This is a genomic window from Psychromicrobium lacuslunae (assembly GCF_000950575.1).
Taxonomy (GTDB): domain Bacteria; phylum Actinomycetota; class Actinomycetes; order Actinomycetales; family Micrococcaceae; genus Renibacterium; species Renibacterium lacuslunae.
In genome coordinates this window covers 3434302-3491555 of sequence record NZ_CP011005.1, presented here as the reverse complement: position 1 = coordinate 3491555, position 57254 = coordinate 3434302, and the positions used below count along the sequence as shown (strand labels likewise).

General features: G+C 59.7%; 54 protein-coding genes, 1 tRNA gene and 2 riboswitches (2 of these 57 only partly in view). Of the genes, 28 read left to right on the top strand and 27 right to left on the bottom strand.

Going from position 1 to position 57254, the window contains the following annotated elements:
- The 3 genes from pcrA to UM93_RS16465 form a co-directional block, all read right to left on the bottom strand.
- Positions 1-2110, bottom strand: the 5' portion of a protein-coding gene (pcrA, locus tag UM93_RS16475) for a DNA helicase PcrA (RefSeq protein ID WP_045076551.1). Its footprint begins 260 nt before the window's first position; only the first 2110 of its 2370 coding nucleotides appear in the window; it begins with the start codon at positions 2108-2110; its stop codon lies off the left edge, out of view.
- Between the two features lie 71 nt (positions 2111-2181).
- Entirely contained in the window at positions 2182-3018 is an 837-nt protein-coding gene (locus tag UM93_RS16470; RefSeq protein ID WP_045076550.1) for an inositol monophosphatase family protein, read from the bottom strand.
- Between the two features lie 34 nt (positions 3019-3052).
- Complete coding sequence (locus UM93_RS16465) at positions 3053-3760, bottom strand: DsbA family protein (protein WP_052663862.1); 708 nt, start codon at positions 3758-3760, stop codon at positions 3053-3055.
- Between the two features lie 149 nt (positions 3761-3909).
- Between UM93_RS16465 and UM93_RS16460 the strand changes: the two genes are divergently transcribed.
- A complete protein-coding gene (locus tag UM93_RS16460) occupies positions 3910-4536 on the top strand; it encodes a hypothetical protein (RefSeq protein ID WP_045076549.1) in 627 nt (208 codons plus the stop codon).
- Here the strand turns inward: UM93_RS16460 and UM93_RS16455 are convergent.
- Positions 4533-5294 carry a DUF998 domain-containing protein gene (locus UM93_RS16455; RefSeq protein ID WP_052663861.1) on the bottom strand — a complete coding sequence of 254 codons (762 nt, stop codon included), beginning with the start codon at positions 5292-5294 and terminating at the stop codon, positions 4533-4535. The two genes, UM93_RS16460 and UM93_RS16455, sit on opposite strands and share 4 nt — an antisense overlap.
- 132 nt (positions 5295-5426) lie before the next feature.
- Between UM93_RS16455 and UM93_RS17880 the strand changes: the two genes are divergently transcribed.
- From UM93_RS17880 to UM93_RS16445, 3 genes are all read left to right on the top strand, one after another.
- Entirely contained in the window at positions 5427-5570 is a 144-nt protein-coding gene (locus tag UM93_RS17880) for a hypothetical protein (RefSeq protein ID WP_199921780.1), read from the top strand.
- A 4-nt stretch (positions 5571-5574) separates the two neighbouring features.
- Positions 5575-6762: a N(5)-(carboxyethyl)ornithine synthase gene (locus tag UM93_RS16450; protein WP_045076548.1), complete on the top strand. Its 1188-nt coding sequence runs from the start codon at positions 5575-5577 to the stop codon at positions 6760-6762.
- Between the two features lie 80 nt (positions 6763-6842).
- On the top strand, positions 6843-8519 hold the full coding sequence (locus tag UM93_RS16445) for an NAD(P)/FAD-dependent oxidoreductase (protein ID WP_045076547.1): 1677 nt from the start codon (positions 6843-6845) through the stop codon (positions 8517-8519).
- Here UM93_RS16445 and UM93_RS16440 read toward each other — a convergent pair.
- Positions 8516-9526, bottom strand: a complete 1011-nt coding sequence (locus UM93_RS16440; RefSeq protein WP_045077676.1) for an NAD(P)-dependent alcohol dehydrogenase — start codon at positions 9524-9526, stop codon at positions 8516-8518. The genes UM93_RS16445 and UM93_RS16440 overlap by 4 nt on opposite strands.
- Positions 9527-9627: 101 nt before the next feature.
- On the bottom strand, positions 9628-9900 hold the full coding sequence (locus UM93_RS16435; RefSeq protein ID WP_045076546.1) for a hypothetical protein: 273 nt from the start codon (positions 9898-9900) through the stop codon (positions 9628-9630).
- Positions 9901-10116: 216 nt separating this feature from the next.
- Here UM93_RS16435 and UM93_RS16425 point away from each other — a divergent pair.
- Together UM93_RS16425 and UM93_RS16420 are read left to right on the top strand one after the other, a co-directional pair.
- Positions 10117-10193, top strand: a tRNA-Arg gene (locus UM93_RS16425).
- A gap of 23 nt (positions 10194-10216) precedes the next feature.
- Complete coding sequence (locus tag UM93_RS16420; RefSeq protein ID WP_045076544.1) at positions 10217-10768, top strand: DUF6314 family protein; 552 nt, start codon at positions 10217-10219, stop codon at positions 10766-10768.
- Between the two features lie 121 nt (positions 10769-10889).
- Here the strand turns inward: UM93_RS16420 and UM93_RS16415 are convergent, their stop codons facing one another.
- Positions 10890-12809 carry an ABC transporter ATP-binding protein gene (locus UM93_RS16415; RefSeq protein WP_045076543.1) on the bottom strand — a complete coding sequence of 640 codons (1920 nt, stop codon included), beginning with the start codon at positions 12807-12809 and terminating at the stop codon, positions 10890-10892.
- Positions 12810-12989: 180 nt separating this feature from the next.
- Between UM93_RS16415 and UM93_RS16410 the strand changes: the two genes are divergently transcribed.
- Genes UM93_RS16410 through UM93_RS16400 form a run of 3 tightly spaced genes read left to right on the top strand, consistent with a single transcriptional unit; the run spans position 12990 to position 15283 of the window.
- On the top strand, positions 12990-13796 hold the full coding sequence (locus UM93_RS16410; protein WP_045076542.1) for an amino acid ABC transporter substrate-binding protein: 807 nt from the start codon (positions 12990-12992) through the stop codon (positions 13794-13796).
- Between the two features lie 46 nt (positions 13797-13842).
- Positions 13843-14502, top strand: coding sequence for an amino acid ABC transporter permease (locus tag UM93_RS16405; protein ID WP_045076541.1), 660 nt, complete (start codon positions 13843-13845; stop codon positions 14500-14502).
- Complete coding sequence (locus UM93_RS16400) at positions 14489-15283, top strand: amino acid ABC transporter ATP-binding protein (RefSeq protein WP_045076540.1); 795 nt, start codon at positions 14489-14491, stop codon at positions 15281-15283. Before UM93_RS16405 ends, UM93_RS16400 begins: the two co-directional genes overlap by 14 nt.
- A gap of 139 nt (positions 15284-15422) precedes the next feature.
- Here UM93_RS16400 and helR read toward each other — a convergent pair whose 3' ends face one another.
- From helR to fdhD, 3 genes are all read right to left on the bottom strand, one after another.
- Entirely contained in the window at positions 15423-17651 is a 2229-nt protein-coding gene (gene helR / locus UM93_RS16395; RefSeq protein ID WP_045076539.1) for an RNA polymerase recycling motor ATPase HelR, read from the bottom strand.
- 256 nt (positions 17652-17907) lie between these two features.
- The gene (locus UM93_RS16390) at positions 17908-20937 is read right to left on the bottom strand and encodes an alpha-mannosidase (protein WP_045076538.1); all 3030 of its coding nucleotides are present in this window, start codon (positions 20935-20937) and stop codon (positions 17908-17910) included.
- Between the two features lie 159 nt (positions 20938-21096).
- Positions 21097-21957 carry a formate dehydrogenase accessory sulfurtransferase FdhD gene (gene fdhD, locus UM93_RS16385; protein WP_045076537.1) on the bottom strand — a complete coding sequence of 287 codons (861 nt, stop codon included), beginning with the start codon at positions 21955-21957 and terminating at the stop codon, positions 21097-21099.
- 33 nt (positions 21958-21990) lie between these two features.
- On the opposite strand from fdhD, the gene UM93_RS16380 reads away from it, so the two are divergent.
- Positions 21991-24303 carry an FdhF/YdeP family oxidoreductase gene (locus UM93_RS16380; protein WP_045076536.1) on the top strand — a complete coding sequence of 771 codons (2313 nt, stop codon included), beginning with the start codon at positions 21991-21993 and terminating at the stop codon, positions 24301-24303.
- A 38-nt stretch (positions 24304-24341) separates the two neighbouring features.
- Here UM93_RS16380 and UM93_RS16375 read toward each other — a convergent pair whose 3' ends face one another.
- The 8 genes from UM93_RS16375 to UM93_RS16340 all read right to left on the bottom strand — a co-directional run bounded on the left by UM93_RS16375 (position 24342) and on the right by UM93_RS16340 (position 31203).
- Positions 24342-25544: a molybdopterin molybdotransferase MoeA gene (locus tag UM93_RS16375; RefSeq protein WP_045076535.1), complete on the bottom strand. Its 1203-nt coding sequence runs from the start codon at positions 25542-25544 to the stop codon at positions 24342-24344.
- On the bottom strand, positions 25537-25833 hold the full coding sequence (locus tag UM93_RS16370; protein WP_045076534.1) for a DUF6457 domain-containing protein: 297 nt from the start codon (positions 25831-25833) through the stop codon (positions 25537-25539). The genes UM93_RS16375 and UM93_RS16370 overlap by 8 nt, the downstream gene beginning before the upstream one ends.
- Before the next feature lie 3 nt (positions 25834-25836).
- Complete coding sequence (gene mobA, locus UM93_RS17355) at positions 25837-26463, bottom strand: molybdenum cofactor guanylyltransferase (RefSeq protein WP_052663860.1); 627 nt, start codon at positions 26461-26463, stop codon at positions 25837-25839.
- Positions 26447-26944, bottom strand: coding sequence for an HNH endonuclease (locus UM93_RS16360; protein WP_045076533.1), 498 nt, complete (start codon positions 26942-26944; stop codon positions 26447-26449). The genes mobA and UM93_RS16360 overlap by 17 nt, the downstream gene beginning before the upstream one ends.
- Before the next feature lie 234 nt (positions 26945-27178).
- Positions 27179-27991, bottom strand: coding sequence for an NlpC/P60 family protein (locus UM93_RS16355; RefSeq protein WP_045076532.1), 813 nt, complete (start codon positions 27989-27991; stop codon positions 27179-27181).
- A 119-nt stretch (positions 27992-28110) separates the two neighbouring features.
- Positions 28111-28881 (bottom strand): C40 family peptidase, encoded by a 771-nt coding sequence (locus tag UM93_RS16350; protein ID WP_234399335.1) that lies wholly within the window; start codon positions 28879-28881, stop codon positions 28111-28113.
- Between the two features lie 2 nt (positions 28882-28883).
- Positions 28884-29056: riboswitch (cyclic di-AMP (ydaO/yuaA leader) on the bottom strand.
- 247 nt (positions 29057-29303) lie between these two features.
- Positions 29304-30254: a M23 family metallopeptidase gene (locus tag UM93_RS16345; RefSeq protein ID WP_234399334.1), complete on the bottom strand. Its 951-nt coding sequence runs from the start codon at positions 30252-30254 to the stop codon at positions 29304-29306.
- Positions 30255-30262: 8 nt separating this feature from the next.
- A riboswitch (cyclic di-AMP (ydaO/yuaA leader) is annotated at positions 30263-30446 on the bottom strand.
- A gap of 88 nt (positions 30447-30534) precedes the next feature.
- Positions 30535-31203 carry a metal-dependent transcriptional regulator gene (locus UM93_RS16340; protein WP_045077670.1) on the bottom strand — a complete coding sequence of 223 codons (669 nt, stop codon included), beginning with the start codon at positions 31201-31203 and terminating at the stop codon, positions 30535-30537.
- A 214-nt stretch (positions 31204-31417) separates the two neighbouring features.
- Between UM93_RS16340 and serC the strand changes: the two genes are divergently transcribed.
- Entirely contained in the window at positions 31418-32545 is a 1128-nt protein-coding gene (gene serC, locus UM93_RS16335) for a phosphoserine transaminase (RefSeq protein WP_045076531.1), read from the top strand.
- 150 nt (positions 32546-32695) lie between these two features.
- Here serC and UM93_RS18090 read toward each other — a convergent pair whose 3' ends face one another.
- Together UM93_RS18090 and UM93_RS16325 are read right to left on the bottom strand one after the other, a co-directional pair.
- Positions 32696-33439 (bottom strand): DUF3027 domain-containing protein, encoded by a 744-nt coding sequence (locus tag UM93_RS18090; RefSeq protein WP_324606736.1) that lies wholly within the window; start codon positions 33437-33439, stop codon positions 32696-32698.
- Complete coding sequence (locus UM93_RS16325) at positions 33432-33815, bottom strand: cold-shock protein (protein WP_045076530.1); 384 nt, start codon at positions 33813-33815, stop codon at positions 33432-33434. Before UM93_RS16325 ends, UM93_RS18090 begins: the two co-directional genes overlap by 8 nt.
- Before the next feature lie 71 nt (positions 33816-33886).
- On the opposite strand from UM93_RS16325, the gene UM93_RS16320 reads away from it, so the two are divergent.
- The 5 genes from UM93_RS16320 (at position 33887) to UM93_RS16300 (ending at position 40369) form a co-directional block, all read left to right on the top strand.
- Positions 33887-34120 (top strand): hypothetical protein, encoded by a 234-nt coding sequence (locus UM93_RS16320; protein WP_045076529.1) that lies wholly within the window; start codon positions 33887-33889, stop codon positions 34118-34120.
- Positions 34121-34149: 29 nt separating this feature from the next.
- Entirely contained in the window at positions 34150-36501 is a 2352-nt protein-coding gene (locus UM93_RS16315) for a helicase-associated domain-containing protein (protein ID WP_045076528.1), read from the top strand.
- Positions 36498-38153, top strand: a complete 1656-nt coding sequence (locus tag UM93_RS16310; protein WP_045076527.1) for a DNA repair helicase XPB — start codon at positions 36498-36500, stop codon at positions 38151-38153. The genes UM93_RS16315 and UM93_RS16310 overlap by 4 nt, the downstream gene beginning before the upstream one ends.
- A 72-nt stretch (positions 38154-38225) precedes the next feature.
- Positions 38226-38936, top strand: coding sequence for a response regulator transcription factor (locus UM93_RS16305; RefSeq protein WP_045076526.1), 711 nt, complete (start codon positions 38226-38228; stop codon positions 38934-38936).
- A 2-nt stretch (positions 38937-38938) separates the two neighbouring features.
- Positions 38939-40369 (top strand): sensor histidine kinase, encoded by a 1431-nt coding sequence (locus UM93_RS16300; RefSeq protein ID WP_045076525.1) that lies wholly within the window; start codon positions 38939-38941, stop codon positions 40367-40369.
- 1 nt (position 40370) lies between these two features.
- Here UM93_RS16300 and UM93_RS16295 read toward each other — a convergent pair whose 3' ends face one another.
- Complete coding sequence (locus UM93_RS16295) at positions 40371-41354, bottom strand: ribonuclease HI family protein (protein ID WP_045076524.1); 984 nt, start codon at positions 41352-41354, stop codon at positions 40371-40373.
- A 202-nt stretch (positions 41355-41556) separates the two neighbouring features.
- On the opposite strand from UM93_RS16295, the gene UM93_RS16290 reads away from it, so the two are divergent.
- The 5 genes from UM93_RS16290 (at position 41557) to UM93_RS17780 (ending at position 44525) form a co-directional block, all read left to right on the top strand.
- Positions 41557-42063: a methylated-DNA--[protein]-cysteine S-methyltransferase gene (locus tag UM93_RS16290; RefSeq protein WP_045076523.1), complete on the top strand. Its 507-nt coding sequence runs from the start codon at positions 41557-41559 to the stop codon at positions 42061-42063.
- Positions 42064-42066: 3 nt separating this feature from the next.
- Complete coding sequence (locus tag UM93_RS16285) at positions 42067-42558, top strand: RNA polymerase sigma factor (protein ID WP_045076522.1); 492 nt, start codon at positions 42067-42069, stop codon at positions 42556-42558.
- Positions 42551-43156: a methylated-DNA--[protein]-cysteine S-methyltransferase gene (locus tag UM93_RS16280; RefSeq protein ID WP_045076521.1), complete on the top strand. Its 606-nt coding sequence runs from the start codon at positions 42551-42553 to the stop codon at positions 43154-43156. The genes UM93_RS16285 and UM93_RS16280 overlap by 8 nt, the downstream gene beginning before the upstream one ends.
- Positions 43157-43235: 79 nt before the next feature.
- Positions 43236-44267 carry a LacI family DNA-binding transcriptional regulator gene (locus UM93_RS16275; protein WP_045076520.1) on the top strand — a complete coding sequence of 344 codons (1032 nt, stop codon included), beginning with the start codon at positions 43236-43238 and terminating at the stop codon, positions 44265-44267.
- Between the two features lie 27 nt (positions 44268-44294).
- Complete coding sequence (locus tag UM93_RS17780) at positions 44295-44525, top strand: hypothetical protein (protein WP_157874186.1); 231 nt, start codon at positions 44295-44297, stop codon at positions 44523-44525.
- A gap of 113 nt (positions 44526-44638) precedes the next feature.
- Here the strand turns inward: UM93_RS17780 and groL are convergent, their stop codons facing one another.
- A complete protein-coding gene (gene groL, locus UM93_RS16270) occupies positions 44639-46276 on the bottom strand; it encodes a chaperonin GroEL (protein ID WP_045076519.1) in 1638 nt (545 codons plus the stop codon).
- Positions 46277-46652: 376 nt separating this feature from the next.
- On the opposite strand from groL, the gene UM93_RS16265 reads away from it, so the two are divergent.
- The gene (locus UM93_RS16265; RefSeq protein ID WP_045076518.1) at positions 46653-47102 is read left to right on the top strand and encodes a TM2 domain-containing protein; all 450 of its coding nucleotides are present in this window, start codon (positions 46653-46655) and stop codon (positions 47100-47102) included.
- Positions 47103-47128: 26 nt separating this feature from the next.
- Here UM93_RS16265 and UM93_RS16260 read toward each other — a convergent pair whose 3' ends face one another.
- Positions 47129-48013 (bottom strand): NAD(P)H-binding protein, encoded by an 885-nt coding sequence (locus UM93_RS16260; protein WP_045076517.1) that lies wholly within the window; start codon positions 48011-48013, stop codon positions 47129-47131.
- Between the two features lie 44 nt (positions 48014-48057).
- Between UM93_RS16260 and UM93_RS16255 the strand changes: the two genes are divergently transcribed.
- On the top strand, positions 48058-48432 hold the full coding sequence (locus tag UM93_RS16255; protein ID WP_045076516.1) for a MerR family transcriptional regulator: 375 nt from the start codon (positions 48058-48060) through the stop codon (positions 48430-48432).
- A 19-nt stretch (positions 48433-48451) separates the two neighbouring features.
- On the opposite strand, the gene UM93_RS16250 is transcribed toward UM93_RS16255, so the two are convergent.
- From UM93_RS16250 to UM93_RS16240, 3 genes are all read right to left on the bottom strand, one after another.
- Positions 48452-49678, bottom strand: a complete 1227-nt coding sequence (locus UM93_RS16250) for an ABC transporter substrate-binding protein (RefSeq protein ID WP_052663859.1) — start codon at positions 49676-49678, stop codon at positions 48452-48454.
- Between the two features lie 70 nt (positions 49679-49748).
- Positions 49749-50348, bottom strand: a complete 600-nt coding sequence (locus UM93_RS16245) for a LytR C-terminal domain-containing protein (protein ID WP_045076515.1) — start codon at positions 50346-50348, stop codon at positions 49749-49751.
- Between the two features lie 40 nt (positions 50349-50388).
- Complete coding sequence (locus UM93_RS16240) at positions 50389-50688, bottom strand: DUF3263 domain-containing protein (protein ID WP_324606752.1); 300 nt, start codon at positions 50686-50688, stop codon at positions 50389-50391.
- Positions 50689-50783: 95 nt separating this feature from the next.
- Here UM93_RS16240 and UM93_RS16235 point away from each other — a divergent pair, with 95 nt between their 5' ends.
- The 5 genes from UM93_RS16235 (at position 50784) to UM93_RS16215 (ending at position 56159) form a co-directional block, all read left to right on the top strand.
- On the top strand, positions 50784-51530 hold the full coding sequence (locus UM93_RS16235; protein WP_045076514.1) for a uracil-DNA glycosylase: 747 nt from the start codon (positions 50784-50786) through the stop codon (positions 51528-51530).
- Between the two features lie 132 nt (positions 51531-51662).
- A complete protein-coding gene (locus tag UM93_RS16230; RefSeq protein ID WP_234399333.1) occupies positions 51663-53033 on the top strand; it encodes a GH1 family beta-glucosidase in 1371 nt (456 codons plus the stop codon).
- 2 nt (positions 53034-53035) lie between these two features.
- Positions 53036-54298, top strand: a complete 1263-nt coding sequence (locus UM93_RS16225) for an MFS transporter (protein ID WP_045076513.1) — start codon at positions 53036-53038, stop codon at positions 54296-54298.
- Positions 54299-54368: 70 nt separating this feature from the next.
- Positions 54369-55196 carry a siderophore-interacting protein gene (locus UM93_RS16220; RefSeq protein WP_045076512.1) on the top strand — a complete coding sequence of 276 codons (828 nt, stop codon included), beginning with the start codon at positions 54369-54371 and terminating at the stop codon, positions 55194-55196.
- 69 nt (positions 55197-55265) lie between these two features.
- The gene (locus UM93_RS16215) at positions 55266-56159 is read left to right on the top strand and encodes an Fpg/Nei family DNA glycosylase (RefSeq protein ID WP_045076511.1); all 894 of its coding nucleotides are present in this window, start codon (positions 55266-55268) and stop codon (positions 56157-56159) included.
- 23 nt (positions 56160-56182) lie between these two features.
- Here UM93_RS16215 and UM93_RS16210 read toward each other — a convergent pair whose 3' ends face one another.
- Positions 56183-57254, bottom strand: partial view of a threonine/serine exporter family protein gene (locus tag UM93_RS16210; RefSeq protein ID WP_045076510.1) — the 3' portion only. 452 nt of this gene lie beyond the right edge of the window; the window shows 1072 of its 1524 coding nt (coding positions 453-1524); its start codon lies off the right edge, out of view; the stop codon is at positions 56183-56185.

The window sequence follows — 57254 nt, the reverse complement described above, 5'->3', positions numbered from 1 at the left end:
AATAGCGTTCCCGACCAAAACCTGAAGAGCCAACCGAAGGAATCATTCGAGTGGTCCCCTCCCGCTTCCACTCGATCAAGGTGGCTGGCACTTCGTCGATAAAGGGGCTGGCCGGGTTGTATTGGCTCTGCCCCCACAGGCTCCTGACCTCGGCCCGGGTGAGATAGAGACGCTGCCGGGCCCGAGTCAGGCCGACATAAGCGAGCCTGCGCTCCTCGGCCAGCTCCTTCGCGTCCGTCGCCGATCGGGCGTGCGGGAAAATGCCGTGTTCCATTCCGGTCAGGAACACCACTGGGAATTCCAAGCCCTTCGCGGTGTGCAGCGTCATCAGGGTGACCACGCCGAGCCTTCTGGCTTCAGCAACCGCAGCCTCGGTATCGGCACCCGGTGCATCGGGAATCTGATCGGCATCGGCGACCAGCGAGACCCCTTCCAAGAAATCAGTCAGCGAGCCTTCCGGGTTGTCCCGCTCGTACTCACGCACCACGGCGACCAACTCGGCCAAGTTCTCCACCCGCGACTCATCCTGCGGATCGTTGCTGGCGCGCAGCCCCTCAAGGTAGCCAGTCTGTTCCAGCACGGCTTCCAAGGCGGTGGCAGCGCCAGAGCTATTGGCCACCTCGGTCAGATCATCAATGAGTTTCACAAAGCCTGCAACGGCGTTAAGGCTTCGGGTTGCCATCGCCGGAGCTTCCTCCGCGCGACGCAGCGCCGCCATAAAGGAGGAACGTTCGCGTTCGGCGAGCGCAGCAACCGCACCTTCGGCACGGTCCCCAATGCCGCGCTTGGGTTCGTTCAGGATGCGGCGCAGATTGACGTCGTCCTCCGGATTGACCAGCACCCGTAGGTAGGCGAGCGCATCCTTAATCTCCTTGCGCTCGTAGAATCGGGTGCCGCCCACCACTCGATAGGGTAGGCCGACCCGCATCAGAATTTCTTCAATCGAGCGGCTTTGCGCATTGGTTCGGTAGAAAATGGCGACGTCCCCTGGCCGAAGGTTCTCTTCGTCCTGCAGCCGGTCAATTTCCTCGGCAATGAACCGGGCTTCCTCGTGCTCGTTCTCGGCGACATAACCGATAATCTTTTCGCCATCACCTTCGGCTGTCCAGAGTCGTTTTACCGGACGGTCGGGGTTCTTTTCAATCACCGCGTTCGCGGCGCTCAGGATGGTCTGGGTGGAGCGGTAATTCTGCTCGAGTTTAATGGTTCGAGCGTTGGGGTAGTCTTTTTCGAACTCAACGATATTGCGGATATCAGCGCCGCGGAAAGCGTAAATGGACTGATCCGAGTCACCCACCACGGTGAGTTCTGCCTGCTCGGGCTGCTCGCCGACAATTTCGCGCACCAGTGCGTATTGCGCATGGTTGGTGTCCTGATACTCATCGACCATGACATGTCGGAAGCGGCGCCGATAGTATTCAGCCACGCCGGGAAAGGCGCGAAACATCCAGACGGTCTGCGCGATCAAATCGTCGAAGTCGAGGGCGTTCGCCTGCCGGAGCCGCTGCGTGTAGCCGCGGTAAACCTCAGCGACACCCTGCTCGAAGGGATCGGTGGCGGTGCTGGCAAAGCTATCGTCGTCGATCAGCTCATTTTTTAGTGCCGAAATCTTGTGCTGGATCGATTTGGGTGTGAAGCGTTTCGGATCGAGATCAAGCCCCTTGGCAATCAGGGTGATCAGCCGCAAACTGTCGGCGGAATCGTAGATCGAGAAACTGGAGTTCAGGCCGACGGTGCTCGCTTCGCGACGCAAAATACGGACACACGATGAGTGGAAGGTAGAGATCCACATATTCTTCGCCCGGTCGCCGATTAGCGCCGCGATCCGCTCGCGCATTTCCGCGGCGGCCTTATTGGTGAAGGTAATCGCCAGAATCTCACCCGGGTGGGCCCTACCAGTCGCCAGTAAATAGGCGATCCGATGGCTCAGCACCCGTGTCTTGCCCGAACCAGCACCGGCCACTATGAGCAAAGCTGAACCGGCATGCGTCACGGCGGCTTCTTGCTGTGGGTTCAGCCCGTGCAATAGTTCCTGCGCATCGATCCGCGAGCTGGCATCGTGGCGTTGAGGGTTTGATGGCGAAGAGGACGGGTCGAAAAGCATATCCATGATGCTTTTATTCTAGGTGCGAACACCGACCGTGCGATTCGCCGCTGACCAACGGCTCATCCCGCGAACAGTCAAACCTCGCCGAGCAGCGCCACGCTCAGTTCCTCGACGGCCAGCTTCGAGCCGGCCAGAAACCAGTTCAGTCCATTGACACTGATCACCGCGGTACTGCCGCCCGCCGCCCGCACAATGGCTTTGCCTGGTAGCCAATCCCAGAGTGCGGTGCTGTGCTGGAACCAGCAGCCGAGTTCTTGCTCCGCCACCCTGGACAGATCGCAGGAGCCGGAGCCGAGCAGCCGGAAGGTGGCCAGTCGCTGCACTGCGCTCAGCCAGGGCTCGCGAGCTCGGGCTTGAGCGAGCCAGCTCGGGTGCAGGTAGGTACCCGCGCTAAGTTGACTGAGCGGTAGCTCTGCCGGTGCGGCAAGCCGGCTTCCATTCAGGGTGGTCGGCAATTGCGAGCCGCCGATCCACAATTTGTGCTCTTGCGGTTGGTAGACGGCACCGAGTAGCACCTCTGGATCAATAGCCGTCTTTTGTTCGGCTTCGACCGCGGCAGACAGCGGGTTTTGCTGCAAAGCTAGCGCCGAACACCAGTAGCTAGAGCCGGAGAGGAAATTGTAGGTGCCATCGACCGGGTCAATCACCCAGGTGCGATCCGAGCTGCCTTGATGGCTGGCACCTTCCTCGCCCAGAATGCTGTCCTCCGGACGGGTGTGCCGCAACTGAGTAACCACGTATCTCTCCGCGGCTTTATCGGCGGCGGTCACTACATCTGAAACAGAAGTCTTACGCTCCCCGGTAAGACCTTCGGCTCGCATCCGCAAGGCTAGCTCGGCGGCCTGCCGTACCAAGGCAGCGGCTAACTGGGCATCATCGAGGGCAAGGTCTAATAGCTCGGAATGCGACATACCTCCAGCCTATCGATAATGACGTTTAGGCAGCCTAGCTCGCCAGGACAGCGTCAATCGGCCCCTTGACGCTGGAGTAATCGCTGGAATCGACCGAGAGCAGTTTTCCTTCCAGCACCAAGGAGGGAGTGCCCTGCAAGCCGAGCTCGGTGGCGTCCTGCAGATCTTTGGCTACCCGCGCCTTGATCGCCGCCGAGTTCAGGTCGGCGCTGAATTTCGACTGCTGCAGTCCTAATTGCTGAGCATAAGAAGTGAAGGTTTCGACTACCCCGGCCTGCGCTTTGGCCCACTCTTTTTGTTTGCTGAAAACCATAGAGGCCATCTTTTCAAGGGCTCCCTGCTCGGCGGCGGCCTCTACAGCCTGCGCTGCGAGCGGCGCGTTGTGGTGCATCGGCAGTGGGAAGTTGCGCACCACGATGCGAACTTGATCCCGATAGTCGGACTTCACCCGCTGAATTAGACCATCCATTTTTGCGCAGTATGGGCATTGGTAGTCGGTGAAAAGGATCAGAGTGGTCTTCGGTTGCGCTGGCTGGTTCAGCACCCGAGTACCTTCCGGCACCAGTTTGGCCATTAACTCGGCTGTTAACTCAGCTGACGGCTTCGAAGGACTGGCCAGCGCGGCCGAAGCGCCCGGGCTGGAGCCAGCTGGACTGGAGGCCTCCGGGGCAGCACAGGACGCTAAAAATAGAGCCGCCGAAAGCGCCGCGGTGATGGTGAAAAAGCCAGTGAACTTGCGCATAAAATCTTTCCAGAGAGCCGTCAAGGAGCGCATTAGACATTACCGAAACGACCTCGGCCAGCCTCAGTTTCGTGAGTGAGCTAACACGCTGCGCGGGCCCTTCACGGCGGGGTGAAGGCAGAACAAAAGAATGATGAAAGAATAGCTAGATGGCCAAGACCCCAGCCCAGCGGGCAGCGAAGCACGGCGACAAAGCAACTCCTGGCCCGCTCGGTGCAAGCATTCCAGCAACGAATCCGAGCGCTCCGCGCAGCCCGGCCAAGGCGAAAAGCAATGGCAACTTGATCCTGATCGCCGGGGTGGTCGCCAGTGCCTTTTTGTTCTGGTACTTCCATCTGCTCACCCTGAACCAGCTGACCCAGCTCTCCGGTGGACTGGCCATGCCAGATTCAATGCCCTTCGGCTTCGATGCGGCCTACATCACGGACTTGAAAGCAGCGCTCAATGCCGATGCCCTCGGGCAATTGCAGTACGTGCACAAAACCGCAGGCACGTTGTTTCCCCTGGTCTTTGGCTTTAGCTGGTTGCTGCTGATTGGGCTCAACGTCGCGAAGCGCTCGCTGCGCTGGGTGCTGTGGGCCGCCCCGGTCCTTTTCGCCGTGGTCCAGCTGGTTGCCAATGTGGCGATTGACGCCATGCTGGCCAACAGTTCGGTTGATCCGAGCCAGGTCGGCTGGGCAAGCATGCTCACGATCGCTTCCTGGGTCTTGCTGTTGCTGTCCCTCATTGCCGCGGTTATTGCCTTCTCACCACTGGCTAAACGCAAGAAGTCTTAACCTTCGGACTGAGCACGAGCTAACCGTCGTTGCTGCCGCACGCCACGGGCGACCATCAGGCCAACCACGGCAAGCCCGATGATCAGTGGATAAACTATCAGCCGCTCAATAAGCCCGTCGGCGAAATTCGGTACTTTCAACAGCAGGGTAAAAATCGTAAAGCTCACCGTAGCTAGCCCCGAAATCAGGCCCAAGGCGAGGAGCAACCAACTCAGCGCGCTACGCTGATACCAAATCCACCAGAGCAAGAGCAGCGCAATGGTGCCTGCTCCGAAGAAGCTCATCGCCCCAATAAAGTGAAGCACCGCAATGGTGTCCTCCGGGAAGATCGCCAGCAGCACCACCCCTGCGCCAGAGATCACTAACAACCACCGTACCCAGGCTGCAGCTGTCAGCTGAGCTGGTTGGGCGCTGTTCAGCTTCGCGGCAACCCCCAATAAACTCGAACTCAGCAATAAGCCACCTAAAATCATCCCGGCGCCCTGCAGCCCCAACGAAGCGTTCATCAACCAGTTCAACGGCGAGCAGAGGTAGCGAGTGTTGTGAATACCGCAGTGGGCTGCCCCGAGGTCACTAATAACATTGAAGATCGCGCTATAAGGTTGGTTACCGGCCCACGCTGCCGCAACCACCGCCTCAGCTAAAAAGACCTGCACCACACTCATCACAGCCCAGGCACCAAAAAGGTTGCGAATCTGTGAGTTGCTGCTCGCCATCATAAAATCAGCGTAACGAAGCTTTCTGACAATATTCTGCATTCTTCGTTCTGCTCTCCTCGCTCTTCCATTCAGGTTGATGGCCGGCGGGTGACCAGTTTTGACCGGCAGCCTACGGGCCGGGTGTACTCTCAAGGTACGGAGTCATCGTGGCTCCCCGTAGAGGGAGTACAAATGGCCGATAAGTCGCCGCGGCAAGCCGCATCAAAAAAATCCACCAAATCGATCAAAGAAAAAAGAGCCGATAAGCGTGCTGAGGAAGCCGCGAAACATGATGCGACGCTGAGCGAGAAATCGACGAAGCCTAAGAAACGCTGAATTGATGAGTATGCTCACCCTCGGCGTTATGGCAACTTCTCGTAAACCCGACGAACGTCGCTTGCCGATTCACCCGGCGCATTTCGGCCGAATTGATCCCGAAGTGCGGCAGAGCCTCCTTTTAGAGACGGGCTATGGCGAGCGTAGCGGGATTTCAGACTCTCAATTGGCGCCGCTGGTCGGCGGTTTGCTGAGTCGGGATGAGCTGATCGCCCGCTCTGATGTTGTCCTGCTGGCTAAGCCCCAGCCCTCCGATCTGGCCGATTTGCGGGAGGGTCAGATTCTTTGGGGTTGGCCGCACTGCGTGCAGGACCGAGAAATCACGCAACTCGCAATCGACAAAAAGCTCACCCTGATCGCTTTCGAAGCGATGAATCACTGGGCTTCAGACGGTGGTTTCGGCCTGCATGTTTTCCACAAAAACAACGAGCTGGCCGGTTACTGCTCGGTACTCCACGCGCTGGCCCTAAGAGGCACCAGTGGTGACTACGGCCAGCGGTTGAGCGCCGTGGTGATAGGTTTCGGAGCAACAGCCCGTGGCGCAGTGACGGCGCTCAATGCGCTCGGCATCCACGAGGTGACTGTGCTGACCAATCGCGGGGTGGCTGCGGTCGGCTCCCCGATTCACTCGGTTCGAATCAACCAGTTTGATCACGACCCGAATGCCCCGTTCCTCAGTCATGTGATCAGTGACAAAGGCCGGATTCCGTTAGCCGAGTTCCTCGCAAAGAGCGACCTAGTGGTGAACTGCACCCTGCAAGACCCCGCCGCACCACTGATGTTCCTCACAGCGGACGACCTGCCGGAATTCAGGCCTGGTAGCTTAATCATCGATGTGTCGTGCGATCGCGGCATGGGCTTCAGCTGGGCGACTCCGACTTCATTCGCCGAGCCCATTTTCGAGGTAGGCGACCACATTAGCTATTACGGCGTCGATCACAGTCCTTCTTATTTCTGGAACTCCGCCAGCTGGGAAATCAGCGAAGCAATCCAGCCTTTCCTAGAACCGGTGATGGCGGGACGGCAGAGCTGGGCGGGAAACGATACGATCAGCCGGGCTATCGAGATTGACAGCGGCGTCATTAAGAATCAGGCGATCCTGGCATTTCAGCGACGGCTTCCTGACTATCCATATCGGTCCACGGACAATTTGCCATCCGATGCTGAACCGGTGGAGAGCGCCGGTCATTAGCAGGCAGTGCAGGGTTGCAGTTTCGGCCAAACCGACTCCAATGGTAGTGAGGATAGACACCGGGATCATAGACTTTTAGCATGCCGAATCCAGCTATCGTCCTAGTCTCCGATAAATACCTCGATGTGCTTGAGGAGCAATTCTGGCGGTACGGGCGGGATTATGACATCCATTCGGCCAGCAATGCTCAACAGGCTTTAGAAACAACCGAGCAGATCCGGGCAGCAGGCGGGCAGGTGGCACTTTATGTTGCGGACTCCCGCCTGGCTGATGCACATGTTTTGAAGGCCTTTCACAACTGGCGGGCCATCGTACCGACCGCCCGCCGCTTAGTCACCGCCCATATGGATCATTTCCGCGAGGACTCGGTGGCCTTGCGTCCAGGTCTGGCCAAAGGAAAGTTCGATGCTTTCCTCTTAATGCCACGAGGAGTGCGCGACGAAGAATTCCATACCGCAGTCACTGAGGTGCTCTCCGACTGGGGATCTACGGTTGCGGCACCCGAGGTCGAAACGGTGCGAATTATTAGCCCGGTATTGGACGGCCACACTATGGCAATCCGTGATTTCATGTACCGGATGGGTATGCCGGTGCGAACCTTCAGCCCAGAGAGCTCGGAGGGCCAGGAAGTGTTAGCTCAGCTGGATGGCCAGGAACCGAAATACCCGATTGTTCGCGCACTCGGCAGTGAGCCGGTCTGCGCACCGAGTGTGCACGACGTTGCGGTAGCGATCTACGGAGCGCCCAGCGATATCGACGTCGATCAGGTTGTTGACCTGGTGATCGTTGGCGGCGGACCGGCTGGGCTTGCTGCGGCCGTCTATGGCGCCTCAGAGGGTTTGTCGACGGTGGTCGTCGAGGCGGAGGCAATTGGCGGGCAAGCGGGCACCAGCTCAATGATCCGTAATTATTTGGGCTTCCCTCGGGGCATTTCCGGAATGCGATTAGCTCAGCGTGCGCGCAGCCAGGCCATTCGTTTCGGCACTCGGTTCTTCACCGGGTGGCCGGTGGAAGGAGTGTCGGTGGGCGACCGCGTACATACCCTGAAGACCGGTGGCGGTGAACTGCGGGCTAGAGCAGTGGTGATCGCCACCGGCGTCTCCTACCGAAAATTGCGAGTGGAAGCTATTGACTCACTGGTCGGCCGCGGCGTTTTTTATGGTGCTGCCATGACAGCCGCCCGAGAGATGGAAGATCAAGACGTTTTCGTCGTCGGCGGCGGAAACTCCGCAGGCCAAGCGGCAGTACACCTCTCCCGCTTTGCGCGTTCGGTGACGATTCTGATCCGACGGCCCTCGCTGGCCGCGACGATGTCCGATTATCTGATCAAGGAGCTCGAGTACAACCCAATGGTGACCGTGCGTAGTTGCTCCGAGGTGGTAGACGGCGGCGGCGAAGGGCGTCTGGAGTGGATCGAGCTCAAGGACACCACTACGGGCGAACTGAGCCGTCACCAGACCGGCGGCTTGTTCTTGCTGCTCGGGGCCGAGCCATTGTGCGACTGGGTGCCTTCAGAGGTCATCAAAGACGAGCGAGGTTTCGTGTTGACCGGCCGAGACGTGCCCAAGGAGACCTGGATCAACGGTGTTCCGCCCGGCAACCTGGCCACCACGGTGCCCGGAATTTTTGCGGTCGGTGATATTCGGGCTGGTTCGATGAAACGTGTCGCTGCCGCCAGCGGTGAGGGTTCCAGCGTGGTCCCGCTGGTACACAGCTGGATCGAAAGCCTCAACGAGGCCGAGGTGCCGAGTAGCTAAGCCAGTCCCGGGAGCACCATATTTTTGAGCACCTCGGCGCTCCCGGCGGTGTCCAGGGCCTCCTTGACCTGATCCAGCCCGAAGCGTCCGGAGACCAGGACGTCCAGATTGACCGCTCCGCTTTGCACCAAGCCGATGGCGGTTGGCCAGGTATTGGCGTAGCGGAAGACTCCGGTGACCAGCAGTTCGCGGTTCTGGATGGTGGAAATCGGTAGCGCATAATCATCGGCTCCCATGCCCACCAGCACAGCGCGTCCGAGCGGAGCCAGGGCGCGGATGCCCGCGACGACGGCGGGAGCGGCACCGGAGGCGTCAAAGAACACGTCGAAGCGTGGCTCTTCTGGCTGCTCGCCGCGCCGTGGATCATAGCTCGCGGTGGCACCCAGTTGCTCGGCGAGCGCGAGCCGCGCGGCGTCGAGATCGCTGACCACAATCTCGGTGGCACCGTAGGCGGCTGCTACTTGGACTAGCACCAGGCCGATCGGACCGGCCCCGGCAATCAGCACCTTGTCGCCGACAGTGAGTTGAGCCTTTTGGGCCGCCGCAATGCCGACGGAAAGCGGCTCAAGTAAGGCGGCGGCATCGTCGCTCATGCTCTCCGGTATTCGATGGGCAAAAACCGAGGGAATGCTGACATATTCGGCAAAGGCGCCGTCGATCGGCGGCGTGGCGTAGAACTCGATATCGGGGTCGAGGTTGTAGTGGCCAGAGAGGCTCTGCGCCGAATCAAGGCGCGGGCGCTGCGGTTCAATGGAAACCCGTTCACCGATCCGTCGTGGATCCACCGCCTCGCCAGCGGCAACAATCCGACCAGCCGCCTCATGTCCCAGAACCATTGGCTGCTCGACCACGAAGTCTGCGATCCGGCCATGTCGGTAATAGTGCACATCGGAGCCACAGACGCCAACCGAGGACACCTGCACCAATACATCGTTGGTAGCTACTGGCGGCACCGGGCGCTGCTCAATGACGAGTTCCAGCGCCGGAGTGAGCACGCTGGCGCGCATCGTGGCGGGAACCTCCGGGCGGCGGGAACCTTGCGAACTTGCATCTGCGGGCTGCAAGTCTTGTCCAGGTTCTTGCTGAGGTTGTTCGTTAGGTTGTTGGCTCATCGCTGCGGCACTCCCGGATCGGCTTGACCGGCTTCGCCTGGTTCCTGACCTTCAGTGTCTGGATCGCCAGGAGACGGCATTGACGCCGCTCGTTCGAGTTCCTGCTGGATCTCCGCCTTAGCGGCGGTGGCAGCTGGTAGGTAGATTTCATCGATTACCCCGAGCGAGGAAACCCGAGCCTTGCGAGCCCGCACCGCTAGCCAGCCCAACGCTGCCATCATGACGGCGAAGCCGAGGAAAATCACCAACACGGTCCAGAAAACATCCATCGTTCAATCGTAATCGGTGAGCTTGCGGGTCGGCCTGGCAAGGTTGCTGAACCGATTGGCTGAGGCGGTCGGATGGAATCGCTGGACGCCCCGGCGCAGCGTGATTGGCTTCGTGAGCTTGGCGCCGGCTGCGGTAAGCTTGCTCTGGTGTTTCAGCCGTCCGCTGCGGTTTCCCCGCGGCAGCTTGGCAGCACACCGAGGAATCTAACGATTCCGGCCTCTGTAGCTCAGCAGGATAGAGCGTCCCTCTCCTAAAGGGAAGGTCGTGGGTTCGAATCCCGCCAGGGGCACCACATTAATGTCTTAAGCTGAAACTGTGTCAGCAGTCAGTTCCCCGTACCCAGTTCCGGCCACGCCATCGGAACTTACTGATCTAGCCGCCTTCTTGATCGGCAACTGGCAGGTCAAGCGAACTTTATTGGAGCGCAGTACCGGACAAAACAGCGACTTCGACGGCATCCTGCAGTTCAGTCCAAGCGCCGACGGCGGCCTTCGCTACCACGAGGAAGGCACCCTGCTTTGGGGCGCCACGGAGCAGGTTCCAGCGGATCAACACGATCAGCAGCCGATGCTTGCAACCTTGCCTCGGGGCACCGCCGCCGCGGGCTACCGGGTTCCCGCCAAACGTGACTACCTGCTACGGGCCACCGATGATCCGGCCGTGCTTGATTGGTACTTCGATTACGGAGTCTTCTTTCACCGGCTTGACCTGCGCTCGGGGCACTGGACGGCCGAGCATCCTTGTTCCGCTGACCTCTACCGGGTCGACTACACAGTGCTCGACCCGGATCAGTTGGAGGTTGTCTGGGATGTTGCCGGGCCTCGTAAAAACCAGCACATCGCGTCCAGCTGGACCCGGATCAGCTAAACCTCCCGCGAGTTCGCGGTTTTGTCTCGAATTCGCTAGTAATTACTAACGAATTCGAGACAGCTTAGCGAACTCGCGAGGGTGGGTAGGAAAGGGGCGAGGCGCCGAAGGAGTGCACCGCTCAGGCCTTCGGGCCGACCTCCGCGACGTCGGAAGCGGCTACCTCAGCTACATCTGAGGCGCCCTGGGCGAATTGGGTGCGGTACAGCTCGGCGTAACGGCCCTCGGCGGCTAGCAGTTCCTCATGCGTGCCACGCTCCACCACATTGCCGCCTTCCACCACCAGAATCGAGTCGGCTTCCCTAATGGTGGAGAGCCGGTGCGCGATGACCACGGCGGTGCGTCCCTCCAGCGCTTCGCCGAGCGCTGCCTGCACCGCTGCCTCATTGGTGGAATCCAGCGCCGCGGTTGCCTCGTCGAGGATCACCACGGCCGGTTGCACCAGCAGTAGCCGGGCAATCGTCAGGCGTTGTCGCTCACCACCGGAAAGCCGGTAGCCACGCTCCCCCACCACGGTGTCCAGACCGTCTGGCATCGAAGCGATCAAGTCTGCCAAGCGAGCACGACGCAGTGCCGACCAAATGTCTTCCTCGCTGGCCTCAGGCTGGGCGAGAAGCAAATTCGAGCGGATCGACTCGTGAAACAGATGTCCGTCTTGGGTCACCATGCTCATCGAGGCGCGCAATGAATCGAAGGTGGTGTCCCGAATATCCACACCACCAATCCGGACCGCGCCGGAGTCGACGTCGTAAAGCCGGGAGAGCAACTGAGCGATGGTTGACTTACCGGCGCCGGAGGAGCCGACCAGGGCAACTGTCTCGCCGGGCTTGGCCACGAAGCTGACGCCATGCAGCACTTCCTCGCCGCCGCGAGTGTCCAGGGTAGCGACCTCCTCAAGAGAGGCCAGCGAAACTTTGTCCGCGGAGGGATAGCCAAAGCGGACCTGATCGAATTCCACCCCGAGCGGTCCGGCGGGCAACGGCCGGGCATCTGGTTTCTGCTGGATGAGCGGTTTCAGATCGAGGATCTCGAAGACCCGGGCGAAAGAAACCAGGGCACTCATAATGTCTACTCGGGCGCTGGCCAGCGCGGTCAGCGGCGCATAAAGCCTGGTCAGCAACAGTGCCAGCACCACCACGTCGCCGGCGGCAAGATCGCCACGTAGCGCAAAGTAGCCGCCCAAACCATAAACCAGGGCGAGCGCGAGCGCCGAGACCAGGGTCAGCGCGGTGACGAAGACGAACTGCATCATGGTGGTTCGCACGCCGATGTCTCGCACCCGGCTGGCCCGCATCGCGAACTCTCGAGACTCATCGGCAGGACGGCCGAAAAGCTTCACCAGAGTGGCTCCAGGCGCGGAGAAGCGTTCCGTCATCTGGGTGCTCATACTCGCGTTCAAGTTCGCTGATTCCTTGCGCAAGCCAGCAACCCGTCGACCGAAACGTCGCGCGGGCAGCAAGAAGATCGGCAGCAACACCAGCGATATCACGGTGACCTGCCACGAGGTACCGAGCATCACGATCAGCGTCAGCACCAGAGTGACCAAGTTACTCACAATGCCGGAGAGCGTGCCGCTGAAAGCCTGCTGGGCACCAATCACATCACTGTTCAATCGGCTCACCAACGCGCCGGTCCGGGTCCGGGTGAAGAAGGCAATCGGCATCTTCTGCACATGATCGAAGACCTTGGTGCGCAGATCAAGAATGACGTCCTCCCCCAGCCGTGAGGAAAGCCAACGCACCAGCAAACCAACCCCGGCGTCGGCGATGGCAACCAGGGCGATCAGAGCGGCCAGGGTCAAAATCAGTTGCAGGTCGGTGCGCGCCACAATGGCGTTCACGATCTGCCCGGCGAGCAGCGGCGTGGCCACCGCAATAAAGGCAGAGAGCACCGAAAGAGCCACGAAGATCACCAGCCGCCAACGGTATGGTCCGGCGAAGGCGAAGGTCCGTTTCAGGGTGTCTTTTTTGATGCCACCTTCGTCGGTTTTGGCTCCCGCTGTGCTCCACAACGAATGCCAGGCAGCATTTTCCATACTCACGGCGAATCCCCGTCTCTCTCGACTCAATCAGTAACGTAGCGCCTTACGCTGACAGTTTGTTCCTAAAACTGAGAATATCTTCGTCATCTTGAGAAATATAAGCGCCCGACTAAAGCGTTAACGGTGATAATGTCGCACGCTGGACCACGCGACTGGCACGGTGCCTAACAAAGGATTTGAATGTCACTGACGAAACCCCGAAAACTTCTGGCAATTGGCTTGCTGCTCAGCCTGGGCTTGGCCGTCGCCGGTTGCTCCAGCAGCCCAGCCAGCGGCACTGATAGTTCGCTCAGCGATGTCACTAGCAAGGGTGAATTGGTGGTCGCCACCGAGGGAACCTACAAGCCCTTCAGCTATCACGAGGGCGGTTCCGGCGCGTTGACCGGCTACGACGTCGAGATCGCCGAGGCGGTCGCAGCAAAGCTTGGCGTGAAGGCCAAGTTCCAGGAGACCCAGTTTGACGGCATCCTGGCTGGTTTGGATGCAAAGCGCTTTGACGTGGTGGCGAATCAAATTTCGATCAACCCCGACCGCGAGAAGAAATATGATTTCTCCAAGCCGTACACGGTCTCTTCCGGCGTTATTGTGGTCAAGGCCAGCAACGATTCGATTAAGAGTTTCGATGACCTCAAAGGCAAAACCACCGCGCAATCGCTCACCAGCAACTGGTACAAGCTAGCTCAACAAAGTGGTGCGACCGTGCAATCTGTGGAGGGCTGGGCCCAATCGGTGGCACTGTTGCAGCAAGATCGCGTTGACGCGGTAGTGAACGACAAGCTGACCTACCTGGACTTCGCCAAGAACACTCCCAACGCTGGCCTCAAAATTGCCGCCGAGACGACCGATAAATCATTGAGTGCCTTCACTTTACGCAAGGGGTCGACCGCGCTCACCGAGGCAATCAATAAAGCACTTGCCGACCTCAGCGCCGATGGCACGCTGAGCAAGATCTCAAAGAAGTACTTTGGCACCGACGTTTCCAAGTAACCTCGCGCTTCCCTGGCAAACAAGCTGGTACCGGCTAGGCTGAACCATGACCTGGGACTTGATCTGGAGTTCGCTCGGGCCGATTCTGCTCGGTGCCGTGCAGGCGACGATTCCGCTCGCGCTAGCCTCGTTCGCGCTCGGCTTGGTGATCGCCTTGGTGATCGCGTTAATGAGAATAAGCGGCAACGTTTTACTCTCCGGCATCGCTCGCTTTTATATCTCGGTGATCCGCGGCACCCCGCTGCTGGTGCAGCTCTTCGTGATTTTCTATGGGCTGCCGAATATTGGTCTGAAGCTTGAACCCTGGCCGAGCGCAATCATCGCGCTCTCGCTCAACGTCGGCGGTTACGGCGCGGAAGTTATCCGGGCCGCTATTCTCTCGGTGCCCAAGGGACAGTGGGAGGCCGGTCATATGATCGGCATGTCGCGCGCACAAACGCTACGGCGAATCATCCTGCCGCAGGCCGCCCGGGTCTCATTGCCGCCGCTGTCGAACACCTTCATTTCCCTCGTCAAGGACACCTCGCTGGCCTCGCTCATCCTAGTCACCGAGCTTTTCCGCCAGGCGCAGCAAATTGCCTCGGTGGGCGGCGATTTCATGGTTCTCTACCTCGAAGCCGCAGTAGTTTACTGGGTGATCTGCCTGGTCCTTTCCACCGTTCAATCACTGCTTGAAAAGAGATTGGATCGCTATGTCGCCCACTAGCTTCCGCCCGCAGAGCGGTGTCTTCCAGCCAGAAACGGTGCTGCGGGTCGCCGGTCTACACAAGGCTTTCGGTACCAACGAGGTGCTCAAGGGCATAGACCTGGAAGTACCTCGAGGTTCGGTGCTGGCTTTGATCGGCCCCTCCGGATCGGGTAAAACCACTGTGCTGCGGTCGCTGAACGGTTTGGAAACCCCCGACGGTGGCACCGTCACCATTGGTGCCACCTCGATCGACTTCTCACTCGGCGTGCGCAAACAAGCACGCGCAGAGCTGCGGGATCGTTCGGCCATGGTGTTCCAGCACTACAACCTGTTTCCGCATATGACCGTGCTGCAAAACGTGATTGAAGGCCCACTTCAGGTTCAGAAACGGGACCGCGCCGAGGTGGTGCCAGAGGCCGAAGCGCTACTGAACCGGGTGGGTCTGCTGGCCAAGAAAGACGCCTACCCCTTCGAGCTCTCCGGCGGCCAGCAGCAACGCGTCGGCATTGTCAGGGCCCTGGCACTGAAACCTCAGTTACTGCTTTTCGATGAGCCGACCTCGGCGCTGGACCCGGAGCTGGTTGGCGATGTGCTCGCGGTGATCAAGGAGCTCGCCGAAGAAGGCTGGACCATGGTGATCGTCACGCATGAGCTGGCTTTCGCGCGGCAAACCGCCGACCAGGTGGTCTTCATGGACGGTGGCGTGGTGGTGGAACGCGGCCCGGCTAGTGAAGTACTGAGCAACCCCCGCCAGCCTCGCACTCAGCAGTTCCTGGAAAGAGTGCTGCACAACTACTGATTGGCTGCCTCATTCATCGTTTCCGTGCCAGTAGCACCCATAAAAATTCCTCGCCGAAAAGCTGATCGGCAGTGATCTGCTGACGCATTGGCCGAAGCTCAAGCACCTCGAAATAAGGGAATTCACACTGAACGGATAGCTATTCCGCGCTCAGCACGACCAACTGCTGAGTCGCCCGGGTCATCGCCACATATCGGTCTACCGCGGCTTCAATACCTTCACCAAAATTCTCCGGTTCAAGCAGCACGACCAAGTCGAATTCCAAGCCTTTGACGAGCTCAGGACTCAATAGCCTGAGCCGTTCCGAAGCTTGAAGGCCGGTCGGTGCCTGAGCACTGATCACGCAGCCCACCCCTTCCTGGTGAGTGGCCAGCCAGTCGGTCATGATCCCGGACAATTCTGAGCTCATCCCATAGCGAACCGGGATGCCGCTGCTTCGAATCGAATGGGGCACATTGGCGTCCGGCAGCACACTGCGGATTACTGGTTCGGCCTCGATCATCACCTCTTCAGGGGTCCGATAATTAATGGTCAGCGAAGCCATTTCAATCCGGTCAAAACCAAGCCGTGCCAAACGTTGTCGCCAGGACTCAGCAAAACCGTGTCTGGCCTGGGCTCGATCGCCGACAATGGTGAAACTCCGGGAAGGGCAGCGCTGCAGAAGCATTTGCCACTGGGCATCGTTGAGCTCTTGAGCCTCATCCACCACAATATGCCCGAACGGGCCTGCCAGCAGGTCCGGATCGGGGCCGGAGACAGCGTCCTGATCCACCAGCGCGGCACGCAGATCTTGACCACGCAACATCGACATCACCTGCATTTCCGAATCATCGTTCGCGATGGCGTCCCTGACCACCTCGGACATCCGATTCCGCCCAGCCTCGGCGGCAGCCGCCTGGCGTTGTCGGCGCCGCGAAGCCTCCGGGTCACCAAGGCGCAATCGTGCCGCGTCGAGGAATGGTAAATCAGCATCCGTCCAGGGACTGCCCTCCGGCCGGCGCAGCGCCGAAAGCTGCTCCGATGAGAGCCACGGTGCGCTCATCCGCAAGTAAGCGGGCACCGACCAAAGATCTCCCACGATTTCGGCCGCCTCCAGCAAAGGCCAGGCTTTGCCGAAGCTGCGCACCAGTTCGCGGTTGCCGGCCAGCGCGCGGCGCATCCTGCTTTCCTGATCCTCGCTGGCGATGGCACAAGCGTCAAACTCGTCTACATCATCCTGCCAGTCGTCGAATGCATCCCGAAGCTTGTCCAGCAATATCCTGATGACTGCGTCCCAGATCTGGTCCCGCGCCTCATTATGGGCTGCCGCTGGCTCAGCTGCGTCGAAGCCCTCAGCCCAGTCGGCAGCGCTCAGCCAGACATCGGCCCAGGGGGTTTCCAGCAACATCCCCTCGGTAGGGGGTCTCTCATAAAGCGCGACGGCGGAATCAATCGCTTTGAGCAGTTCTGCCGAGGTCTTCAATGCCACCACCTGCGGGTCCAGCTCGGTGATCGCGGTAGCCCCCTCGGGCACGAAGTCGCGTAGCGTGCAAGTCTGCACCCCTTCCTCCCCCAGGCTAGGCAACACATCAGCCACATAGTTCAAATAGGGCTGATGCGGACCGACGAACAGCACATCACCACGGTGATGTTCCAGCCGCGGATCTGAGTAGAGCAGATAAGCGGTGCGATGTAAGGCGACCACCGTCTTTCCGGTGCCGGGACCGCCGTCAACCACCAAGGCTCCCCTTGAACCGGCCCGGATAATGGCGTCTTGGTCGGCCTGAATGGTGCCCAGCACGTCCCGCATCCGGGCCGAGCGATTATCGGCCAGACTGGCGATGAAAGCTGACTGGTCATCGAGAGCGGCCCGATTTTTCAATCCTTCCGGGGTGAAGACTTCATCCCAGTAATCAGTCACCCGGCCCCGTGTCCAGCGGTAACGACGGCGGCTCAGCAATCCCATCGGATTCGCGTGAGTTGCACCGAAGAAAGGCTCAGCTGCAGGTGCCCGCCAATCGAGCAAAAGCCTCCGCCCGGAGCCATCGGTAAGACCGAAACGGCCAATATACACTGGCTCAGCCTGGTCAATCATTGGGTCGGCATCCTCGCTTGCGGTGATCATGTAACCAAGGCATAAATCGAGTCCGAAACGGCGTAACGCGCGCAGTCGCGCACTAAGCCGATGAATCTCCTGATCGCGTTCCAGCGCCGCCTGGCCCTGGCCACCAGGCGCTTTACGCTCGGCTTCTAACTGCTCAGTAAGCTCGGCAATGCTGCTTTCCAGGCTCCGCTCAATCATCGCAAAGTGGACTTCATCGGGTTGGATGAGTTCCGGATCTGCTTTCGCAACGAGGTTTGCTGGCAGGTTGAAAGCGCTCAGATTCATGGTTGTGGTTCCTCGGCTCCGCTTAACGGTTCACTGTCTCGAGCCACAGCCAAGGGTTTCTCGGCCACGGACTCCATCTTCGACTGACCATTGTGCGCCACCACGGGGGCCTTGCCGCAAGCCCCCCTCTCGGGTATAAATTGAAAATGGAGAGGGAAATATCCCTCTCCATTTTCTGTTTCGGCTCACACCACCAACCCCGGACGCTCGTCCAGCCTTTGCAGGCCCTTGCGTGGCAGGTGGCGGCCGTGCTGGTTTAGCGCTTGAACCTTAGCGTGACCAATTGGAAGGGACGCAAGGTCAGTTCAACGGAATCCGCACCGAGTACCACGCCCACCGGAGCCGGTAAAGCTTCCTCCAGCAGATCGACGACCTCAACACCAGAGACCGGGTACCCTGCTCGGATCAAACCGGTGGAACGCTCCCCTAACGATTCGTACAGTCTGACAATCACGTCTCCCGAGCCGTCTTCGGCGAGCTTGACCGCCTCAACCACCAAGGCCGCGTTGAAGACGCTGAACAGCGGCTGCACCGCCTCGGCACCGGTAATGGTACGCGGTGCCAGGTTGGTCCGGTAGCCCTCCTCGACGGCGTCAGCGATCGCGGCACCTGGCCGGATACTCACCACTAACTCGTGCTCGCCCTGGTCGGTGAAGGGGTCGGGTGACTTCGGTGCCCGGAGCAGCGACAACCGCACTGTCGTGGTGGTGCCACCGTCAGCTTCGCGTACTGCCCGAGTGACATCGTGACCATAGGTTGAACCGTTGCTGACCGCGACCCCATAACCGGGCTCCGCGACGTGGATCCAGCGATGTGCGCAGATCTCAAACTTGGCGGTCTCCCACGAGGTGTTGGTGTGGGTGGGTCGGAAAACATGACCGAACTGGGTTTCTGAAGCGCTTCGGTCGGCACGGACATCCAGTTCAAAGCCCAACTTGAGTAGTTTCTGACTTTCCTGCCAGTCGATCTGGCTGGTAATGGTGAGCGAGGGTGAACCCGCCGAAAGGCTGATTCGCTGAGTGAGCGGCGAGGTACCGATCAGTCGTTCCACCACCACGACGGCGTCCCAGCCCGCACTTTCCAAGGTGACCGAGCGGGCCTCCGTGCAATCGGTGACATTATGCCGATAGAACTCGTCAATATCCCAGGCGTCCCAGGCATTCGGGGTGTCACGGTGCAATTCGAGATGGTTACCCGCTCCACCCGGTGCAATCGCCTCGCGTCCGCTGGCGTAGTCCATCAGCGAGGTGATCAGACCATTGGCATCGATCACCGCACGGATGATGCCATTGTCCAAAACATAGCCACCATCGGCCTCGGTCACCTCGACCGGAGTTTCAACACTCACCGAGGGAACGGCAGCGAGCGCCGGCACTCCGGAACGCTCATGCGGTGCCGCATTGAAAGTGAACTCGGTGTCCCCCTCGCCGACCAAAGTACGCATCGAGGAGGCGATGATCTCTTCCAGTTCCTTGGCTATCGCGGCGTAATTTCGCTCAGCATCCTGGTGTACCCAGGCGATTGAGCTGCCCGGCAGAATATCGTGGAACTGCTGAAGCAGCACCAGCTGCCAGAGTCGCTTCAACTCGGCCGCCGGATAAGCAACGCCCTTGCGCACCGTCGCGGTGGCCGCCCAGAGCTCGGCCTCGCGGAGCAGGTGCTCGCTGCGCCGGTTGCCCTTCTTGGTGTTCGACTGCGAGGTGTAGGTACCCCGGTGCAGTTCGAGATACATCTCACCGAGCCAGACCGGCGGGGCCGGGTATTCCGCCTGCGCCTGCTCGAAGAAGCTCTTCGCGCTACCCATCCGGACCTTGGGTGAGCCTTCTAAGGAAGCAGTACGCCGGGCAGCAGCGATCATTTCGCGGGTTGGACCGCCACCGCCGTCGCCCCAGCCAAAGGGAGCCAAGGAAACATTGCTACGCCCCTTCTCACGGTAATTGCTCTGGGCATGCGCGAGTTCCCGGCCGCTCAATTCGCTGTTGTAAGTGTCCACGGGCGGAAAGTGCGTGAACACCCGGGTACCGTCGATACCCTCCCATTGGAAGGTGTGGTGTGGCATCACATTGACCTGGTTCCAGGAAATCTTCTGGGTCAAGAACCAATCGATGCCGGCGGCATCAACGATTTGCGGCAGCGCTCCGGAGTAGCCAAACGAATCCGGCAACCAAGCTTCCTTGCAGTCGATGCCGAACTCGCGGCGGAAGAAGCTCTTGCCTTCCACAAACTGGCGAGCCATCGCCTCGCTACCGGGCATATTGGTGTCGGACTCAACCCACATCCCGCCAACCGGCACGAACTGTCCGGCCGCAACTTTGACCTTGATGCGTTCGAATAGCTCAGGATAGAACTCCTTGATCCAGGAGAGCTGCTGGGCCGAAGAACAAGAAAAAACGAAGTCCGGATACTCGTCCATCAGGGCGACCACATTGGAGAAGGTCCGGGCACATTTACGGATCGTCTCGCGTACCGGCCACAGCCAGGCCGAGTCAATATGCGCGTGTCCGGTGGCCACCACTTGATGTGCGGAGGCGTAGGCGGGTTGACTCAGCACTCCGGCGAGCGCTTCCCGACCGGCCTGAGCGGTCCCGGAAATGTCGTCGGGGTCCATCACATCGAGCATTCGCTCAAGTGCGCGGAGAATTTCATGGCGACGCGGCAATTCGGTCGGCAGCTCATGCATCAGCCCGGCCAGTGTCCAGACATCCTGGTTTAGTTCCCAAACGGTCTCATCCAGCTCGGCCAGTGTGACACCGCCAAAGGTGTAAATCGGCTCCTTGCCTGCGGTCGCCTTATCGCCCAGCGGGTTGGGCTGGAACGTCCAGCCCTGCGCGACGTCCGGGTTTGCTGCCGCCTCAATATAGAAGTCGATGCGGCCATCCTGACCGACCGAAAGCTGCTCAACGGGCAAATACTTATTACGCGGCGAAAGTGCCTTGACGATGCTGCCATCGGGCCGCCAAGCTATGCCCTCACATTGGAACCCGGGCATCTCATTGCTGTAACCAAGTTCGGCGACGATCTCCAGCCGAGCGCCGGACTTTGCGTAGTCTTCGGGTAGCTGACCGGTGACATGCAACCATTTAGTGCTCCACGGGGCGCCCCAAGCCTCGCCGTTTTGCACAGCTTCAAACTGTTGCGTGATCGCTTCGTCAAAAGGTACCGGTTCATCCGGAACCTGCCAACCGCTGACGGTCAGCTGAGTAGACCTCAAATAGAGAGCTCGTTCCAGCCGTTCTCGGATAAACCGGTCTAGTCGAGCCTCGGTCAGGCGACGATCATCGTGCACAAGTGTCTCCTATTAAGACAGTAGGGGGTTTTGTCTCTGATAATGATTTAATTGAGCCTAATCGGCTTTGAAAGAATTGCCAACGCATCGGCGATTCCAGCCTATCCACAGAACTCGAACGGCAACAAGGCACGCTGAAACAGTGTGGACGGTCTTTTTCTAGCCCTCAGCCAGCTCGATTCGTTCGGCTCCGGCATAGATGTTCAGCGAGTTTCCCCGGCTGAACCCCACCAGTCCCATTCCTACTTCCTCGGCCAGTTGCACCGCTAAGGACGAAGGTGCGCTCACCGCGGCCAGCAGAGGAATCCCCGCCATCGCAGCCTTCTGCACCAGTTCGAAGGAGGCCCGGCCAGAAACCTGAAGCACCGTCGAGGTCAGCGGCAAGCTGCCCTGGCGCAATGCCCAACCGATAACCTTGTCTACCGCATTATGTCGGCCGACATCTTCCCGCAGGCAAAGCAGTTCACCGTCCAGGTCGAAAAGTCCGGCGGCATGCACGCCACCGGTCTTAGCGAAAAGCCGCTGCGCCCGCTTCAGGCGCTCCGGCAAGTCCGCCAGAATAGGCAGTGGAATACTGACTGACTGTTCCAAGGTAGCGAACCTTGAGTCTTTCCGAACCGCCTCAATGGAAGCGGTGCCGCAGATTCCGCAGGAGCTCGTGGTGTAGACGTGACGGTGCAGGTCGGGCACTCGCACATCTGGTCGGAGTTGAGCTTGCACCACATTAAAGGTTTGCTGGCCATTCTCGTCTTCGCCAGCACAGAAACGCAGTGAGATGAGTTCTGCCGGATCGGCAATTACCCCTTCAGAGACCAGGAAACCCGCGACCAGGTCGAAATCATCACCTGGCGTCCGCATTGTCACGGAGAACGGATCATCACCAATCCGCATCTCTAGGGGCTCCTCAGCCGCCAGCTGGTCCTCGCGTTGCACCGTGGTCACCGTGAGCTGTTGCTCGGCTGATTCGTCCGAATTCAGCCGTACCTTGTGAATCCGTGCCCTTTTTGTCAATCTACTCACCCCTTCAGCCTAAACCCGGCGTTAGAGTGAAGTATGAGTAAAGCACCGCGCGAAGGCATCGATGAAGCTGAACTTCGCATTTCTGTCCCGAAAAAGACGGCCGTCGGCATTCCCGGCATTGTGCATGCCCTGCAGATTTCACTCGAACAAATGGGGCCACTTCGCTCGGCCGAGACCCTATTGCGGGTTAATCAGAAGAAGGGCTTTGACTGTCCCGGCTGCGCTTGGCCAGAAGCCGAGCGTCGGCACATCGCCGAATTTTGTGAGAACGGGGCAAAAGCGGTGGCGGAGGAAGCCACTAAGCGTCGAGTATCTGCAGCTTTCTTCGCTGAGCATTCGATTGCCGAACTCTCTCAGCAGGACGACTACTGGCTGGGCCAGCAGGGCCGATTGACGGAGCCCATGCTGCTTGAGGAAGGGGCCAGCCACTATCGACCGGTCGACTGGGATACCGCCTTTGGCCTAATCCGCGATGAACTGCGGGCGATGGAAACCCCCGATCAGGCGGTTTTCTATACCTCCGGCCGGACCAGCAATGAGGCAGCTTTCGTCTACCAGTTGCTGGTCCGCGGTCTGGGCACCAATAATCTGCCGGATTGTTCGAATATGTGTCATGAATCCTCCGGTTCGGCGCTCGGGGAGACCATCGGCATTGGCAAGGGTTCGGTGTCGCTTGAGGACGTGCACCAGGCCGAGTTGATTCTGATTGCTGGGCAAAACCCTGGCACCAACCATCCACGGATGCTCTCCGCGCTGGAGAAAGCCAAGCGAAACGGCGCTCGCATTATTGCCATTAACCCGCTGCCCGAGGCCGGCCTGCTGCGCTTCGAGAATCCGCAGACGGTGCGCGGGCTGATCGGCGGCGGTACCGCCATCGCCGACGATTTCTTGCAGATCAAACTCGGCGGTGACCAAGCCTTATTCCAGGCGCTCGGTAAGTGCCTGCTCGACGCCGGTGCGCTGGATCAGCAGTTCATTGACGAATACACCACCGGCTTCGAGGAGTATCGCGCTGGCCTGGCGGAGCTCGATTGGGCTGCCGTGCTAACAGCCACCGGGCTGAGCGAAGCGCAAATCAGATCGACTGCCCAGGCACTGATTGGCTCCCAAAAGACGATCGTCTGCTGGGCAATGGGATTGACTCAACATAAGCATTCAGTCGCCACCCTCCGGGACGTCGTCAATCTGCTGCTTTTGCAGGGGAATATTGGCAAAGCGGGTGCTGGTGTCTGCCCGGTGCGTGGGCACTCAAATGTGCAGGGCGATCGCACCATGGGCATCTTTGAGCGGATGCCCGAATCATTCCATCAGGCCCTCGATACCGAATTCCACTTTGAGTCGCCGCGGAAGCACGGCTTCGACACAGTGGCGGCAATCCGGGCGATGGCCGCAGGTCAGGTCCGTGTCTTCATCGGGATGGGCGGCAATTTCGTCCGCGCCACCCCCGACACCGAAGTGACCGAAGCGGCGCTGCGATCAACAAGCCTCACCGTTCAGATCTCCACCAAACTTAATCGCTCGCACCTGGTCACCGGGCGGCGGGCGCTGATCCTGCCGACCCTTGGCCGGACCGAACAGGATCAGCAGAGTAGCGGTGCGCAACGCGTCACGGTAGAGGACTCAATGAGCGCCGTGCACGCATCGCAGGGCCGACTCAAGCCTGCCTCCGGGCAGCTCCGTTCCGAAGTCGCCATCGTTGCGGGGCTGGCCCAACTGCTTTTCACCGATGAAGCAGACCAGCCGCTGCCGGGCGCGCCGCGGGTAGATTGGTCCGGCTTAGCCGCAGATTATTCACTGATCCGACGTCATATTTCCGCGGTGGTACCAGGTTTCTCCGATTACGAAGAGAAAATCGACAAGCCTGGCGGCTTTGTGCTGCCACACGGGCCACGAGACGCTCGACGTTTCAGTACACCAAGCGGTAAGGCGGTGTTCACCGCCAACCAGCTGGAATACCCGCAGGTTCCGGAGGGACGCTTGCTGCTCCAAACCCTCCGTTCGCACGATCAGTACAACACCACCATCTACGGCAAGGACGATCGTTATCGCGGCGTCCGCGGCGGTCGGCGAGTGGTTTTCATCCATCAGGCCGACCTTGACGAGCGTGGCCTATTAGCCGATGAATTAGTGGATCTGATCTCGGAGTGGCGGGACCCGAAAACGGACGAGTACAGCGAGCGCCGGGCCACCGCTTTCCGGGTGATTCCCTACTCCACTCCACGGGGCTGCGCGGCCGCCTACTATCCGGAGACCAACGTGCTAGTGCCCTTGGAGTCGACTGCCGACGTCAGTGGCACCCCGACCTCAAAAGCGGTCGTGATCAGGCTGGAACGGCATAGCAGCTGACTGCTTACTTCAACTCAGACTTCTGAGCAGGGGCTGGCTTAGAGTTTCCAGGGCAGCCGTAGCGCCTGTACCGGCTCTCCCATCCGGACGCCATGCGGCGGCATGATCAGGACGCCGTCGGCTTCGGCTAGCCCTCGCAGCATTGCCGCCTCAGCCTTGTTCACCGGGGAGGCCAGGCCGTAGAGCTCACGATAGGGCATTAACCGGGTCCTTCCAGCGAGTGGCTCAATCGCCACACCGGCGGCAAGTTCAAAGGTTTCCGGACGTTGTTCGCCGTTCAGCCCGGCGAGTAAAGGTTCGGCCAGCGTCAACAAGGCCATGAAGGCGGCCAACGGGTTTCCCGGCAAACCCACTAAGTATCGTGGACCGGAGCCAGCGCCGTTGGCCGGTAGCGTCGCCAGGATGCTGGGCCCTCCCGGACGCATTGCCACCCCGTCAATCAGCAATTCTCCGCCCAGCTGGCTGATCGCGGTGTGCAGATGGTCAGCGCTTGAACTACCGGTACCACCGGTGGTGATCAGCACGGTGGCCTCGGACTTCTCCAGGGCCTCGGTGGTCTCGAGCAGATCATCACTAAGTCGTCGCTGACCGAGCACGGTACCCCCGAGAGATTCCAGCACAGCAGCCAATTGTGGGCTAAAAACATCACGCACCTGGCCGACTTCTGGGATGCCGTGCCCAATGACTTCGTCTCCGGTGAAGAACAACTCGACTCGCGGTCGGCCGCTGACTCGCAGCACATCTGCTCCAGCCAAAGCGGCGAGCGCTAAAGCCGGTGGGCTTAATTCGGTGCCCACCGGCAGCAGGAGTTCGCCCGCGGACGCTTCCTGACCGCTACGACGAATGTGCTGACCACTGCGTGGTTCACCGGGCTTAGCTTCAGGGCTCAGGTTCAGCACCGGTAACCCTTCCTGGTCGGTCGTCACCAGACCGCTCTCGCTACGCAGCACTGCTTTTGCCCCCAACGGCAAGTTCCCGCCGGTCAGAATAGCACTGGCTTGACCGGGAAAGAGCCGCTCACCGGCCGATACGAAAATCCAAGGCGGACTGCCGTTGACGGCCCAGCCGTCCATCGCAGAAGAGTCGAAATGTGGGATGTCTTGCGCGCTGAACACCGCTTCGCTGAGGACCCGGTTCAGGGCAGCGGCAAGCGGCAAGCTTTCCTCGGCGACGCGGTCCGCACAGTCATAGGCGATCTGACGAGCCACCGCCCATTCGTGTTTCAGATGGATCTCAGCCATTGCGGGCGGCAACCGCTTCCCTGGCCGTTTCGATGGCGGAGCGGAGCGCAAGCTCATCCGAGGCCTGGCCACTGCCGGCGGCTAAGCCTGCGGCGAATCCAGCAATAAAAGTTGTCAACGGGGCAGCCGGTCGGACGATGCCATGAGCGGCTCGACCCGCCAGGCCGAGAATCGCAGCGCTATCGAGCGGGGTGCCGCTAATTTCAAACTTTGCCAGCAGCTCCTTACACCAGTTATCGAGAATTTCTTGCTGGTCTTCAGCCTGCTGCTGCGGACTGCTTTGTTCCACGGCTCACTCCTTGATAATTCCCCAGCGCTGTGCGCTTGGCCAGTCGTCGATGTCCTGGCTCAGCTGGTCCGGCGCCAATACTCTGGCTAGCTCAAGCCTAGCAAGCACCGCACGAAGCGATGGCGCTTTCGAGTCCGGGCCTGTTCCCTGAGACTCGTGGTGGCAGGCTGCGCTCAGAGCAGCCCGACCGTAAAGACCAAATAATGGTTGGTCGTAACCCGCTGAATCAATCAGGATTGCGCCGTCTCGGGCTGTCCGAGCGTCGAACAGCAGCCGCAGTCCCGCCGAAACCTCAACCAAGTCACTGGCAAGGAGTAAAACTCTTTCCTGCTGTACGCCCTGCAAACCTGCGGAAACGGCTGCCACCGGCCCGGCGAAGCTTGGTTCTTCGCGTGCCCAGCTCAGTCGTGAAGAACTGTGCGATTCAGGGATCGCCCGGACTAGTTGTTCTCGGTCGCCGACCACGACGATGCGCTCAGGCGCGGGATGAAGCAACTCAAGTTCGCCTAACAGCGCCGCCAGCAGTGATGAACCATTTCTGATCAAAGCGGGTTTGAGCACTCCACCCATCCTGCTGCCCCTGCCACCGGCCAACAGGATGGCGGCAAAGGGCTCAGGCAGCGAATTCACTGAGGAAGGGATCCCATTCCGGTGTGGGCTTCTCCAGTTCACGGATCTGCCATTGACCACCACGAGGCGGACGTGGGGTGAGGCGTAGCTGCCAGTTCATTTCGGCAGGGGTGTGATCGCTCTTAAGGTTATTGCACCGTAGACAACAAGCCACCAGATTCTCCCAGCTGTGCGCGCCACCTCGGGACTTGGGCTGGATGTGATCAATGGTGCTGGCGGCTTTTCCGCAATAACCACAGCGGTGATTATCGCGACGTAACACCCCGCGCCGGCTGACCGGTGTGGCCCGGTCATAAGGTAGCCGGATGTATCGATTCAGCAGGATCACCGATGGCCGTCCGAGAATCTCCTGCGCCCCGACGACTGGTTCATCGCCTTCAGCTAAAACAGAAGCTTTCCCAGCCAGCACAAGGATCAGCGCCCGGCGGAACGTGACAACCGCTAGGGGTTCGTAACCAGCATTCAGAACAAGAGTACGCATCGGCGTTGTCCCTCTTCGCTGACCTGGAGTCATTCGGCGGAGCCGGCTGCCCTGCCGCAGCCCCAGATCTTGAACTCAAGATAAGCCTAGGCGGAACAGCCCAGAATCAACGAATTCAATACCGCCGTGGCGGGGTGTGTCGAGAAGAATTCACCCGGCAGAAACCTTCTGGAGAGACAAAGCACCCGCACCGATGATCGGTGCGGGTGCTTTGAAGTGTCTGTTAAGCGGAGCTTAGTGACCGATAGCGATGAAGACCGGTCCGCTACCCACGTGAGCGGAGAAGACTGCAGTGGTGTAGCCATTCCAGCCGCCGTGCACAGCCTGACCATTGCCAACGTAAACAGCAATGTGAGCCTGGCCGCCACCGCCATTTGCGTAGTAGATCAAATCGCCGGGCTGAGCTTCGGATTCGCTGATGGTGCGACCCAAGGAGAGGTAGCCAGCCGGCCAGCCGTGGTAGAAAATACCAGCAGCAGCGAGCGAGTTACTTGCCAGCGCGGTGCAGTCCTGAGCGACGCCCAGCTGAGCATAAGCGGCGGCAGCGATGGTGGCGCCAATGCCACTCTTCTGGCTTGCCGGCTTAGCAGCCGCAGCTTGCGTGGTCTTGCTTTCCTGAGTGGCGGCCGGAGTAGCTACCGGAGCAGCCTGAGCTGCGGGCTGGCTTGCCGCGGTCTGGGCAACCGGTTCAGCGACCGGAGCCGTGGTGTTACTCTCAACCTTGACAACCGGCACGACTGCAGCCGGAGCAGAGGAGGAAGCCTTCGGGCTCTCAAAGCTGATCTGCACCTTCGAGGAAGCAGTGACGCCCTGGCTAGCAGCCTGAACCTTCAACGTTGAGGTGTTGGTGTCACGCTGAACCTCGCTGGGCTGAGCCGCATTGGCAGCAATCCCGGTGGTCAAGACCAGACCCGAAGCGGCGGCGATGACAGCTGCTTGACGGCCGACCCCACCGGCATTGTCACTAACAGCTTTAGCGATCACAGCGATCGAACTGGTCTTCGTGGCCTCGGCGCGGTGCCGGGCGATCCCTTCACGATTGCTCATCGGTCTCTCTTTCAATTCCTCATTGGTTACGGATGCGATGTTGTTGCGTTCACTACGTGGAGTTTTTGTCTGCGAGCCCCACACCCGCGTTCACAGCTAAGTCAAAAAGTTTTGGGCCGCTACGGCATGGTGTAGAACACCGCGGAACCGACAGCGTTGACAGCGGTCAGCTGAGTTCCGTCGGAAGGATTCAAAGCACCAATCTCCATGCCGTTTCCAACGTAGATGGCCACGTGGGAGCCGCCGTTCTGGACGACCAGATCGCCGGGCTTAGGCGTCGAGGTCTGCACCATCACACCCCACTGATTAGTGCGCGGGATTGAGATACCAGCCTGGGCGTAGGCCCACTGGACGAATCCGGAGCAGTCCCAGCCGGTCACCGGGCTGGTGCCGCCGTAAACGTAAGCATGACCGATACCAGCATAGGCGCTAGCGGCAACTCCCGAGAGGTTGCCGGAGACGGCTGGCGCCTTGGCAGTCTCGGCCTTTGCTTCAGCCTGAGGGGTTTGAGTGGTCTGGCTTGCCGTAGCAGGCTTGCTGGCAGCGGGAGCAACTGGCTCGACCTTTTCTGCCTGGGCTGCGACTTCATTGACCTCGACGGTGGAGGTGGCAGCTGCCTGTTCGAACTTTAGATTGAGATTCTTGGCCGCCGAGACGGTCTGTGCGACATCGCTCGTGGTCCGAGTCGCGTCTTGCGCGGCGGTGGAGTCGGCGTTGGCCGCGAGTGCCGGTAGGCCGATGCTGGTCACTAGACCAGTTGCTACCGCAACTACCGCTGCTTGCCGACCAAAGCTGCCAGCGTTTGAAGATACCGCTTTAGAGATATTTCCGAGACGGTTGTTGCTGACCTTGGCCGCGCGGTGGCGACCGATAGATGCCTTTGAAGACACGTTTGACCTCTCCCAAAGCCTGCGAGGTAAGCTGTCGGATTCGGATGGGAGTCACCCGGCCGCTTTAGATTCTGAACCTAAGTTCTCGAACTTCAGCGGCTTCACCCCAAGGACTTCTAAGAAGCCCGTATGTGGTTCCCCCGTCTCTGCCAGACGAATGTTGCGAACGGACCTCAGAGTAATGGCAGAGTTAGGCTAGCTACCCCGAGAGCGCCAGACTCCTATCAAGCTTGGCGCAGGAACAACGCTACAGCAGGTTCGCGAGAATGTCACATTCTGATCACGGAAAAGTGATCTGGACGGCAACTCTGTGACCTTTTAGTAATTACTCCACTGTCGAGTCTTGCGCTGACCGGGGGTTTTAGTAGCCATCCCGCGCAAAAAACGGAGATAAATCAGAACCTGTGAAACTAGAAGTTTTGTTACAGCCAGCCCATTGGGTCAACAGTTTTGTCGTTAATCATCACTTCGAAATGCAGGTGGCAACCGGTTGAGGCACCGGTCGTCCCACTGAGCGCGACCTTGTCACCGCGCTCCACTTTCTGCCCCACCTTGACCAACAATGAGCTGTTGTGGTTATAGCTAGTGGACAGGCCATTGCCATGATCGACAACCACCCGGTTGCCGCCTCCGCCTGAATGCCAGCCGGCGAAGGTCACAGTGCCGCCAGCAGCAGCATAAACATCTGTGCCGCAAGCAATCGCAAAGTCTTGACCGGTATGCAACTCGCCCATCGCGCCGGTCAGCGGGTTCACTCGATATCCGAACGGAGAACTTGGTACTAGCTTCGTCAAGGGCGCGGAAAGACTACCCTTAGCGGCTGCGGGAGCCACTTTCGCAGCTGAGACGCTCAAGGCCTGGTGCAGCTTGCCGTCGGGGTCCATGCTGCTAGTCGAATTCGGCCGACTGAAGCTCAGTTCGACGCCGGGGTCGGCGCTGACTGGCCCGGAACCGCTCTGCGCCATCGGCGTGGTCGAAGATGCCGGAGCGATACTGGCGCCAGCGCTAGGAATCAGCACGGCGAGCGCTAAGGAGGCCGCTGCCAGCCCAATGCCGGTGCGTTGCAGAACTTTTGGGGAGGTCAGTGAAGTCAGCGAAGTCAGCGAACTCCGTTGGGTAGCCACTGCGGCGGCACGACGACGACCCCGCTCGGCAGGCGCTGCCGGCAGGGCGGCGAAAAGCTCCGGACGTGCAACCTCGACTCGTTGCCGAGCGCGCCGCGCAGCGTCGCGGGGCCGCAAAGGCAGGGGCACGGGAGTAGCCATCGAAATATCCGTCGAGGCGTCGGGCAGCGCACTGCGCTGACGAACAGCATCATTGAGTGGTTGCACAGCGCTACGCCGACCGTGACGTGGGAGTCCTGATTCGCTCAAGGAGACTTTCTTCCTCTCTCAACACTTGCGAGGTTAGCTGTCGGATTCGGATTAGAGAGCAATCCGGTCCCTGGGCGCGATGGCAGAGCCATCTTGACCAAGAACTTCACCCCAAGACTGTCCAGATGGACAGCCGGTTTTGGTTCCCCCGTCCTTGCCTGTATTGCTAAAGGTCCGCAGCCAGAGGCAAGGCTCAGTGCTGGCTGGGACGCCGCCAAGATCACGACGACAAGATGCAACTATACGTCATCTCGACGCTTTATAACAGTTCGTTATATAGCTAATCGATGGCGACAAAGACATGAACCGCGACTTCCGGCGGCAGCTCCAAGGCCCCTTCAACACCCGGTACCCGCACCGAAATGTACTCGCCCACCTGCTCAAGGGAGATCTCTACCCCCGGCTTTAAGCCAGCCTCCTCGAATTGGCCGAGCAGTTCAGGATCCACCTGAATACGCTCTGATAGCCTGCCGATGACCACCTTGGACTCCGGCTGGTATTGCTCCATCGCTGAAACCATGTTGACTACGCCCTCGGTGAATTCCCGAGCCTTGTGTCCACCAAAGGATTCCAGGCCAGGAATCGGGTTACCGTACGGCGAATCCTCTGGCTTACCTAGCAGCTCGAAGAGGCGCTCCTCAACCTGCTCACTCATCACGTGCTCCCAGCGACAAGCTTCCTCATGCACATAGGCCCAGTCGAGCTTGATCACATCGGAAAGCAGCCGCTCCGCCAGTCGGTGCTTACGCATCACGCTGGTTGCCCGCTCCCGGCCCAACTGGGTTAGCTCAAGGTGCCGATCCCCGGAAACCACTACCAGGCCGTCGCGCTCCATCCTGGCAATTGTCTGCGAGACCGTCGGGCCAGAGTGATGTAACCGCTCGGCAATTCGCGCCCGCAACGGCACAATCAGTTCTTCTTCAAGCTCCAGAATGGCCTTGAGATACATCTCAGTAGTATCAACCAGATCAGCAGTCACCTGAATATCGCCCCTCGCGTCACGTCATACACTCAAAAACCTGTCTCTAACTTAGCCTGCCTGACTAGTCCCTGAAAATCCTCGCCGACCAGTAGATGGCAGAATAAAGACAGCCATCTATCCAACGCCGAGCTGGCTCCGTTTATTCGGGGCCCATCAGGCCTGCAGTTTTTGGAGACCAGTCGTGACAGAATCCTCAGCATTCCCGCGCATTCCCGCCGATCTATTGCCCGAAGATGGTCGTTTCGGTGCCGGTCCGTCAAAGACTCGGCCTGCTCAGCTGGCTGCCCTGGTTGCCGCAGACCGTACCATTTTAGGCACCTCGCACCGACAGTCGCCGGTGAAGAATCTGGTCGGCAGCATCCGTTCCGGGCTCGCTGATTTCTTCCAGGCCCCGGACGGCTACGAAGTGGTCTTGGGCGTTGGCGGTTCGACCGCTTTCTGGGACGTGGCAAGCTTCGGCCTGGTAGAGCGTAAGGCTCAACACCTCAGCTTTGGCGAGTTCGGCTCGAAATTCGCCGCCGCTACCAACAAGGCACCGTTTTTGGACGCTTCCTCGATCATCAACTCCGAACCGGGAAGCTGCCCGCAGCCGGTCGCTGAACCAGGGGTTGATGTCTACGCCTGGCCACACAACGAAACCTCCACCGGGGTAGCCGCCAAAGTAGCCCGAGTAGCCGGCGATGAGGGCGCACTCACCCTCATTGACGCCACCTCAGCGGCTGGCGGTTTAGCTGTGGATATTGCCGAAACCGACGTTTATTACTTTGCCCCGCAGAAGAATTTCGCCTCCGACGGCGGGCTCTGGCTTGGCTTGTTCTCCCCCGCCGCGCTGGAGCGAGCGGCTCGAATCGAGCAAAGCGAACGTTGGATTCCGGACTTTTTGAATCTACAAACGGCCATTGATAATTCACGGCTCAACCAGACCTATAACACCCCTTCGTTGAGCACCCTGGTAACGCTTAACGAGCAGGTTCGCTGGCTCAATGAGCAGGGCGGCTTGGAGTTCGCGAGCGCTCGAACCGCGGACTCCGCGTCCCGCATCTATGCTTGGGCGGAAGCCTCGGCTCTGGCAACCCCCTTTGTGAGCAATCCGGCTGACCGTTCGAATGTGATCGCGACCATTGATTTCGACGACTCGGTGGATGCGGCTGCCATCGCTGCGACATTGCGTGCGAACGGCATTGTCGATGTCGAGCCTTATCGGAAACTGGGGCGTAACCAGCTGCGTATCGCTACCTTCGTCTCGATCGAACCGTCCGACGTCACGGCGCTCACCCGGTGCATCGATTTCGTGATTGAGAACAGCTAAGTCGCTCCTCGCTAACGCTGTCGCATCCCCCCACTCCCAACGAGTGGCGAGATCTGGGGCTTAATATCCGGTTTTAAGCCCCAGATCTCGACAGTCGGCTCTCGACACTCGGCGAGAAGCACACGAGGCGAGGGCACCCCCCTGAGAGTCTTAGGACTCGGTGGGCGTCTCGGTTTCCTTGACCTTTTTCTTAGCCGTGCCGCGGGTCGCCCGCTTAGGCTTCTCGCTCGCGGCTGCCTCGGTCTCAGCTTCGACAGCTGAGCTGGCACGGCTAGCGCGACGACGCTTCGGTGGCAACTGAGCAGTTACTTCACCCTCAGCAACTAGCTTCTGTTCAGTTTCCAGCGACTCCTCCTGCACCGTGACAGTTGAGGCTGGGACAGTTGAGGTTGTGTCCGCTGAGGCTGGGTCGCTCGGCTGGTCTGCGTCGACCAAGCCAGCATCGGCGTCGGCTCCAGCGTCTGTTTCGGAAGCTTCGTTGTGAGGAGCCGATTCCTCCACTAATTCCTCGGCCAATTCTGCGGCGTCCTCCGGGCGCACCCGCTCTGACCATGGCAACCACTCGGGTGCCAAAACCGAGTCATCAGTAGGCAGCAGACCGACCTCGCTGACCGTGACCAGCTTCGCCCGCGGAGCACGCGCCAACACAGCGAACCACTGCCAACCCTGGTAACCGGGTTTAGTGCACTCGAAAAGATGAGTGGCTACCCGCTCACCTTCGCTACGCACCGCTAGGTGAGCCCCCAGCTGCTCGGGCTTAGCAATAGAAAGGATCTGTTGCCTCGCCACCTCGACGGCAGCCGCCAGCACGGTGTCGGGCTTACCGATCCGCCAAACTGGCACACCATGACGCCGGGCCGGTTTGCTAGCCGCTGCCTTGGCTTGCTCAGGCATCGAGGTCATTGGCCACGGCACGCAAAACCGCGGCAACCTTCGAACCGCTGGCCTTGTCTGGATATTTGCCCTTTTGCAGGCCGTTCGCGGTATGTTCAAGCAGCTTGATGAGATCCTCGACGATCACTGCCATATCCCCGGCCGACTTCCGCGCGGCCTTAGCGACCGATGGCGGAGCGTCCAAGATCCGGACGCTCAACGCCTGCGCGCCCTTTTTGCCATCGGCGACGCCGAACTCCATCCGGGTACCAACCTTGACTTCGCTCACCCCGGCGGGCAGCGCGTTGGCATGCAGAAACACCTCTTGACCGTCATCGGACGCCAAGAAACCAAAACCTTTGTCGTTATCGAACCACTTCACCTTGCCGGTGGGCACGTTGTTACCTCTTCATACTCAATAGTTTGTCTTTATAGATTAGCTGCTTTGTACGCTGTTAGCGTTAAGCCATGATGCAGAGCCGCCCCAACTCAGCCGAACCCTGGTGGCGGCTGGTCAATTTCCTAGCCCTGCTACTCGCCGTACTGGGAATCGGCACCCTGGCGTACTTGGTGTTGGTCAGATTGAGTGGTGGGCAGACTTGGTCCGGCCTGAATTGGCTGCCGATGACCAGCCTGCCGCTGGCCTTTATCCTGCTAGCGATTTCCATCCTGCACGCGGTACGACGCCGCCGCCAGCTATAGCTCCGAACGCTTCGGGTAACTTTAGAGGGATGTCCTCTATTCGAGCCCTGAGCGAAGAACTCGCCGGTCGCAGTGACGCTGCGCTGCGAGAGCTCTTCCTCGCCCGGCCAGATTTGGTGCAGCCCTCGGTGCCGGATTTCGCTGCTCTCGCGGCGCGCGGCTGTGCCAGAATCAGCGTGCAACGGGCTCTCGACGGACTAACCAAACCACAATTGCAGGCTCTCGAGGCTTTACTGGTGGCGGCTGACCAGCTTTCGGGAGGTTCAATTGACAGCCAGCAGCTCAGCGGGCTGATTGAGGGCAGCAGCAAAAGTGGAGTGCAGAAGATTCTGCGTGAGCTAAATAATCTGGCACTAATCTACCGGCTGGGAGCTGGCTTCCTGCCGGTGAGTAGCCTCTACCAGGTGATCGGCGCGCATCCAGCTGGCCTCGGCCGCAGCTACCAGGAGCTCGCCCGAGTGGCAACCGACTGGTTCGAGCGAGCCGCCCGGCGCTTAGCTCCTGCTGAGCTGGAACCGCCCACACGGAAAACACCGGCTGAGATCTTAGCCGCACGTTTCGACCAGCCGCACTGGTGGCCCGAGTTGCTGAGCCGGGCCCCCGAACACACCACTGCCGTGCTGGCGAAGTTCGACCAAGGGCCACTCGGGATTATGCCGAAGAACCCAGGCGGCAGCTCAGCCAATGCGGCTCTGGAGTTTCTCTTAGCCGAAGGCATCCTGGTTGCCTTAGACGCTGAGCATGTCGAGCTGCCCAGGGAAGCGGGCATTGCTCAGCGCGGCGGGCATATTCTGACCGGCTTCTCGCTCCGAGCTGAGTCTGCGCCGCAACGAGCGGTAAGCGCGAGTCGACGAGACAATGCCGCGCTCGGCGCCATCGCCGAGTTGTTAAGGGAGGTTACCGCTCTCCAGGAAGCCATCTCAGCTCAACCGCTAGCCACCCTGCGCAGCGGCGGAATCGGCATCCGTGCGCTGCGACCGCTGGGACAATCGCTCAATATCGAGCTCTCCCGAGTCTCACTGCTAGTAGAGCTAGCGGCTGCGGCTGGACTCATTTTCCTGGACGCCGACACCTCAACCTGGCTAGTAGCAGCCGACCGCTGGCCAGCTCAGCGCGCTCAGCAATGGCTGCTACTGAGCGCCGCCTGGTGGCGCCTGGACCGCGCCCCCGGTTTAATCGGTCAGCCGATGCCCGGCGGCCAAGGAACCATCAACACCCTGGCTGCCGAAGCGCGCAGAGCCGATGCCCCGCGGCTGCGCTCCTTACTGCTACATACCCTGCAGACCTTGACTGAGACCGCCGATCAGCAACCGAGCACGGTCGACGCCGCGCTGCTCTTCGCCCAGGCCCGCTGGCAACGGCCGCGGCTGTGGCGCCGAACGGGCAAACTTGCCGCTGGCATGATGGCCGAGGCCGAGCTACTAGGCTTGCTCGGCGATGGAGCGCTCACCGATTTCGGCAGATTGTTCATTGACGATCAGCCAGCCGCTGCAATGCAAGCCCTCGAGGCAGAACTCCCGGCGGCGGTGACAAATATTTTGTTGCAGGCCGATCTCACCGGCATCGCCCCTGGCTACCTGGATCCTGCGCTGAGCACTGAGCTCTCGCTGATCGCCGAACGGGAAGGGCACGGACCCGCCACCACCTACCGATTCTCGGCGGCCAGTTTGCGTCGCGCTTTCGACGCTGGGCGCAGCCCGCAAGCCGTCATTGATTTCCTTTCCGCGCACAGCAGCACAGCAATTCCGCAGCCCCTGGAATATCTGATCAATGACACCGCACAAAGGCACGGCACACTGCAGATCGATGCGGCCGCCAGCATGCTACGAAGTTCGGATGATCTACTGATCGCCACCCTGCTCCATGAGCCAAGCCTCGCCAATCTGCGGTTTAGCCAGTTAGCGCCGGGGATCGTGAGTAGCAGCGCCAGCCCCCTTGAATTAGCCAACGCCTTAAAGAGTCTCGGGCACTCGCCCGCTCTTGGGGAGCTCGCGGCAGGGAACCCCACGACTCGACGACGCAGCCCCACGCCGATGATCGAACTCGACGGCCGAGAGCGAGCCGCTGAAACCGAAACCGATTTCGACGCCCAGCTAGCAGTACTGCGTAGTAAGCCTTCAGGAGTTCCCAACAATTCCGCGGTAGGTTCTCAGCTGAGCATCGAAACACTGCGCGAGGCTATTCGAACCCACCGCTCCGTCGAACTCACAGTTGTCGACGGCACCGGGAATCCCGAGCGGCTAGAACTTGTTCCACTGTCGGTCAACAATGGCCGGGTGCGAGTCTTCGACGCTCGTCACGATAGCGAGCGAGTGATCTCAATCCATCGAATTGTCGATGTGGATCTGATCCCGAAACCCACCAGTAGGGAGAGAACATGACAGACGGTCCGCTGATCGTGCAAAGCGATAAGACGGTGCTGCTGGAGGTCGATCATCCTGACGCCACCGAGGCCAGACACGCCATTGCCGCCTTTGCTGAACTGGAACGGGCACCTGAGCATGTGCACACTTACCGGCTCACCCCGCTCGGTCTGTGGAACGCTCGGGCCGCGGGATTGGATGCCGAACAGGTCCTAGACACCCTGCTGAAGTTCTCCCGGTTCCCGGTACCTCATTCCTTGCTGCTGGATATTGAAGAGACCATGAGCCGATATGGCCGACTGCGCTTAGAGAAGGACCCGGTGCACGGCCTGGTGCTGAGAACTGATGATTTTCCGGTGTTGGAGGAAGTCATCCGAGCCAAGAAGATCGGCGATCTGCTGGGCCCTCGGATCGATCCAATGACCGTAGTGGTGCACTCCTCCCAGCGTGGCGCGCTCAAGCAGTTATTGCTGAAAATCGGCTGGCCAGCCGAGGACCTGGCCGGTTACGTCGACGGCACCCCGCACCTGATTGCGCTAAACGAATCCACCGAGCCGGGTGGCTGGTCGTTACGACCGTACCAGCGACTCGCCACCGAGAATTTCTGGGCGGGTGGCTCAGGCGTCGTGGTGCTACCTTGCGGCGCAGGTAAAACCTTGGTCGGTGCAGCGGCGATGGCGACCAGCAGCACCACCACCCTGATCCTGGTGACCAATACGCTCTCCGCTCGGCAATGGCGGGATGAGCTACTCAAACGGACCTCGCTCACCGAAGGCGAAATCGGAGAGTACTCCGGACAGGTCAAAGAGGTCCGCCCGGTCACTATTGCCACCTATCAGGTGCTGACCACGAAACGTGGCGGCTTGTACCCGCACCTCGAGTTGCTGGACGCCAACGACTGGGGCTTGATTGTCTATGACGAAGTGCACCTGCTGCCGGCCCCGATCTTTAGAATGACAGCCGACTTGCAGGCTCGACGCCGGCTTGGCCTGACCGCCACCCTGGTGCGAGAGGACGGCAGGGAAGGTGAAGTCTTCTCCTTGATCGGGCCTAAACGCTACGACGCACCGTGGAAAGATATCGAGGCACAGGGCTATATTGCCCCGGCGGACTGCGTCGAAGTCCGAGTGGATCTGCCCAAGGACGAACGACTCGCCTACGCGATGGCAGACGATGCAGATAAGTACCGGCTCTGCTCAACCAGCGAGACGAAAACCGACGTGGTTGAGCAATTGGTCAAACTCCATCGAGATGACCAGTTGCTGGTGATCGGTCAGTACATCGACCAGCTCGATGAGATCGGCGAGCGCATTGACGCCCCGGTGATCAAGGGGAGCACCCCGGTGAAGGAAAGACAACGACTCTTCGATGCCTTCCGGCAAGGCGAAGTTCACACCTTAGTGGTGTCCAAGGTCGCCAACTTCTCCATTGACCTGCCCGAGGCTTCGGTAGCTATTCAGGTCTCCGGATCTTTCGGTTCCCGGCAGGAAGAAGCCCAGCGATTGGGCCGCCTGCTGCGCCCCAAAGCCGATGGACGCTCGGCCAGGTTCTATACCTTGGTCGCCAGGGACACCATGGATCAAGAGTTCGCCGCCCGACGGCAACGCTTCTTGGCCGAGCAGGGTTATGCCTATCGCATTATGGACGCTAAAGACGTCGGCGAGGCATAGATACAGCCTTCACAACGAAAACCAACATGCCACATTCAGGAAACTCCCAGCGAATTCAGGCATTATAGGGAGGTGAATAAGAATGAACCTGAGGCACAATTGCTGGTGGTCGACGATGAGCCGAATATTCGTGAGCTGCTCTCGACCTCGCTCCGCTTCGCTGGCTTTAGCGTGGTCGCCGCTGGCAATGGCAAGGAAGCCCTTGCCGCCGCTGAGGAACACAATCCTGATCTAGCGGTGCTTGACGTGATGCTGCCGGATATGGACGGCTTCACCGTGACTCGAAGATTACGCGCCTCCGGGAAGCATTTCCCGGTTCTGTTCTTGACGGCTCGCGACGATACCGATGACAAGGTCACCGGGCTCACGGTAGGCGGCGACGACTATGTCACCAAACCCTTTAGCCTCGATGAAGTGGTCGCTAGGATCCGCGCAGTGCTGCGACGCACTCGCCCCCGCGATGACGATGATGCCATCATTCAGGTCGAGGATTTGGAGCTGGATGATGACGCCCATGAGGTTCGCCGCGGCAATAACACCATTGAACTCTCCCCCACCGAATTCAAGCTGCTGCGCTACCTGATGCTGAACCCTAACCGGGTGCTCTCCAAGACACAGATCTTGGATCATGTCTGGGAGTACGACTTCAACGGCGACGCTTCGATCGTGGAATCGTATATTTCTTATTTGCGCCGCAAGGTCGATGCGGATTCCGAGCTACCCGCGCTGATTCAGACTAAGCGCGGCGTGGGCTATGTGCTGCGCACCTCCGAAAAACGGTAGTCTTGCCACGATTCTGGCGGCGTCCCTCGCTGCGCACTCAACTCGTCACCCTGATCAGCGCTCTTTTGGCATTAGCGCTGATCACTATGGGGTTGATTCTTTATTCGGTGGTGCAGAAGGCCTTCTTGGATCAGATGGACGCCAAGCTCAAGGTCTATACCAATATCGCCAACACCGGCTTCACCAGGATCACCGATCGGGATACTTACTACCAGATCGTGAGCGCCCAAGGTCAGATTGTCAACCAATCGGAACCCGGAGCACCGACTCCGAGTTACAAGATCTACACCATGGAGGAAGCGGCCGCGATCAATGCGAAACCCTTTGAGGGCAAGGGGCGCTACGATGACACGAAATGGCGAATGATGATTATCTCGCCACTAGAAATCCGCGGTGACTCTGGCTCAAATCTGGGTCGTGGGTACGTACTAATAGCCATTACCTACGACAACTATGATGAGTCCTTGAACCGGGTGGCCATGGTGATTCTGCTGGTCGGCTTGATCGTTGTGGTGATTGGCACCAGCGTTGCCTATTTGACTGTTACGCGTTCCTTCAAGCCCCTGGTGAGAGTGGAGAAGACCGCCGCCACCATTGCCGCTGGCGATCTTTCGCAGCGCGTTCAGATTCAAAACCCCGCCACCGAAATCGGCAAGCTCTCCGAATCGCTCAACACCATGTTGGCGCATATCGAAGTCGCCTTTGACGCGCGCACCGAATCCGAGCGCCGAATGCGCCGCTTCATCGCTGATGCTTCTCACGAATTGCGCACGCCGCTGGTGACCATCCGTGGTTTTTCGGAGCTCTACCGACACGGCGCACTCTCCAGTAAGGACGATGTCGGCACCGCAATGGGCCGAATCGAAAGCGAAGCCAAACGAATGGGCGCTCTGGTAGAGGATCTGCTGATGCTGGCCCGGCTCGATGAACAACGCGACCGCGAGGTCAAGCCCATCGATCTACTCATCCTCGGTAATGATGCAGCGGTAGATGCCAGGGCGAGTGCCCCGGACCGTAAAGTCACTGTGGTCGGGCTTGACCAAGCCCCGGCAATCAATGCACCGACGGTGGGCGATGAAGCCAAAATCCGCCAGGTGGTGGCCAATCTCATCACCAATGCCTTACGTTACTCGCCGCCTGGCAGTCCGCTTGAAGTCGCCGTCGGGGTGAGCGAGATCGATGGCCAGAAGTACTCAATTTTGGAGATCAGGGATCACGGCCCCGGCATTGCTGAGGCCGAAAAACAGCAAATATTTGAACGCTTCTACCGGGCCGAGAGTTCACGAAATCGTGACACCGGTGGTTCGGGGCTTGGCCTAGCCATCGTTTCAGCGATCATTTCAAACCATCAGGGCAAAGTACTGGTGAAGGAAACCGCTGGTGGCGGCGCCACCTTGAGCGTCCGGCTACCGTACCAGAGCGAAACCGACTGACTCAGTCCAGTTCCGGCGTGGTCTGCCGCAATTGCAGACGCCACTGACCGGTGCTGCGACGCCACAGCGAGGTCTGAATCGCGGTGCCGCTTGACGTTTTGACCCGGTAGAACAGGGTGGCGAGCTCGGCGTCGACGCTCGCGCTCAAAGGGGTGAGCGCGAGCATGGACGCTGCATTAGGGCTGCCATGATCGGCCAGCACAGCGTCACGACTAATAATGCGCCCGGTCGCGGTGATCTCCTCAAAATCTTCGGCGAGCAGCACGGCGGCCTCGCTGGGGTCGACACTAAAAAGGCTTTGATCGCACTCTTGGAGAGCGCGCACCGGATCGCTCTCGGGCAGCTCCTGAGCTGTCTCATCGCCTAATTCCTCAACCAAGCTGGAGAACAAATCGGGTTCCGAATATTCCTGGCGTGGCGCTGCTTGCAGGGTGTCTTTCATGGCCCGCGAGCGCTCAGCTGAATCCGAGGTCTGCACCGACCGGACCGCCGCCTCGGTTTGCACGGTAGCTTCGATCTGCCCTGGAAATCCTGGACCAGCCTCGGGCTCGGTGTTCTTTTGATAGGCTGTCGCGGCGGCCCGGGCGCGCAGGTCGGCCGCTTCATTGAGGTGATGCCCGGCATGGCCTTTGACCCACTCAAATTCATAATCGCGTCCGATTAGCTGTTGGTCGATCTGACGGAGCAGCTCGACATTGAGCACGGCGTTGCCGTCGGCCTTACGCCAGCCCTTGCGCTTCCAACCGGGCATCCACTTGGTCACGCAGTTGATCACGTACTGACTATCGCAGAGGATGCGTAGCTTCTCGGTCGGCAGGTGAGCGGTAGCTCGGAAGAGATCCAGCACGGCCATTAGCTCACCCTGGTTATTGGTGCCGTGCGGCCATCCGCCGGCCCGCCAACGCTCATCGTCGATATACCAGGCCCAGCCAGCTGGCCCGGGGTTGCCAAGGGCCGAACCATCGGCTGCCGCAATAATCGTCATACAGATATCCTGCCAGACCTCTCCCCGCGCCTCGAACCACCCTCCGCCTTCAGCCGAGTGTGCAGTTCTACACCTTATGACGGCGTTTTAAGATGTAGAGCCGCACACTCGATTGCCTTGGCTCAAAAAAAATTCAGTTTAGACCTCACGTTTTGACCGGGTCAAACGTCTACCTAGTAAGAACTTCAGAAAGGTTGAGAGAATGAACGCCATGTACACCGCGATGGACTCGCCGCTGGGTCAGCTGACTCTACTCGGCTCGCCCGAGGCCTTGACCGGGATCTACTTCGAGGGCCATCGGTCGATGCCCGGGAAAGAGCAGTGGGGCACGGAAGAACCGAAGCAACCAATTTTCACCCAGGCAATACGTCAGCTGGAAGACTACTTCAGCGGGCGACGCACCGACTTTGAGCTGCCGATAGCGACGCACGGTTCGGAACTTCAAGAAAAGGTCTGGCAATTGCTCCGTGAGCTGCCCTACGGCAGCACAACAAGCTACGGAGAGCTCGCTGAGCAACTCGGTGATCGGCACCTCGCTCAGGCAGTGGGGGCTGCGGTGGGTGCCAACCCGCTGAGCATTGTGATCCCCTGCCATCGGGTGGTCGGCAAGGACGGCAAGATGACAGGTTATGCCGGCGGCATTGACCGCAAGCTCTACTTGCTGGAACTAGAAGAACCCGAAAGTAGCAAAGCTGGGAAACTCTTCTAGCCGATGCCCGAGAAACTGCCCTTCGAACAACTCGTGCAGCGGCACGGCGCCACTGTACTCCGGGTTTGCCGAGCCATAGTAGGGGCCAACGAGGCTGAAGATGCCTGGTCGGAAACCTTCCTTTCGGCACTGAGGGCTTACCCCGGGTTGCCCGCCGAGGCAAACATCGAGGCCTGGTTGGTCACCATTGCGCATCGCAAGGCCATTGATCTGACTCGCCGTCAGGCCCGCCAGCCCGTCGCCAGCTCAGCAATTGCTGAGCACCCCTCGGCGCTGGGCATCCCTGGGTCCGGAGAACCAGAACTGCTCGCCGCCGTGGCCCAGTTGCCAGCCAAACAACGTAGCGCGGTCGCCTATCACTTCCTGGCCGAGCTCCCCTATCAAGAAGTAGCTCGAATTCTTGGCTGCTCTACCGAGGCTGCGCGCCGGGCTGCCTCCGATGGCGTTAAGAAGCTACGCGAAATCATCAATCCGAAAGCAACGGACCATGACTGAACCTATTCTGCAGCCCCTCATTCACTCCGAGAGCGCCACTCTTGATCGTCTGCGCGCCAGGCTTGCCGCCGCTGCCGATCAGGAAGACGAACTCGATATCGCCTATCGAACCATCGACAGCCCGCTCGGCTCGCTGCTGTTGGCGGCTACTCCCCGCGGCTTGCTCAGAGTGGCCTACCAACGGGAAAACCACGAACAGGTGCTACAGTCCTTAGCCGAACAAGTCAGTCCGAAAATCCTGCAGACCTCGAGGCGACTTGAACTAGCCACCCGGGAGCTGGAGCAGTATTTCGAGGGCCGTCGGCGAACCTTCGATGTGCCATTGGATTTTCAGTTAGTCAGGGGCTTTCAGCGGCAGGTGCTAGCCCATCTACCGCAGATCGGCTATGGCCAGACCGAGAGCTACGCCCAAGTGGCGGTTGCCGCCGGCAGTCCTCGAGCCGTTCGCGCCGTGGGCACCGCTTGCGCTCGGAATCCGTTGCCGCTGATCGTACCGTGCCATCGGGTAGTTCGAGCAGATGGTTCCTTTGGCGGTTATATTGGCGGCGAGGACGCCAAACGAGCTTTGCTGAATCTTGAGACTAACCTCGGGAACTGACTATTGGCGTTTTACCGAATCCTCTGTATCGTTCTAGTATAACGTTTTTCTAGAACGATACAGAGGAAGTTCTTCAGCAATGGCAAATCTGAAAACTCTAGCTGAGAGGGTCGGGGTCAGCGTCTCCACGGTCTCCAACGCCTACAACAAGCCAGAGCAGCTTTCCGCCGAACTACGGACCAAGATTCTGAAAACAGCCGAAGAGATTGGCTACTCCGGCCCAGACGCTGCTGCCCGAGCGTTGCGCAGCGGCAGAGCAGACACAGTTGGAGTACTGCTTACCGAACGTCTCTCCTATGCCTTCTCCGATCCTTACGCGGTGCTGATGCTCTCCGGCCTCACTGCTGCCTGCGAAAAGAAGGGCACCGGTGTGCTGCTGATGCCGGTAATCGGCGAGCAGGGCGGCTCACTGCCGCTCAATAACGCAGCGATCGACGCCGCAACTGCCTTCTGCTTGCGGCCGGAACACGAAGCACTCAAACGGATCAGGGCGCGAGGAATCCGCTTTGTCGGCGAAGATATCTCTGACGATCCGGAGAGTAGCTGGGTGGCCATCGATGAACGCGCGGCTGGCCGTAGCCTTGGCCGTCATCTCTACAAGCTCGGGCACCGCAATATTGTCATTGTGAGCAGCGCCTGCATCGCTAACGGCGAGCCAGCAGCACGGCTTGCCGATGCCTCGGATCTACTTAACCTCGATGATTGGGGCCGCTACAACGGCATCCTCGACGAGATGCCCGGAGCAAGGGTTGAGGTGGTGGACAGTAGTCCGAACAGCATCGAGTCCGGGGAAAAAGCTGCCGAGCTCATTCTGGACCGACAGCAAAGACCAACCGCTATCGTCTGCCTTTCCGATGTCCATGCTCTCGGCGTGCTCCGCGCCTTAAAGGTCCGCGGCATTGTGCCCGGAAAAGATCTCTCAGTCACCGGTTTTGACGATATTCCAGCCGCCGAGGCGGCCGGACTCACCACCGTCCGCCAGTCCGCCTACGAGAAGGGCAGGTTAATCGGGGAACTAATGCTAGATCCAGAATCTCAACCCCGACAGATCATCCTGCCCACTGAGTTCATTATCCGCTCATCGACCGGGCCTGCTCCGCTAGCCCCTTAGCCAAAAGCGAAAGAATAGAGCTTCGCCATGTTTCTTCCCTACACCGCCCTGGACGCCGCCCGAGAGCTGGCCCAGTCAGCACTTCCGGATGCACCCGTCATTGAGGACTCTGCCCCGAAACCCGGACGAGTGCGACTAGGCTGCGCCCGCGCCCTGCATCGTCTGGCCCGCTATCTAGAGGGTGCTCAGCGAACGCAACAGTCGTACCCTCGTCAGCATCCTCGAGGCGGCCTGCCCGAGCACCAGCCCTCGCTCTAACTGTCCACTCCCAACTCCGCGTTACTTTACGGCAAAGACAAGAGGGCCCCGCATCCGTGGATGCGGGGCCCTCCCAGTAACTCTCCAGAGCGAGTGGAAAGCGTATTGACGACTTAGAAGCCGCCCATTCCGCCCATGCCACCCATATCGTCGCCACCGGCAGGAGCAGCAGACTTCTTCTCCGGCTTGTCAGCAACCACAGCTTCGGTGGTCAGGAACAAACCGGCAATGGAGGCAGCGTTCTGCAGAGCAGAACGGGTCACCTTGACCGGGTCGTTCACGCCAGCAGCCAGCAGGTCTTCGTAAGCACCAGTCGCCGCGTTCAGGCCGTGCCCGACGGGCAAACCGCGAACCTTATCGACCACGACGCCGGCTTCCAGGCCAGCGTTAATGGCGATCTGCTTGAGCGGAGCGTCAATAGCGACCTTGACGATGTTCGCACCGGTTGCCTCGTCACCCTCAAGAGCAAGATTCTCGAAAGCCTTGACGCCAGCCTGGATCAGAGCCACGCCACCGCCGGGGACGATGCCCTCTTCAACAGCAGCCTTGGCGTTACGCACGGCATCTTCGATGCGGTGCTTGCGCTCCTTGAGCTCAACCTCGGTCGCCGCGCCAGCCTTGATGACTGCAACGCCGCCGGCCAGCTTGGCCAGGCGTTCCTGCAGCTTCTCACGGTCGTAATCGGAGTCGGAGTTATCGATCTCAGCACGGATCTGAGCGACCCGGCCAGCGATCTGCTCAGCGTCGCCGGCACCTTCAACGATGGTGGTCTCGTCCTTGGTGACAACGACCTTGCGAGCTTGACCCAGCAGGTCAAGGGTCGCGTTCTCCAGGCTGAGGCCAACCTCTTCCGAGATAACCTGGCCGCCGGTCAAGATGGCGATATCGGCCAGCTGAGCCTTACGGCGGTCGCCGAAGCCCGGGGCCTTGACGGCAACGGACTTGAATAGACCACGGATCTTGTTAACGATCAGAGTGGCGAGCGCCTCGGCCTCGACGTCCTCGGCGATGATCAGCAGCGGCTTGCCGGACTGCATGACCTTCTCCAGGATGGCAACCATATCCTTGACGTTGGAGATCTTGGAGTTGACCACCAGGATGTAAGGATCTTCCAGCACGGTCTCCTGACGCTCGGCGTCGGTGACGAAGTACTGCGAGATGTAGCCCTTGTCGAAGCGCATGCCTTCGGTGAGCTCGAGTTCCAGCCCGAAGGTGTTGGACTCCTCGACTGTGATAACGCCTTCCTTGCCAACCTTGTCCAGAGCCTCGGCGATCAACTCGCCGATCTGGGTGTCAGCGGCCGAGATCGAGGCGGTAGCAGCGATCTCTTCCTTGGTCTCAACTTCCTTAGCGGAAGCGAGCAGCTGCTCGGTGACGGCGGCCACGGCCTTCTCGATGCCACGCTTCAGGCTCAGCGGATCAGCGCCGGCTGCGACGTTGCGCAGACCTTCGCGAACCAGGGCCTGAGCCAGCACGGTAGCCGTGGTGGTGCCGTCGCCAGCGACCTCATCGGTCTTCTTGGCAACTTCCTTGACCAGCTCTGCGCCGATCTTCTCGTAAGGATCCTCCAGCTCGATCTCCTTGGCGATGGAAACACCATCGTTGGTGATCGTGGGAGCGCCCCACTTCTTTTCCAACACGACGTTGCGGCCGCGCGGGCCGAGGGTTACCTTGACGGCGTCGGCGAGGGTGTTCAGACCCCGCTCGAGACCGCGGCGCGCCTCTTCGTCGAATGCAATGATTTTGGCCATGGAGGCTTCAGTCCTTTCGGGACAATCATGTGAGTTCTAGTAACCGGCAGGGTGCCCGCGACGGACGGCAGGCGTTCGATGCATTCGGTACACCTTGCGCTTTGCCTCACCAAACCGGTCAACTCCCCTGTCGGTGCAGAAATTAGCAGTCGGCCCGGGAGAGTGCTAATTCAATAATTAGCACTCGGGGGTGGAGAGTGCAAGCGGAATAGTCACGATGTGCCGGAGTTTCGCTCAGGGATGACCCGTAGATACCCCTTGTTTTGTTTCGAGGAGCTAGTTTTCGGTGAATATCTTCGTTACGGTCAGAACAGACTACATAACACCCCAGGCATTTAACCTAGGCATTTAACAGTGCTTTAGCTAAGGAGCGACGATGAGCGAGAACCCTAACCAGCCCGAGAAACCCTCGGCGGATCAGACCCCGAGCTTCGAGCAGGCAGCAGCTGGCGGCGAACCCACCTTTTCATCCCCGAGCGATACTCCGCCCGCCGTCAACTACCCAGACCAGAACTACCCAGACCAGGCCAGTAGCCAACAAGCCGGCTACCAGCAGCAGAACTACCAGCAGGGCTACCCCGGCGGAGTGGTGCCGAAGTCGAAGATTGCCGCTGGTTTGCTCGGCATTTTCCTGGGCTCGCTCGGTATCCATAACTTCTATTTAGGCTTCACCGGCAAAGCGGTGGCCCAGTTGCTGATCAGCCTGCTTTCGCTCGGCATCCTGGCCCCGTTGGTAGCCATCTGGGGATTGATCGAGGGCATTCTTATTCTGGTTGGCTCCAGTGGCTTCCAGGCGGACGCTAAGGGCGTCCCACTGCGAGACTAACCCCGGTAATACCCGGGGCCGGTCGCTCAACTGAATTCGGCGGCGTGATCGAGCGCCCAAGCCCGAAAGGTTCGCGCCGCCCGCCCGGTCAGCTGGCTAAGGTCGTCGGTCAGTAAGGTTGAATCCGGGCGGTTGGTCGCAGCCTCGATCAGCGCTTCGACCAGTTGCTGTGGACGACCGTCGGCTAGCAATTGCGCTCGGGCCGATTCGGCGTCTAAGAGCTGGAACCGCAGCTTTCGGTCGAGCACAGAACCGAGCTGCGCTAGCTGATCTGCTCTACTGAGTATTTCCGGACCGGTCAGCAGGTAGGGAGTGTTCGGCTGCGAGCTGTCCCCATCTGATAAGAGGATGGCGACAGCGGCAGCCGCTACATCACGTTCGTCGACCACGGCGGTGGCGGCCGCGCGCGGTCCGGCTACCAGATCGCTGATTCGCAGCTGAGAACGCCAGCCTCGGGCGTTCGAAGCCAGGGTATCGCTGCGCAGCACCACGGCCTTGAGCCGGAATCTTGACAGCAGTGCCTCTAGGTCCGCATGCACCTGCGCAATCGGGTCGCTCTGGCGTGGCAGCGCGTCATCGATGGCCGTCGAGGAGAGGTAGACGACTCGGGCTGTCGTGAGCGCGATTTCTTCAAGAGCCCTGGCCGCCGCCGTGGAGTCCAGCAGCGGCCAGATCAGGAAGATTCGGTCAACTCCGTTCAGCGCGGCACGAAGCTGAGCGGGCTCGGTCAGACTGCCAATCACCAGCTCAGCTCCGGGCGGCAACGCAATCGGTCGACGTACCAAGCATCTGATTCTCACATCCTGGTCCGCCAACCGGCTGAGGACTTCGCTACCAAGGTTTCCACTCGCCCCGAGCACCAGCACCAAGGGGCGCTGCGAGGCATTCGGCAGAAGGTTCCGATTAGACATAATGGAGACCTTAGAGGTTCAGGTCAACATTAAGGCAAGGCATCGTGGCAAAAACAGTTGGCGAGGCGGCTGCCAGCCTAGGCGTCGAGGCGCATGTACTAAGGCATTGGGAGGAAGTTGGCGCCTTGCGGGTGCCCCGCAACAGCAATAACTATCGGCTTTACGATGAGGAGGCCTTGGATAGTGCACGCACCGTCTTGAAGCTCCGCAGCGTCGGCCTCTCATTACCGGAGGTCGTTGCCGCGATGTCCGCCGAGAAATCAACTGCTCAAGCTTTGGTGAAAGCCAAGATCACCAAGCTGCAGGCTGAAATATTGACTCGACAACAGGCCATTACCTACTTACAGCACACCGTCGAATGCCGACATCGCTATTTAGATGACTGCCCGGACTGTCTGGGCTTCGTTCGCGAAAAGTGATGAATCACCCGAGGAGATGCTATTTGCTTGCTTTTTCTGCTCCGTTGAGCACCGGCAAGTTGCTCGCACTGTAGCGATAAAGCAGATAATTGGCCTCGCTAATATCGCCTTGTTCAGTGAAACCAATTGGGCCGGAAAGCCCGTCATAGTCAATCGTCTTGTGTTGGCTCAGCAAGGAAAAACAGTCGGCAAGCTGATGGCACTTCTGGCCGTCGCCAGCACCGCCGGAGACCTCAATGAGTTTTGCCGCCACCGAGGGCCCGGAGGAATCCTTGGCCCGAGCTGCAGCCAAGGCGGCGAGGACCACCGCGTCATAAGTCTCGGCGGCATAGTTGAGTGACTTAAGAGAACTGTTGATCTTCAGCAGCTCTTCCTGGAACCCGGCGGTCGGAAAAACTCCCGGAAGAATACCCTGGGCGTCCTTGAGCGTATCAACCGCCAGATTCGCGCCATATGAAGCGGTGGCACCATCGCCCAACACTAAACTCGCCCCAGAAACACCGGCGTTCCCGAGTTCAGCCAAAATTTCTTGACCGTGTTGCCGAGCAATTACCACACTCGCTGCGGCCCCGGATTCCTTGGCTTTCTGGGCCGCTGCAAGCGCATCATCGGCGACGATACTGACCACTTGCTTCGCATCGTGTGACTTGAGCGCACTCTCGGTCTGTTCGGCAATTTCCTTACTGCTGTCATCTGTTTCGTAAATCACAGCCACCACGCCACCTTTTGCCTCGTCCAGGGCAAGCTTCGCCAGCACCATAGACTGCATGGTTTCCGCCGGAGCCGTCCTGAAGTAATAGCCACCGCTACTTAGCTTGCTCAAGGCGCTGGCAGCATTGGCGGGCGAAATCAGCACGGTCTGGTTTTTCCCGAATTGCTCGGAAGCTGCGGTAGCTTGTGATGAATCCGTTGGACCGATCACCACAGCGGCCTTTTGTTCAATGAGTTTCTTGCTTTGCTCAGTGGTGGATCCGCCCGGACTACCGGCTACGAGTTCAACAGGCTTTCCATTCACCCCGCCGGCCAGATTGATCTGTTGCACGGCCAGTTGCGCTGCTGCCTGCTGAGCCGGGTTTAAAAAAGCCTGCTCACCGGTGCTGTCCAGCAATAATCCGATCTTCAGAGCATCGATGCCCGCAGGCTTGGGCGAGGCGAGTCTGGCATTGCCACTTTCCGCGCCACAACCGGCTAACGCCAGTGCGCCGACCAACGTGAACCCGATCATTCCGGCGAGAGAGAGTTTCACGTCAGCGCTCCGAACCCGATTGCAAATGCCCAAGTGGTTCTAAAGAAAGCATAGAAACACTGTAGCGAGATTATTGCGCCCCAGGGCCGAGCACCACGGCTAGCGGGATGCCGAGTTCCGGGGTGTCAACCAGGCGAGCGATGCCAAGCAATTTTGCGAGCGCTTCAGCATTGGTCTTCTGGTTGGCTCCGTTGTAGAAAATTACCGAGCTAGGTTGCGGAATGCCAGTCCAGTTCGCATTCACCGGAACCGTCCAGCCATCCACCCGGACTTGCTGCGCCACTCTGGCAGCCAACCCGCTGATCCCGGATCCGTTGTAGACGTATACCTGTTGTGTCTTATCCAGCGGCGGGGCACTCGGCGTTACTGGCGGCTTGGACGTCGTGGCCGGGACGCTAGAACTGGGCGGGGCGCTCGGTTTCGTGGTGCTGGCCGTCGCGGAAGGAGCGCTAGAGCTAGCCGCAGGACTGCTGCTAGCAGCCACTTGGTTTCCGCCGACTAGACGCGGAACCACTAAAAAGGCGAGCAGGCCGATCAGTAGCGCGGCGGCAGCAAAGGCGAGGATCGGCCAGAGCGGCCGACTTGGCTCAGCCATCACAGAGCGATGGACGCCTTGGCGTGAGGAAGATTCCGGGACGTTGTCGAATTCATCCCGTGGATAATTACTCATGGAAGGCGCTTTCGGTGGAAGTGCTAGAGCGTTCGCTCAACTAGTTGCCCAGGCGGCGAGCCGTCCTGGCGCGTTGCCGCGTTGTACGTAGTCTACGCAATCTCTTGACTAGCATTGGATCGAAAGCCAGTGCGTCCTCGGTATCAATCAGCGCATTCAAGATCTGGTAGTAGTGGGTTGAGGAGAGGTCAAAAAGGTCGCGAATAGCCTGCTCTTTGGCTCCTGCATACTTCCACCAGTGCCGTTCCAGGGCGAGGATCTGCTGGTCACGCTCACTCAGCGCGGTGTCACCGGAGTGAATTCCTGCGTTCAAATCCTCGATTGTGAGCGGTAGCGACACGGCCACGACACTCCCCTATCTGTTATCCACGATCTTCTGCTCGTTCCATGATAATGGCGAATCACATCGTTGTCATTTATCCGCCGCGGAGCGAGATGGTGAACAATGGTGAGGTGGAAGAACTCAGCAACCGCGAAGCCCTCAAGCAATTGAGCAATGACCCACTCGCCAGCATAAGCCCTGACTGGGCGGCTGCACTCAGCGGGGTCGAAGCGAATCTCAAAGCTATGGGCGATTTCTTGAACACCGAATTCATAGCCGCCCAGCAACGAGACGGCGGTCCAGGCTTCCTGCCCGCACCGAAGAACGTATTACGCGCCTTCCAACAACCCCTCGACCAGGTCAAAGTACTGCTCGTCGGTCAAGATCCCTACCCGACCTTCGGACATCCGATCGGCCTCTCTTTCGCGGTGGAACGACACACCAAACCACTGCCCCGCAGCCTGAGTAATATCTACCGCGAATTGCAAGATGACCTCGGCATCCCACCGGCCAACCACGGTGACCTGAGCAGCTGGTCGCAACAGGGAGTCTTACTCTTAAACCGGGTACTCAGCGTACGCCCCGGCACCCCGGCATCACACCGCGGAAAGGGCTGGGAAAAAATCACCGAGGCCGCCATTCGCGCCCTGCTAGCGCGAGATAAACCTCTGGTCGCGCTGCTCTGGGGGAACGATGCCCGGAACCTCACACCGTTACTGGGTTCGACCGCGATTATCAGCTCGGCCCACCCCAGCCCGCTTTCGGCTTCGCGGGGCTTCTTCGGCTCTCGGCCATTCAGTAAGATCAATCAGCTCCTAGAACGGCAGGGCGCTAGCGGCATTGATTGGACCGTACGCTAAGCACAGTGCCTAGATCCGGAGCACTGCTGAACTGAGATAGCTCGACCCCGTCCAAGGCGAAGCCAGCAGGTCTTCCTTCGGGCAGGCAGCCAGGTGCATAATTTTGACTACCCGACGAGGAAGTCAAGGAGCATGATGAGTCCTGATCCGTTCCGCCCCGTATTACCGGCCGATTTTCGCTGGTCCGCGGCCACCTCCGGCTTCCAAGTCGAGGGCTCTCGCACCGCCGACGGCAGAGGTCGCTCAATCTGGGACGACTTCCTAGAGGCCCCGGGCGCCATTAAGGATGGATCGACCGCCGATCCATCCTGCGACAGCTACCGAAGAACTGAGGATGACGTCGCTTTGCTCGCTGGTTTGGGGCTTGACCGCTATCGTTTCTCGATCCAGTGGGCGCGAATCCAGCCCGAGGGCAAAGGGCCAGCAAACACCATCGCTTTAGATCACTACTCACGTTTTGTCGATGCGCTACTGGCAGCCGGAGTGACTCCTTTCCCGACCCTTTTTCACTGGGAGATGCCCAGCGCCGTGGAAGCCTCCGGAGGCTGGCTGAGCCGAGATACTGCCGAACGTTTCGCGGAATACACGGCCCTGGTCGCCGAGCGGCTCGGCGACCGAGTGAAGCATTGGTACACCCTTAATGAACCGGCGATGACAACGTTGCAGGGCTACGCCGTCGGCACCTTAGCACCGGGCAAGCAGCTGCTCTTTGAGGCGCTGCCCAGCGTGCACCATCAACTGTTGGCGCATGCCAGGGCTGTTCAGGTACTGCGTGCGAGCGGCGGTGTTCAACTTGGTTTGCCGAATAATCACACTCGGGTGCTGCCGCTGCACGACACTACCGAGGATCAGCAGGCGGCGGGTATTTACGATCTGATCCACAACCGGATTTTCAGCGAACCGTTGCTCGCCGGCAACTACCCTGATCTTGAGTCGCTCGGCCTGCCAGCCATGCCGGTGCAGGACGGTGACCTGGCCGCGATCGCTGGATCGATCGATTTCTACGGCATTAACTTTTATAACCCGACAACAGTCACAGCGGCAGCGGCGGGCAGCCCGATTCCTTTCGATATCGTGCCGACCCCGGGAGCGCCGGTGACAGATTTCGGTCCAGAGTGGCCGATTATGCCGAGCGCCTTGCGTGATTTTCTGATCGAACTGCACGCTGCCCACCCGCAACTTCCACCGGTGATTATCGGCGAGAACGGTGCAGCTTTCGCCGAGCCAGCGCGAGCTGGCTACGTTCAGGACGATGACCGGATCGAATACCTCTCTGGGCATATCTCGGCCATCGCGGAGGCGATTTCGGCGGGCGTGCCGGTTCAGGAATACACGGTTTGGTCTCTGCTGGATAACTGGGAATGGGCTGAAGGCTACACCCAGCGGTTCGGCCTGGTACACGTCGACTTCGACACCGGAACCCGCACTCCAAAGGCTTCTTATCACTGGTATCGAGAGCTGATCGCTCGCTTGCGCGGTACCGGCTCGGCCTCTCGGTTCTGAAGATGGCAGGCACAGCTAAGGTCGGCGCCCGTTGGATGTCGCTTTTCACCCTGGCCTGGTTGGCGATCTGGACGGTCCAGCTCACCCCAGTTCAATTGTTATTACCACTGCAGCTCGATACCGCACAGCAGGACTGGATCAACGCAGTGGTGTCCTCCGGCATCGTGCTGGGTCTCGGCGGGCTCGCTGGGATCGTCGCTGGCCCGTTGAGCGGCGCGCTGTCAGACCGGGCCGCTGCCGGCCGACGGCGACGTCGCCCTTGGGCGCTCGGCGGGGTCTGGCTCACCGCTGGCTGTCTGGTTCTCACCGGCCTAGCTTCTCAGCCGTGGCACATCGGCGCTGCCTGGTTGGGCGTGTCAGTTGGCATCGCGGTCGCCTCAGCCGCTTTCACCGCCTTGATCGCCGATCAGCTCGCAGCCAGTCAGCGCGGCGCTGCCTCCGCGGCGGTGGGATCCAGTCAAGCCCTCGGCGTGGTGCTCGGTGTGGCCCTGGTCGTGCTGCTTGGCCTTGGCGTGTTCGTTGGTTACCTGTTGCTGGCCGGCATCATTGCCGCGATCGGAACGGCCACCGCACTGCTGCTACCTGATCCACCCACTCCGGCCGATCCACCCACTACACCCCTGAGCGCTGGAATAGCTTCAGTTGAAGTAGGGCAGCGCAGCCTCAGCTCGCTGCGGGATAGAAACTTCTGCTGGATGCTGCTAGGTCGTTTGGTTGCCAATATTGGTAATGCCCTAGGGACCGCACTGTTTTTGTTCTTCCTGCTGCATGGGCTCGGTCAACCGAGCGACCTTGCGCAAGACAACCTGCTGATCTTAATCCTCATTTACACCGTGTTCGTCGTCTTGGCCTCGGTGCTCACCGGCTTTTGGTCTGATCGCAACGGCAATCGCCGTACTCTCACCATCGCGGCAACGGCCATCCAAGCGCTCTCCGGAATCGCCCTGGTCGCGGTGCCCAGTTTCGAGATGACAATGCTGGCAGCGGCGCTGATGGGATTAGGTTATGGCGCATTCTCCACTGTTGGGCTGGCCTTTGCCGCCGATCTGCTGCCAAATGAAAAAGATCATGCCCGTGACCTTGGCCTGGTCAATGTCTCGGCAGCCCTGGGGCAGTTGATTGGGCCCCTGCTTGGCGCGGCCTTGGTGGCCTGGGCTGGGGGTTTTTGGCCGGTCTTCGCGGCGGCCGCAGCGCTGTCACTCGCCGGTGGCCTGCTCACGGCGCTGGCCCGTCCCGCATTGCTTCCTTCAGCCTCCAGCCGGTAGCCAAGGAACATTGCGCGGTCAGCGTGGGCTAGGCTGGTTAGGTAAACCTAAGAATGCTTCAGGAGTTTTCATGTCAGCTTCCCCCGCCAGCAAACCACGTCAGCAAATCACCCTTCAGGTGCAACGCAGCGAATGGCTCAGCCAACACATGGTGCGAGTAATCCTCGGCGGAGAAGGTTTCGACGCGTTCAATGACAATGGCTTCACCGACCGCTACGTGAAAATCCATTTCTTGCATCCCGATGTTGAATATCAGGAGCCCGTTGATGTCTTCGCACTCCGCGAGGTACTGCCCCGGGATCAATGGCCGGTGACCCGGACCTACACGGTGCGCTGGATCGACGACGCCGCTGGTGAACTCGCCATCGACTTCGTGGTGCACGGCGACGAGGGCTTGGCTGGCCCCTGGGCAGCGGCAGCTAAACCCGGAGACCGGTTGATCTTCTCCGGCCCCGGCGGGGCTTATCGGCCCAAGCCGGAGGCCGATTGGTATCTCTTTGCCGGTGACGAATCCGCCTTGCCAGCGATAGCCGCAGCGATCGAATCACTGCCCAGCGATGCAGTTGGCCAGGCCTTTATCGAGGTCGGCGGTGAATCGGATATCCAGCCGATCGACTCGCCCACCGGGCTCAGGGTTGACTGGCTCAGTCGCAATGGCGCGGCAGCTGGCACTAGCACGGTGCTTATCGACGCCGTGGCAGCCTCAAATTGGCCGGAGGGCGAGGTCGACGCTTTTGTGCATGGCGAGCGCGAGTACATGAAAGCGCTACGGGACGTATTGTTCAAGCAGCGTGGTCTGCGCAGAGATCAAGTCTCGCTCTCAGGTTATTGGGCCAATGGCCGCACGGAGGACCGCTTCCAAGCGGAAAAACGTGAGGATATCGGTAAGATCCTGTAACCAGCGCGCTCCCCCCTCAACAAAGCCGCCAGCGGTGACATTGTCGGCGCTGAGGGGCAGAATGAGGTTATGCCCGAACTGCCTGAACTGGTTGGCCTAAGCCATTTCCTGGATGCCGAGTTACACGACAGTGTGCTCGAATCCGTTCAGATCGCCTCGTTCACTGCCCTCAAAACCGCCTCGCCCACCGAACGTGAGCTATTGGGTAGAGCGCTGCAATCGGTCAGTAGGCAAGGAAAGTTCGTCGATCTGCGCTTCGGCCCCTCCGCCACCGACGACGTCGACTTACACTTCATCTTCCACCTAGCTAAAGCGGGCTGGCTTCGCTTTTCTAACAGCTCCGATTCGACCGACACGACCAAGCCGACAGCACTCAAACCTGGTGGCTACATCACCGCTCGGCTGGGTTTTGAAAACGCCCGTTTCGACCTCACCGAGGCTGGCACCAGAAAGAGCCTAGCTATTTATGTGGTGCGTGACCCGTTGGACGTCCCCGGCATAGCCAGTCTTGGGCCGGACCCGCTTTCCCCCGATTTCACTGTCGACACTTTGCGTCAGATTCTCTCTGCGAAGCGCGCCCAGATTAAGGGAGTGCTGCGTGACCAACGGCAGATCGCCGGAATCGGCAATGCCTATAGCGACGAGATTCTGCATCTGGCCAAGCTTTCCCCGTTCGCGCCGAGTAATTCCTTGACCGAAGCGCAACTGGAACTGCTCTTCACCTCCATTCACACCATTCTGAGTGAAGCAATCAGTTCGGCAACGGGGAAACCCGCGGCGGAGCTCAAAGATGCCAAACGGTCGGGCATGCGGGTGCATGCTCGAACCGGGCAGCCTTGCCCGGTCTGCGGCGACACTATTCGCGAGGTGGCCTATGCTGATCGCTCCCTCCAGTACTGCCCTAGCTGTCAGACCGGTGGGAAGCTGCTGGCCGATCGAAGAATGTCCCGACTGCTCAAATAACCGTCCGGACCAAGGTCGCCGTGCTAGCGGCGGCGGTTTCGTCTTGAGTCCAGGCCTACCGAGAGTTTACCGAGCTTACCGAGTTTGCTGAGTGGTCGAGCCAAGTTGTCGCCAAGCACCACACCGGCGGCGACCCCCATAATCACGACCAGGGCGTTGAATAAGCCAACCACGCCGTCCAAAGCCGAATCCGTGGCAATCGTCAGGGTGAACATCGCCCGGAAAATAGACAAACCGGTGAGCAGGAACAATATCGACGGCACCGCCAGCACTAGCTGCGGAGCTCCCATTCGGATTGCGAGCAACCTGGCCAGAACACCGACAATGGCTGCGGCAACTGCCGGCGCCAGTCGCGGTCCAACTCCGAAATGCCCGACCAGAATGAGCACCGAATAGCCGAGCACACCAATCACCGCAGTGGGCAGCAATAACCTCGGCGAGGTCTGTTCCACTACCCCAATCAAGATGGTTGCTAGCAGCACGAACAGCAGCGCCAAGTAGAGTGGCGGTGGCACCGATTGCGGCGCCTCGGTCACCGATTTCGAACTCACCAAAAGCAGGCCGCCGAGCGCGGAAGCCACCGCAATCCCAGACACAATCGCACCAAAGGTCAAGAACACCGATAAGAAACGTCCGGCTGCGGTGACCGGGAAACCGTTGATCGCGTCCTGCACGGCGGAGACCAGACGGCCCGAGGGCAGCAACAGCAAAATGCCACCGGTTACCACAGCACCAGGCTGAATCGGAATCTCGAAGCGGACAAAGGCCAGGGCTATCGCGGTCACCAGGAACGCTCCCATCGCGGTGACAAAGAAGTCCGGCACTCGCCAGCGCGCCAGGGTCCTGCTCAGCAGCCCAACCAGCAGTGTCGACGCCATCGACACCAGTGCACCGATCAGCCCCCCGCCAATCACCGCAACCACGAAAGCGGCAAATACGCCGCTGCCCAGGGTAACCATCCAGCGCGCATATGGTTTAGGTTTGCGCAGAATCTCGTTGAGCCGCTGTTGCGCCTCTTCCCGGCCGACTCCGCCGCCGACAATGTCGATCACCAGCTGATGGACTTCGGTCAGCCCGGCATAGTTATTCGTCCAC

Bases quoted from the DNA above. Each gene is read 5' to 3' on its own strand.
- UM93_RS16320 (WP_045076529.1), top strand. From the start codon at position 33,887: ATGATGCAGAGCCGCCCCAACTCAGCCGAACCCTGGTGGCGGCTGGTC.
- UM93_RS16460 (WP_045076549.1), top strand. From the start codon at position 3,910: ATGGCCAAGACCCCAGCCCAGCGGGCAGCGAAGCACGGCGACAAAGCA.
- UM93_RS17780 (WP_157874186.1), top strand. From the start codon at position 44,295: ATGTTTCTTCCCTACACCGCCCTGGACGCCGCCCGAGAGCTGGCCCAG.
- UM93_RS16445 (WP_045076547.1), top strand. From the start codon at position 6,843: ATGCCGAATCCAGCTATCGTCCTAGTCTCCGATAAATACCTCGATGTG.
- UM93_RS16310 (WP_045076527.1), top strand. From the start codon at position 36,498: ATGACAGACGGTCCGCTGATCGTGCAAAGCGATAAGACGGTGCTGCTG.
- UM93_RS16225 (WP_045076513.1), top strand. From the start codon at position 53,036: ATGGCAGGCACAGCTAAGGTCGGCGCCCGTTGGATGTCGCTTTTCACC.
- UM93_RS16440 (WP_045077676.1), bottom strand. From the start codon at position 9,526: ATGCGCGCCAGCGTGCTCACTCCGGCGCTGGAACTCGTCATTGAGCAG.
- UM93_RS16265 (WP_045076518.1), top strand. From the start codon at position 46,653: ATGAGCGAGAACCCTAACCAGCCCGAGAAACCCTCGGCGGATCAGACC.
- UM93_RS16455 (WP_052663861.1), bottom strand. From the start codon at position 5,294: ATGCAGAATATTGTCAGAAAGCTTCGTTACGCTGATTTTATGATGGCG.
- UM93_RS16375 (WP_045076535.1), bottom strand. From the start codon at position 25,544: ATGGCTGAGATCCATCTGAAACACGAATGGGCGGTGGCTCGTCAGATC.
- UM93_RS16465 (WP_052663862.1), bottom strand. From the start codon at position 3,760: ATGCGCAAGTTCACTGGCTTTTTCACCATCACCGCGGCGCTTTCGGCG.
- UM93_RS16380 (WP_045076536.1), top strand. From the start codon at position 21,991: ATGAGTAAAGCACCGCGCGAAGGCATCGATGAAGCTGAACTTCGCATT.
- UM93_RS16315 (WP_045076528.1), top strand. From the start codon at position 34,150: ATGTCCTCTATTCGAGCCCTGAGCGAAGAACTCGCCGGTCGCAGTGAC.
- UM93_RS16435 (WP_045076546.1), bottom strand. From the start codon at position 9,900: ATGGATGTTTTCTGGACCGTGTTGGTGATTTTCCTCGGCTTCGCCGTC.
- UM93_RS16355 (WP_045076532.1), bottom strand. From the start codon at position 27,991: ATGAGCAATCGTGAAGGGATCGCCCGGCACCGCGCCGAGGCCACGAAG.
- UM93_RS16230 (WP_234399333.1), top strand. From the start codon at position 51,663: ATGATGAGTCCTGATCCGTTCCGCCCCGTATTACCGGCCGATTTTCGC.
- helR (WP_045076539.1), bottom strand. From the start codon at position 17,651: ATGAATCTGAGCGCTTTCAACCTGCCAGCAAACCTCGTTGCGAAAGCA.
- UM93_RS17880 (WP_199921780.1), top strand. From the start codon at position 5,427: ATGGCCGATAAGTCGCCGCGGCAAGCCGCATCAAAAAAATCCACCAAA.
- UM93_RS16470 (WP_045076550.1), bottom strand. From the start codon at position 3,018: ATGTCGCATTCCGAGCTATTAGACCTTGCCCTCGATGATGCCCAGTTA.
- UM93_RS16215 (WP_045076511.1), top strand. From the start codon at position 55,266: ATGCCCGAACTGCCTGAACTGGTTGGCCTAAGCCATTTCCTGGATGCC.
- UM93_RS16295 (WP_045076524.1), bottom strand. From the start codon at position 41,354: ATGACGATTATTGCGGCAGCCGATGGTTCGGCCCTTGGCAACCCCGGG.
- UM93_RS16285 (WP_045076522.1), top strand. From the start codon at position 42,067: ATGCCCGAGAAACTGCCCTTCGAACAACTCGTGCAGCGGCACGGCGCC.
- UM93_RS16360 (WP_045076533.1), bottom strand. From the start codon at position 26,944: ATGCGTACTCTTGTTCTGAATGCTGGTTACGAACCCCTAGCGGTTGTC.
- UM93_RS16275 (WP_045076520.1), top strand. From the start codon at position 43,236: ATGGCAAATCTGAAAACTCTAGCTGAGAGGGTCGGGGTCAGCGTCTCC.
- UM93_RS16235 (WP_045076514.1), top strand. From the start codon at position 50,784: ATGGTGAACAATGGTGAGGTGGAAGAACTCAGCAACCGCGAAGCCCTC.
- groL (WP_045076519.1), bottom strand. From the start codon at position 46,276: ATGGCCAAAATCATTGCATTCGACGAAGAGGCGCGCCGCGGTCTCGAG.
- UM93_RS16290 (WP_045076523.1), top strand. From the start codon at position 41,557: ATGAACGCCATGTACACCGCGATGGACTCGCCGCTGGGTCAGCTGACT.
- UM93_RS16400 (WP_045076540.1), top strand. From the start codon at position 14,489: ATGTCGCCCACTAGCTTCCGCCCGCAGAGCGGTGTCTTCCAGCCAGAA.
- UM93_RS16450 (WP_045076548.1), top strand. From the start codon at position 5,575: ATGAGTATGCTCACCCTCGGCGTTATGGCAACTTCTCGTAAACCCGAC.
- UM93_RS16410 (WP_045076542.1), top strand. From the start codon at position 12,990: ATGTCACTGACGAAACCCCGAAAACTTCTGGCAATTGGCTTGCTGCTC.
- UM93_RS16405 (WP_045076541.1), top strand. From the start codon at position 13,843: ATGACCTGGGACTTGATCTGGAGTTCGCTCGGGCCGATTCTGCTCGGT.
- UM93_RS16220 (WP_045076512.1), top strand. From the start codon at position 54,369: ATGTCAGCTTCCCCCGCCAGCAAACCACGTCAGCAAATCACCCTTCAG.
- UM93_RS18090 (WP_324606736.1), bottom strand. From the start codon at position 33,439: ATGCCTGAGCAAGCCAAGGCAGCGGCTAGCAAACCGGCCCGGCGTCAT.
- UM93_RS16340 (WP_045077670.1), bottom strand. From the start codon at position 31,203: ATGTATCTCAAGGCCATTCTGGAGCTTGAAGAAGAACTGATTGTGCCG.
- UM93_RS16280 (WP_045076521.1), top strand. From the start codon at position 42,551: ATGACTGAACCTATTCTGCAGCCCCTCATTCACTCCGAGAGCGCCACT.
- UM93_RS16260 (WP_045076517.1), bottom strand. From the start codon at position 48,013: ATGTCTAATCGGAACCTTCTGCCGAATGCCTCGCAGCGCCCCTTGGTG.
- UM93_RS16245 (WP_045076515.1), bottom strand. From the start codon at position 50,348: ATGAGTAATTATCCACGGGATGAATTCGACAACGTCCCGGAATCTTCC.